The organism is Salegentibacter echinorum, from assembly GCF_900129445.1.
Taxonomy (GTDB): domain Bacteria; phylum Bacteroidota; class Bacteroidia; order Flavobacteriales; family Flavobacteriaceae; genus Salegentibacter; species Salegentibacter echinorum.
The window spans coordinates 1-57671 of record NZ_FQVT01000017.1 but is presented as its reverse complement, the minus strand read 5'-3'; the positions used below and the strand labels follow the sequence as shown (position 1 = coordinate 57671).

The following is a 57671-nucleotide window of genomic DNA, read 5'->3' as shown; positions in this document are numbered from 1 at the left end:
CGATGTATTCTAAGGTAAACAAGCTGTTTGGCGATATCATTAAGGTAACGCCCAGCAGTAAGGTGGTTGGCGATATGGCGCAATACCTGGTGAGTAATAATTTAAGCATAGAAGATGTGATGGAGAAAGGGGAAAGCCTTTCCTTTCCGCAGTCGGTTAAAAATTTCTTTAAAGGAGACCTGGGTCAGCCGTACGGCGGATTCCCAAAAGATATCCAAAAAATAATCCTGAAAGGAGAAAAACCTTATACCGATAGACCCAATGCACATTTAGAACCTATAGATTTTGAAAAGGAATTTAAAGAGTTCAAGGATACTTTTAGTGAAGGTATGGGGCGAAAATTGGAAATGACAGATTTCCTTTCCTATAAATTATATCCAAAAGTTTTTACTGAATATTTTAACCACTATAAAAAGTTCGGGGAAGTGATGAACATCCCAACTTCCAATTTTTTCTACGGAATGCGTCCCGGAGAGGAGATTACCGTTGAAATGGATAAAGGAAAAATGCTACTCATTGAATTTCTATCGGTAGGAACTGCTGATGAAGATGGGATGGTAGATGCCTTTTTTAAAGTAAACGGACAAACCAGGATTGTGAAAATTCAGGATAAATCTGTGGAGGTGGAAAAAGTGGTACACCAAAAAGTAGATAAATCTAACGAAAAAGAAATAGCCGCACCTATACAGGGTTCACTTTCTTCAATATTGGTAGAAAAAGGACAGAAAGTTGATAAAAATGAGCCTTTATTTGTAATTGAAGCCATGAAAATGGAAACCACCATCACCGCCAATAAAGCGGGAGAAATAGATGCAATTATTCACAAAGAAGGCACCATGGTTTTCGCCGACGACCTGGTTATTAAACTCAAATAAAATTTAACCACCAATTCACGAATAAATTATTCAGGATATTCGTGAATTGGGTTCCTTTTTTTATTTTAACCCATAACCCATAACCCATAACCCATAACCCATAACCCATAACCCGAACTACTATTTTCCATCACAAACATCCATATCCGCCCTATATTCCAAAGAATGCTACGAAACTTATCGTGGGAACATTACCACCGCCCCGGTTTACCCAGCGGGAATTTAAACCCGGCGATGTTGACTTTTGCTACGGTAGCAGGGACGGACTTTTATGGATTATTTTAGACAAGATCTTCAACTTAAATTTAAAATTTGAAAACACGCCGGAAGCCATATCCCAAAGAAAAGCATTTCTCGAAAAAAGAGGAATAGGAGTCTGTGATATGGTAGCCAGTAGTAAGCGGGAAAAAATTGACGCTTCAGATTTAGGAATTCAGGAACCCGAACTACGTGATCTTATTGGAATTCTTAGAGAACATAAGAAGATTGATACCCTGCTTTTTACCGGTGGAAATTCTAAAAATGGCCCCGAATATTTCTTCCGAAGACATTTAAAAAACAGGGATGAGGATATTAAAATGAAAATAATTTCTAATGATGTTCCCAGGGTACATCAATTTGTACTGGACGGCCGACTCATAAAAACGGTTAGTTTAACTGCACCTTCCGGTTCTGCAAACCGGGCTGTGGGCAGTATGGCACTCTACAAAGAAATGAAGCAAAAAGATAAGGATTTCAATACCATAGATTTTAGGGTGCTGCAATATAAGGAGTGGTTTTGAAAAATGCTGCTCATCTTGTCATTGCGAGCGGAGGGAAACGAAGCGCGGCAATCTTATATTATGTATAAAGATAGGTGTTTCAGAAAGCCTGGAATTGCTCTAATCAATTGTTCTCGATATAAGTTTTCTTCTGCCAGCTATATAAAATTCACTATCAAACAAAAAACCCTAAACCTAAAAGCCTAAGCTTTTAAATTCAGGGTTTCAAGACGTAGTCAACCTATAACTACTCTAAGTCTTTTTTGTCTTGCTGTGCCATAGTGGTTGGTTTTACTTTAAATTTCTTACGCCGGGGGCGTAATTTTCCGTGTGAACCAATGGCTATTTTTCCTCGTTTCGTCTTTTTGTCTCCGCGTCCCATAGTTACTTTTTATTCTGTTGGTCTTTCACTGTTTCTTCATCAAAATCTACCTCATTATTCTGTCTGTCGGTTTTTCCCGTAGGATTGGTAGGATTTTTCTGTTTCTCACTTCTTTCTCTTTTATTATCTTCAATTGGACCTCCCATAATATGTGTATTTTAGAATTTAAACTGAAGATAATATTTAATCATCAAAAAACGTATTAAGACTCTGTTAGAATATCGTTAAAGCTAGCGAATACTTTTAATGAAATCCCCAATCCCCGCTTTTCCGTGTTTATTGAGCGTCTTGATAAATGCAGAACCAATAATAGCGCCTTTAGTATATTGTGTCGCCTGGATAAAACTTTCTTTATCGCTAATTCCAAACCCAACAATCAGCTTGTTTTTAAGCTGCATTTCCTTAACCCGTTTAAAATAATTTCTGGTTTCTTCGTTAAATCCAGATGTAGAACCGGTTACACTGGCAGTACTCACCATATAAATAAATCCGTTGGAGACCGAGTCTATAAACCGAATTCGTTCTTCAGAGGTTTGCGGCGTAATTAAAAATATATTCCGGAGCCCGTATTTTTCAAAAATAGCTTTATACTTTTTGCTGTAAACATCAACCGGGAGGTCTGGAATAATAAGTCCGTCAATACCTGTATCTGCGCATTTCTTACAAAACTTTTCCACTCCATATTGTAACATAGGATTAAAATATCCCATAATGATTAGCGGAATTTCCACGGAATTTCTAATATCTTTTAATTGTTCAAAAAGTTTATTGCTGGTCATCCCGCTTTGCAGGGCCTTGGTAGAACTCTGCTGAATGGTAGGACCATCGGCCAGCGGATCACTAAAAGGCAAGCCGATTTCTAAAAAATCGACGCCATTTTTCTCTAATTCCTGAATAATTGGTAGAGTATCTTCAAGTTCAGGATAACCCGCCGTACAGTAAATAGACAGCAATTTATGGTCTTCCTGAAGTTTTTTATTTATTCTGTTCATTGTCTCATTCTTTGAGATCTCACAGGTTTTCAAAACCTGTGAGGTCTAATTGTCATTCTAAATCTATTGCAGAACCTATTCTGCTTACAATTTTTCGCCACGAATACACTAATATTTTCTATTTTCTCAATGATAGCACAGTGCCCGTTACAATCTTTTTAAATAAACTCACTAGTAGTTTTACAACTGAATAATTCCCCCCTTGGGAGCCAGAGGCTTTTATAAATCAAAATAATCAATATAAGTGCTCAAATCCTTATCGCCTCGCCCAGAAAGGTTTACCACCACGATATCCTCTTTTTTGAATTTTCGCTGCTCAAAAATAGCGAGGGCATGCGAGCTTTCAATAGCTGGGATTATTCCTTCCAGTTTTGCCAATTCTAATCCCGCATCCATCGCGGCTTTATCGGTTATTGAGATAAACTCACCTCTCCCGCTGGTAAAGAGGTTAGCATGCATAGGGCCAACGCCGGGATAATCAAGGCCGGCAGAAATGGAATAGGGTTCGGTAATCTGGCCGTCTTGCGTTTGCATCAATAAGGTCTTACTACCGTGAATAATCCCCTCATTTCCCAGTGCCGAAGTAGCGGCAGATTCCCCGCTGGAAATGCCTTTTCCGGCTGCTTCCACAGCGATAATTCCAACTTCAGGTTTATCTAAATAATGATAATAAGCTCCGGCTGCGTTGCTTCCGCCACCAACACAGGCCACTACATAATCTGGGTTCTCCCTGTTTTCCTTCTCCTGTAATTGCGCTTTAATCTCTTCAGAAATTACCGCTTGAAAACGTGCAACCATATCGGGATAGGGGTGAGGACCAACCACCGAGCCAATGATATAATGAGTGTCCAGCGGATTGTTTATCCAGTCCCTAATCGCTTCATTGGTAGCATCCTTAAGCGTTCGGCTGCCCGATTTTGCCGGAATAACTTCTGCGCCAAGCATTTTCATCCTGGCTACGTTTGGTGCCTGTCGCTCAATATCGATCTCGCCCATATAAACGATACATTTTATTCCCATAAGCGCGCAAACTGTAGCCGTAGCCACGCCGTGCTGGCCGGCACCGGTTTCGGCGATAATGCGGTCTTTGCCCAGGCGTTTTGCCATTAAAATTTGGCCTACGGTATTATTCACTTTATGGGCGCCGGTATGGCAAAGGTCTTCCCGCTTTAAATATACTTTAGTGCCATACTTTTTGCTAAATCTTTCTGCGTAATAAAGCGGGGTAGGACGTCCCACATAATCCCGCAATAGCGCCTTAAATTCTTTCTGAAAAGAATCCTCTTTCATAATATCAAGGTATTGCGACCGCAATTCCTCTACGTTGGGATATAACATTTCAGGAATAAAAGCACCGCCAAATTCCCCGTAATATCCTTTTTCATTAACCTGATAACTCATTTTATCTGTATTTTATAATACCTGAAAGGTCTTAAATCCTCGCAGTATTTTTCACAATTTTTAACCTCTAACCTCTAACCTCTAACTTTTTCAATTTCCCCACATTTTTCAGCCCCGGTTTATCTTCAAATTTACTGTTCACATCTATCGCATACAGCACATCTTCTTTTCCTTTTGCGCGAAAATGTTCCTGCAATTCCTTTACTGCGCTTAGCTGTTCCAAACCAATTCCGCCGCTTAGAAAAAATGGTTTTTCTGAAGGGTATTCTTTTAAGATCTCCCAATTGAAAACAGTACCATTGCCACCTTTATTTTTTCCTTTGGTGTCGAAGAGAAAATAATCGACCACGGCTTCATAAGCTTTTATATCTTTAAAGTCAAAATCTTCGCCTATCGAAAAAACTTTAATAAGTTCGATCTTCACTTCCCTGAGTAAAATATTGAGTTCACCACAAAACTCGGGGCTCTCATTTCCGTGCAATTGAAGGGCTTTTAGATCGTATTTTCTAATCTTTTTTAAGATGTCGTCTATTTTAGCGTTGACAAACACCCCGGTTTTTTTTACTGCGGAAGGAATTTGCGGCATCTCAGCATCAAAATTTCTGGGCGTTTTATCATAAAAAATAAAACCCATATAATCTGGCTGAAGCTCTGCCACTTCCAGAATATTATCTGCTTCCTTCATACCGCAGATTTTTAATTTTAATTCTTTCATTAGTTATATTTTTTTGTCCTGCTGAGCATTCTAAGATATAAACAAATATTTAAGCAGCTAATTTCACAAAAGGTTCATCTCTTTTTACAACGGCAAATATTCTTAGCACGAGTTTATTGGCAACTGCATTGATTACGCTCATATGATGCTTTCCTTCTTTGATCTTTCGATTATAGTACGTTTTTAATTGAGGATCATGTTGAATTGCAGAAATAGCTCTTTTGGTCAACACGGCTTTTAAGGATTTGTCTCTTAAAAAATGCGTTTTTGTTCTACCTTTTATGCTAGTGCCGGACTGGTATGGGAAAGGTGCTAGGCCACAATGACAGCTGAATTTTCTAGGATCATCGAATTTGAGAAAATTATCTGTTTCTGCTATACATTTTATGGCAATGACCGGACCTACGCCAATAACCGCAGTCATCTTCTTGTAGCTACTTTTTAATTCCTGGTCGGCTTCAATGATTTTTTGCATTTCATTTTCAATGTTTCTAATGCTTTTTTGAATGGATTTATACTGTTTCTTTTCTTCTTTGATCAACACTTTAACATCAATGGATTGGTTTAGGATCTCATTGGCCTTCAAGCTGTTTTGAACCTGCACAGACATCTTTACGTAGCGCTCTCTCGCTGTAATAAGTGCTTTGAGCCTACCAAGGTTTTCTTTAGGCAGCTGATATGGCTCTAGCTTGTGTTTGTTTGTAATGGCGTATTCTGCAATGCGATAAGCATCTTTTGCATCACTTTTACCCCTATCGATACCCAGTGACTTTTTAAGTTCTAAAGGGTTGATCAAATAGAAAACGTAACCGTTTTTATGGAGACAATTGATCAAGGTCGCACCGTAATGACCAGTATGTTCCAAAGCAAATACAGTATTTTTCTGGTCATGACTTTTGAGCCACTTTTCAATGGCCTTTTTCTCATTGTCCAATACGCCCCTGGTAATTACCTCAACTTTTTCTGTACTCAAGGAGCAATAGTCCAAAGTGTCTTTTGAAATGTCGATGCCTGAAATTAAATTTTTCATAACTTTGAATTAGCTATTAAAACCTGAATAACCAATAGGTTTGTGTACTAACGCTATTAATAAGCCTTTAAGCTTGACATTCTAAATGGTACCAAAACCTAAGAGGAGCAAGGACTGATGCTCAGCATAAATCTAATAGTTTAAGAGTCGAAATAGTTCACCTTACTCCTCTGGTTTTTCAGAAATTTAATATGATTAAACTTCTTGTAAATATAGAATGCTAATCTAATAGCCTGTCGAAGCACTTTGATAAACTTAGTAAAGGCCTTTGTAATCAACATCTTATACCTTAATCTCTAATTTCTTTACAAAACTCATTGCAGACTCGCCGGGATTATCGGTTTTCATAAAATTCTCTCCAATTAAAAAACCTTTATAGCCAAATTCTTTGAGCTCTTTTATAGCTTCAACCGAACTAATACCGCTTTCAGAAACTTTTACAAATTCTGAAGGGATTTTTTCTGAAAGTTTTTTACTTACTTCGGTACTCACTTCAAAAGTCTTCAAATTGCGATTATTAACCCCAAGCATATCTAAGCTGGGCATAATCGATTTTTCTAATTCTGCTTCGTTATGAACTTCCAGCAACACTTCCAATCCCAGGTTTTTTGCAAATTCTGAAAGCGTTTTTATCTGTTCCCTATCTAAAACTGCGGCGATCAACAGGATTACATCGGCACCGTTGGCTTTGGCTTCCAGGATTTGATATTCGTCAATAACAAACTCTTTTCTTAAAAGTGGCATCTTTACGGCAGCCCTGGCATATAAGAGATCGTCTAAAGAACCTCCAAAATATTTACCATCGGTTAGCACAGACATTCCGCAAATACCGGCATTTTCATAACCCTCTGCAACATCCTGTACATTCAAGCCTTGATTAATAATCGATTTGGAAGGGGAGCGTCTTTTATGCTCGGCTATAATCCCGGTATTGCTGACTTTTAATTTTTGCGCGAGGGAAACATTTTCCCGCTCAAATAAAGCAGCTTGTTCTAACTGCGAAACGGGAACCACCAGTTTTTTTAATACCAGTTCCTTGTGCTTATCGGCTATTATTTTATCTAAAATGTTCATGTTTTCAGTTATCTGTTGTCAGTTGTCGGTTGTCGGTTGTGGGTTGCCTGCTGCATACTGCGACTGCTCACTGGTTTTTGTCATTGCGAGCGACGCAGGAGCACGGCAATCTTTTGTTGTTTATTGCTTCAACTTTTAAACCTCAAACCTCCTGTCATTTTTTTTATTTATATATAGATATAAATTCTGAGTTAGAAAGTTCGAGAACAAGGCTTGCGAAATTTTGAAAATCAAGGAATTTACTAATGTAAGTGACTGTTTTCAAAATTAGCGTAACGCAGTTATCGGACTTTATAACCAGACATTTACTTACTTAATTGCTGTAACTTTTTCAGCGCCTGCAAAGCCTTCCCCGAAGCTATAGATTCTTTGGCAGCTTCAAAACCTTCCCGGGGACTTAGGTTTTTTGCGGTGGCGATAGCCATACCCGCATTGGCGCACACCACATTTTGTTGGGCTTTAGTGCCTTCTCCTTTTAAAATATTCTGAAATATTTTAGCAGAACTTGCTATAGATCCGCCGCCGGCAATCTCTTCTTCATTTAAGCGGGCTACGCCAAAATCCTCCGGACTTACCATGCCTTCAGAATTATTGGAAATAGTCTTGGTGGCTCCCGTAAGGGAAATTTCATCATAACCGTCTAAAGCGTGCAAAATGGTAAAATTTTTATCGGTGTTTTGATAAAGATAACCATACATCCTGGCAAGCTCCAAATTAAAAACACCTACTAATTGATTTTGCGGAAAAGCGGGATTAACCATAGGTCCCAACATATTAAAAAAGGTTTTTACAGCCAGGGATTTCCTAATAGGAGCCACATTTTTCATCGCGGGGTGAAATAGGGGAGCGTGTAATACACAAATCCCAGCTTTTTCGATACATTTTTCTAAAAATGCAGGGTCGTTGCTAAACTTTATTCCCAGGCTTTCCATAACGTTAGAACTTCCACTTACTGAAGAAACGCCATAATTTCCGTGTTTTGCCACGTGAATTCCGGCTCCTGCCGTTACAAAAGAGGAGGTCGTGGAAATATTGAACGTATTCTTGCCGTCACCGCCGGTGCCACATAAATCTATAGGATCGTAAGCTTTTAAATCTACGGCCACGCAAAGCTCTAAAAGCGCATCCCGAAAGCCCTCCAACTCTGCAATGGTAATACTGCGCATCATATAAACAGTGAGAAAAGCGGCGATTTGGCTTTCGTTATATTCGCCATTCGAAATACTGAATAAAGCCTGTTTGGCTTCATCTTTAGAGATGGTCTCGTGATTAATTAATCTGTTTAAAAGTTCTTTCATAGTATGAGCTTCCCTTAACTTCCTCTAAGAAGGAGAACAAATGGGAGTTTTTTTTATTTATAATTTTTTATTATTTCCTTCCCTTCGCGCTGGGCTCGGGCTTTTCACCCAGTTCTGGATCATTTTTTTGCCTTCTGGCGTTAGAACCGATTCGGGATGAAACTGCACCCCGCGTACATCATACTCTCTGTGGCGAAGCGACATAATTTGTCCATTTTCATCGTAGGAAGTGGCCTCCAGGCAATCTGGCAATTCTTTGAGGACAATCCAGGAATGGTAACGGCCCACCTGCATTTGTTTAGGCAGGTCTTTGTATAAGGGTTCATCGGTCACAGAAAGTTCTATCTGATTTGCAATCCCGTGATAAACCGACTCTAGATTTCCCAGTTTTCCACCAAAAACCTCTCCAATAGCTTGTTGTCCCAGGCAAACGCCCAAAATACTTTTTGTAGCGGCATACTTTTCGATAATTTGTTTTAGTAATCCCGCTTCCTCCGGAATTCCCGGCCCCGGGGAAAGTAGAATTTTATCAAACTCTTCCACATCTTCCAGCTCTAACTGGTCGTTTCTTCTTACCGTTACTTCGCAGTCCATTTCTTCCAGGTAATGCACTAAATTATACACAAAAGAATCGTAATTATCTATTACCAGAATAGACCCACCCTGGCGCTCCCGGGGAGCATTTTTATTATCGTTATTGTTATCCATTTTTATAAATTTCCTTGTTCGTTTTTATCCACCTCCTTAGGAGGGGTTAGGGGAGGCCTTACACATCCTCTGCTAATTCCAGCGCTTTGGTAAGTGCACCCAATTTGTTATAAACCTCCTGTAGTTCATTTTCTTCTACAGATTCTGAAACTACACCAGCACCGGCCTGGTAGTGTAATTGGTGGTTTTTACTTACAAAAGACCTAATGATGATCGCGTGATTAAAGTTTCCGTTAAAATCCATAAAACCAATCGCACCACCGTAGGCATCCCGATTTACATTTTCATATTTCTCAATAAGTTTCATTGCGCTGTGCTTTGGCGCACCACTTAAGGTTCCCGCAGGAAAAGTATCGGCCACGACTTGCATGGTTGGTGTGTCTGGATTTTTAATGCCGGTTACTTTACTTACCAGGTGAATCACGTGGGAGAAAAATTGTATTTCACGGTAGTTTTCCACTTTTACATTATTTCCATGGCGGCTTAGGTCATTTCTGGCGAGATCTACCAACATCACGTGTTCCGCATTTTCTTTCTCGTCTGCGGCTAATTTTCTGGCTAATTCAGCATCTTCCTCATCGTTTCCGGTACGTTTAAAAGTGCCGGCGATAGGATGAATTTCAGCCCGGCCATCCTGCACTACAAGTTGCGCTTCAGGAGAGCTACCAAATATTTTAAAGTTTCCATAGTCGAAATAAAAGAGGTAGGGGGAGGGGTTTACACTGCGCAGCGCCCTATAAACGTTGAATTCATCTCCTTTAAATTTTTGCGAAAACCGGCGGGAAAGTACCATTTGAAAGACATCACCACGGTAGCAATGTTCTTTCCCGCGTTTTACGTTTTCTTTAAATTCACTATCTGTAAGGTTGGAGATTGGAGAATCCTGTCTTTCAAAGTTATAGGTGGCAAAGTTTTTAACTTTTATAAGTTGCTCAATTTCTTCAATTTTCGAATCGGTGTTATAACTATGATCAAAAATAAAAGCCTGATTGTTAAAATGGTTTATCGCTATAATATTTTGATAAACGGCGTAATACATATCGGGTAATTGTAGGTCGCCATTTCGTTTTTTGATCTCTAAATCTTCAAAATATCGAACTCCATCATATGCGATGTATCCAAAAAGCCCATTATTAATAAATTTGAAATCAGATTTTTCAGTTTTAAACTGTTTCGCAAATTCCTGAATTTTCTCTGGTACATTTACTTCCGAAGAAATTTTAGTGATATTTTCGGTAGCATCGGGAAAGGTTTCAATTATTTGTTCATTCTGAACTTTTATAGAAGCGATGGGATTACAGCATATATAGGAAAAGCTGTTATTATTGGCGCGGTAATCACTACTTTCCAACAGCAAACTGTTTGGATATTTATCTCGAACTTTTAGATAAACACTCACTGGGGTAAGTGTATCTGCCAATAATTTTTTATGCCTGGTTTTTAGTCGATACATAATTTATTTTTTGTCACTCTGGCGAAGCCAGGAGTTTTATTTTTTTATTTGAAATTTAGATACTGCTTTTACAGTTAGTTTTTAAATTTGGGCAAAAAAAAAGGCCTGTCGTGAGACAAGCCTTTCGTATTTTTATTTATACCATAGCAGTGTTACTTCACGACGTGTTGACGTAATTTTTCCACCACCAGTTATTTGCTATGCAATTTTTCATCTATAATTTTAAGCTCAATTTAGGAATGTGTCACCTGTGTATAATCAATTCCCTTTTCTATTCCTTTATCATCCAGCAGCATGCTGGTTTCATTGTGTCAAAGATAAAAAGCCTATTTAGAATTGCAAGCTAAATCTTTAAAAAATAAACCCGAAAAAGTGATTTTAACTTTTTCGGGTTTAAGAAAGTTTGTGCGATAAAGAATCTTTATTCTAAAAAAAGAGATTCCTCCAACGTCGGAATGACATCTCAATTTTAGAATTTCAACTCTACATCTAATTCAAAGTTATCGTAAATGGTTTTATCTCCCAGGTTATCAAAGAAACTCCCGGAACCATAACGCACGTCATATTTTGACCTGTCTATTACGATATCTGCTTCTGCTTCATTCTCCTCTACTTCCATATTGAAAGTCACGGGATTCGTTTTGCCTTTTATGGTAAGATCGCCTACTACACCATAGGTATTTCCGTTTTTCTTAGAGGCACTTTTAATCACCATTTTAGCGGTAGGATAATTCTTCACGCCAAAGAAATCATCAGATTTTAAATGTCCTTCTAATTTGCCTTTATTTTCACCGCTAAGATCGGTTACGGTAATGCTGGTCATATCTATCACAAACTCACCACCTTTAAGTTTACCATCTTCCATAATAAGAAAACCGTCTTTAAGGGCTATGGTTCCTTCGTGAAACCCGGTTACTTTTTCACCTTGCCAGGTTATTTCGCTTTGCTTTACTTTTACCTGTTTTTCTTTGATAGGATTTCCTGCAAAGGAGACCATTGAAAATACTACTACGAGTGCCATTAGGCTGTTAAATACATTCTTTTTCATAACATTTTTTATTTATAGTTTAAATTAAGTGAAATAATTCTTCTTTTTCTTTTCTTACTTTTTTAGCATGCTGTAATGCATCGTCTTTGCTGCGATATCCCGCCGAAGCGATAACCGCTGTGCTAAGATTGGTGCCGGTAATCCCCAGTACTTTGTCAATTTTTTCGGTATCAAAGCCTTCCATTGGGCAGGTGTCTATTTTTAAATTTGCTGCGGCCGATAGGAAATTTCCAAGAGCGAGATAAGCTTGTTTTTGTGCCCAGGCTTTTTGTTCATTCTTTGGCTCTTCTACAATATTTTTAATAAGCTTATCCTTTAAAGCGCCCAGGTCGCGAACCTGAATATCCCGAATATTACTGATGTTCTTAACATAGGAGTCTATATAAGCCTCATCTAAATGTTTTAATCCGACAAAAATAAAAATATGAGAGGCATCTGTAAATTGAGCCTGATTCCAACCTGCAAGCTTTAGTTTTTCTTTAGTCTTTTCATCTGAAACTACGAAAATTTCATAAGGCTGAAGCCCATAGGAAGAAGCAGAAAGCTGTAAACTTTTTAAGAGTTTCGCTATAATTTCTTCATTTAATTTTTTTGAAGGATCAAACTTTTTGGTTGCATAGCGCCAGTTTAAATTTTCAATATAATTTTCCATTTAATTTCTTATTTCATCGAGACCGTTAATTATTTGTTCTATTTCCTCACGGTTTAAATGTTTGATTAATTCGTTTTCAACCGCATCAACTTTGGGGTCTATTTTATCTAAAAGCTGGAGTCCGTTTTCGGTAATATTAATCTCCACTTTTCTGCGATTACTTTTGCAAATAATTCTTTTAGCCAGGTCTTTAGCGATCAACTTATCTACCAGGCGGGTGGTATTGCTCATTTTGCTCACCATACGTTCCTGAATGGTACTCAAATTTGCCGGTTTTCCTTTTTGCCCCCTTAAAATGCGCAACACATTAAATTGCTGAATGCTAAGATCAAACGGTTTTAAAGCTCCAGCTACCTTTTCTTCAATAAGCTGTGCTGTCACCAGAATGTTTAAACTAAGCTTTCTGGCGACAGGTAAGTTACTGGTATTTAAATGCTCTTCAATATTCATTTGTACTAACAACATTTGTAGGTACAAATATACTTTCTTTCTTTTCCCATTTTGCTAAAAAGATGTTAAATTTTTTATAAAAGCTTCCTTTAACTTTGTAGTTGTTGATGATGAAGGGTTTAAGGTCTTTTAGCAGTTCTAGAAGCAGATTTTATTTTAGATGGAGAATAGAAAATAGAAAAAAGAAATAAGAGGCGAGAATCAAGATCATTGTAAGTTGATCAAAGTTTAATCGTCATTATTCAAGAATCATTGTAAAAATAGTATTCGGAGGTTACTCTCAATATGTTCTGCTACAGGATGATAAACCTTAGTTATGGTGGAGCATGGAGAGTGATTATGTGAATATTTCGGTTTAAGATGAATAATACAAGACTGCTCCAAAGCTTTACTGTAAAGATATTTTGCTTATTAAGACCGTTTTACCATTTAATGAAGAATTGTCTTTAAATTATAATCTAAGGAATTAAAAATTAATGACCTCAAATGTGTTATTAGGAGTGGGATTTCTAAAAAACATAGAAAGAAAAAAAGCCGCTATCTTAGAAAAGATAACGGCTTTTAGGTTATTGATTAGCTATGAAATTATATATCTGTATAGCTCATTTTGTGGTGTTCCTCAATAAGTGGTCCTCCATTTCGAATCTCTTTAGATGCTTTGCCGGCAAATTTTTCAAAATTCAGATGGAACGAACTTGCCAGGTGAATGGCTTTCTGGATATATGCTCCTTTCTGAAGCCAGGTGTTAATTGGATTCAATAATTCTGAAGGTACTCCGGGGCAATATTTTGGCATATTTAATCCAAATATTGGGTGTGTTTCATAATCTACATCCTCCAGGTTTCCTTTAAGAATTTCAGAAATCATACTTCTGGTATATTTCAGTTTAATCCTTGAACCAACTCCATAAGGTCCACCGCTCCAACCGGTGTTTATTAGCCATACATTTACACCAGCTTCTTTCATTTTCTCACTTAACATTTCGGCATACACGGTTGGGTGCAAAGGCATAAATGGCTCACCAAAACAAGCTGAGAATGATGGTACCGGCTCTGTAATTCCTGCTTCTGTTCCTGCAACTTTAGCGGTATAACCAGAGATAAAGTGGTAGGCAGCCTGGCCTGGAGTAAGTTTAGAAACCGGAGGTAGCACTCCAAAAGCATCACAGGTAAGGAAGAAAATATTCTTGGGGTTTTTAGCATAAGAACCTTCCTGAATGTTTTCAATATGATCAATAGGATAACTTACCCGGGTATTTTGAGTGATAGTACTGTCAAAGAAATCTACTTTGTTAGTTCCTTCTTCAAATACTACATTTTCCAATAATGCACCCGGTTTAATAGCACGATAAATGTCAGGCTCATTTTCTTCAGCAAGACCAATTACTTTAGCATAGCATCCGCCTTCAAAGTTAAATATTATATCATCTGGTGTCCAGCCGTGCTCATCATCTCCAATAAGGTTTCTGTCTGGATCTGCAGATAGTGTTGTCTTACCAGTACCAGATAGCCCGAAGAAAATTGCAGTATCCCCATCTTTACCCACGTTAGCAGAACAGTGCATGGGAAGGACCTCTTTCTCCTTTGGTAAAATGTAGTTTAAGGCAGAAAATATCCCTTTTTTCATTTCCCCAGTATAAGCAGACCCACCAACAAGTGCAATTTTTTTGGTAAAGTTTAAAATACTAAAATTACCCTTGCTGTTTTTGCGAATTCCATATTCCTGTGGATCGATTTCAGCATAGCCGGGCACACACAATACCACCCAGTCTTCTTCAAAATTCTCAAGCTCCTTCTCGTCTAATCTTAAGAACATGTTCTTCACAAAAAAGTTGGACCAGGGATATTCGGTAATCGTTCTTACATTTAATCTATATTCGGGATAAGCACCTACATAACCATCGTGTACATAAGCTTCCTTACCAGAAAGATACGCTGTAACGCGATCGTAAAGACGGTCAAAATTTTCAGGAGAAATGGGTTTGTTTACCTTTCCCCACCATACATCCTGGGTATAATCATCTTTTACTATAAAACGGTCTAGAGGCGATCTACCAGTGAATTCACCTGTATTAACGGCTAAAGTGCCATTATCGGTTTCTCTACCCATGCCTTTTTCCACAGTGATCTTTTGGAGTTCCTCTCCGCTTAGGTTCCAATGTACCTTATTGTCTTTTAAGCCATATTTTTCCAGGCTTTTGGTACTTTTTTGAGCATTTTTCATAATTATATAATTTTAACTGGTTAATAGGGTTTGAACTCCTGGTCTTCTACAGGTATTATTAAAGTTGTTGAATAAGTTTTATTAATCAAGTATCAATAAGGGTGTTTGCGTACGTAGGGTTAGGATACGTGTTAAACTTCCTTTAGAGGCTTCTCCCTCTTCCAGGTGGGTGTTTGGCATAATGGCCAGCATATCTACGTGGTTAGCTTCCAGGTATTCCTTAATACCTTTTTCAATATCTTCATTTTCGTGAAAAGAATGATGAGAGTAAAACATCTCCAGAAAATACTGTAATGTTCTTTCATTACTTTCATCTTCTTCGGTATAACCAATATTTTTCTGCCCTCTATCTATGGTGAGTACGTGTACCTGGGCATTAAATCTTCGCGAAACATCTAATAGGTTGTGCAGCACATTTTTATCGGCTATCTTGTCTTTCCCAAGGCTTAGAATAATAGTTTTTATTCTGAAGTTTTTAGTGTTTTCTGGAATAACCAGCACCGGAAGATCGGCTTTGTGCACAAATTTTGACGTATTGGTGTCCATAGTTTCTTTACCCACCTGAGCACCTGTGGTTCCCATAATCATTAAATCTATCTTCAGTTCTTCCTGAATGCTTAAAATAGAAGAATTCAACTGTCCAGTGAGAACATATAATTTAATTTCTGGTGTCTGGTTTTTCTTATATTTAGAAACCACTTCATGCAGTCTTTCCATTATTTCAGTTTCATTGCCATCTTCAGTATTTACATGGAGAAGGTGCAGGTTTAACTGAGGGCTGTCGGCTGCAAATTGAACTGCATAATCTAAAGCATTATAGGAGGCTTTTGAGAAGTCGAAAGGAATTAAAATATTTTTCATGACGAAAAGTTTTACGGTGAATACGCTCTTGTTATTGATTTGATATAAAGATAAGCATAGCTATTCCTGTAGAATATGATGAGCATCAGTTCTTGACCCTGTTTTTTTGGCTGTATCTACGAAAACGTTTGAATTCTAGTGTTTTACAATGTGTTTTTTTAATGTTTTTACTGAATAATCGAGAAAATAGAAAATAGGGGCAATAGGTAAGAAAAAAGCAGCAAATAGCAAGGAAAAAGATTGTACCTGCCTAATTTAAAATCTTGTTTTATGGAAGATTATTCTGAATTAATTTTTTCTGAAAGTTTACAGAAATAAAAACCTCGTAGCAAGACCACGAGGTTTCTATGAAAATAGTTTTTCAAATAAAGCTCATCTAAAAAATGTTAAATACTTTGAGTGATTAACCAAAGATTTTGGCTTTTACATAACGAGCATTCATTTCGGCAATACTGCTTATGGAAATTTCTGCAGGGCATTCTACTTCACAGGCGGCGGTAAATGTACAACTGCCAAAGCCTTCTACTTCCATTTGTTTGGTCATATCCAGTAGTCGGGTGTGTTGTTCTGCCTTTCCCTGCGGCAATTTATTGAGATGATTTATTTTTGCCGAAGTAAATAAAGCCGCCGAAGCATTTTTGCAGGTAGCCACGCAAGCGCCGCAACCAATACAAGCTGCCATATCCATGGCCGCGTCTGAAACTTCTTTGGGAACGGGAATAGAGTTAGCTTCTGGTGCTGTTCCTGTTTTTGCTGTGATATAAGCACCTTGCTCCACAATACGATCAAACGCGGTGCGATCTACCACTAGGTCTTTTACTATGGGAAAGGCACCGGCCTGCCAGGGCTCTACGGTAATTGTATCTCCATCCTTAAAGCTACGCATATGTAACTGGCAGGTGGTCATATGATCGTGTGGGCCGTGCGCCCTTCCATTTATAAATACACCGCATTGTCCGCAAATACCTTCTCTACAATCATATTCAAAGGCTACCACTTTTTCATTCTTTAGTACTAACTTTTCGTTGAGGTGGTCTAAAGCTTCCAAAAAAGACATATCTTCTGTGAGTCCATCGGTCTCATAAGTTTTGAGTTCACCTTTGGAATCTGGGCTGTCCTGTCTCCAAATTTTAAATGTTACTTTCATAATGCTGTTATTTATAACTTCTTACAGTCGGCTTTACAAATTCAAATTTTAATTCTTCCTTATGCAGTTTAAATTCTCCTGCATTGTATTCCCAGGCAGATACATAAGCATAATCTTCATCATTACGCACAGCTTCACCTTCTTCACTTTGATACTCTTCCCTAAAATGTGCTCCACAGGATTCATCGCGTTGCAGGGCATCTGTACACATTAAAATAGCAAGCTCAATAAAATCTGCAAGGCGCAAGGCTTTTTCCAGCTCGGTATTCATTTCATCACTACTACCGGTTACCTTAACGTCTTTCCAGAAATCTTCTTTAATCGATTTTATTTGTGTAATGGCTTTTTCAAGACCTTTTTTATTACGGCTCATCGCGCATTCCTGCCACATCACTTTTCCTAACTCCCTGTGGAAATCATCTACTGTTCTGCTTCCGTTAATATCCAGAAGACTTTGTATTTGGTCTTTTACTTCAGCTTCAACTTTACTAAACTCTTGATGATCTATCTCGGGACGTTTAGCTTTTAATTCTCCTTCCAGGTAATTATTAATGGTATTTGGTAAAATAAAGTACCCATCTATACTGGTTTGCAGCAGGGAGTTAGCACCCAGTCGATTAGCGCCGTGATCTGAATAATTACATTCTCCAATGGCATATAATCCCGGGATAGTGGTCATTAATTCATAATCTACCCATAAACCGCCCATTGAAAAGTGAGCGGCAGGGGAGATCTTCATAGGCTCTTTATAAGCATCTATCCCGGTAATTTTTCTATACATCGTAAACAGGTTTCCATACCTGTCTTCTATGGTCTCTCTTCCAAAACGTTCTATGGCGTGTTTAAAGTCCAGGTAAACAGCATTTTTTAACTGTCCCACACCGTGTCCCGCATCAATACGTTCTTTGGCGGCCCGGGAAGAAATATCCCGTGGGGCAAGGTTACCAAAACTGGGGTATTTTCGCTCTAAGTAGTAGTCCCTTTCATCTTCAGGAATATCTTTGGCCGGTCTATCATCGCCTTTCTTTTTTGGCACCCATATTCGACCATCATTCCGAAGAGATTCAGACATCAGGGTTAACTTAGATTGGGACTCACTGGTTTGTGGCAGCGCTGTTGGGTGAATTTGGGTAAAGCTGGGTGCGGCAAAATAGGCACCTCTCTTATGCGCTTTCCAAATAGCACTTCCATTACAACCAATGGCCAGGGTAGATAACCTGAATACGCGGGAATAACCGCCGGTGGCAAGAACAATAGCATCGGCTACAAAACGTTTAATTTTTCCTGTTGACAATTCCCTGGCAATTACGCCTTTTGCTTTTCCGTCTATAATAACGATATCCAATACTTCATGCCTGGGCAACATTTCTACTTTTTTGGCTTTAATCATTTTATATAATTGAGAATAGGCTGCTACTACTAATTGTTGCCCGGTTTGTCCCCTGGCATAAAAAGTTCGTTGCACCTGCACCCCACCAAAACTTCGGTTTACCAATACCCCACCATATTCCCTTGCAAAAGGCACTCCCTGTTGTGTAAAGTGGTCTATTAATGGAGCAGAAAGCTCTGCAAGCCGGTAGGTGTTTGCTTCTCGTGACCTAAAATCACCTCCTTTTAAAGTATCGTAGAACATACGCCAAACGCTGTCCCCATCGTGTTGATAGTTTTTAGCGGCATTAATTCCACCTTGAGCAGCAACCGAATGCGCCCGCCTGGCAGAATCCTGATAGCAAAAACATTGAACATCATATCCAAGCTCGGCCAAAGTTGCTGCAGCACCGGCACCAGATAACCCGGAACCAACAACAATTACATTTAATTTCTTTTTATTTGCAGGGTTAATTAAATGAGATTTAAATTGATAGTTTCTCCATTTATCTTCCAGCCTGCCTTCAGGTACTTTAGAATCTAATTTCATGTTGTAGCTATTTAAAATAAACGATTAAAGGAATAACACCAAAGCCTATGCTCATTACAAAGGCATATACAAGTGAGATTTTGGCCAATACCCTTAGCCCTTTTTTATGATAAAAACCAAGTGTTTTAAATGCACTTTTAAGTCCGTGATGAAGGTGAAACCCTAATGGGATCATCAACAGGATATAGAAAAGCACGTAGTAAATATTATGGAATAAGGTATAGGTTATTTCATATACATCGGTATTTCCATCAACGTCTAAGCCTACGCTTTCACCAATCCCCAATTTCACCCTTGCCCAGAAATTAACCAGGTGCACTACGATAAATAGTAGAATAAACACACCTAGAAACCCCATGTTTTGAGAAGCCCAGGTACTGTTTTCCTGTTTGTGGTTTACCCTATAGCCAGTACCTTTGGATTTTCTGTTCTTAATAGTAATAATTGCAGCATAGATCACGTGAAAAATAATAGATAAATAAAGCAGATATGACACTGCGGTTATCAACGGGTTTTCACGCAAAGTTGTTGAATAGGCATTGTACAAACCTCGCGCAGATGCCTCGGGAAGTAGTAACAAGGAATTTGCCGACAAATGGACGATTAAAAAAATGCACAGGAACAATCCTGTAGCGGCAATAATAAATTTCCTAAAAAATATGCTCATGATGTTCAGTTTTGATGTGGATTCACAAAAGATTTTGTCTCTATATTATACCATCAAATTTATCCAGAATACTGTCTGGATATTATGATAAATATCAGTTATAGGAATTAATGCTTTGGAAAGTAGTTATTTAGAAAGATTCTATCTTTAAAACCAAATGAGCTAAATCGATACTGATTAATCACAAAGAACTTAAGAAAGTTTAGCTAAATAAATAGCTGAGTATTTGGTCTTGGAAAAGACAATGGTGGATTGGATCAATAGCCGTCTAGATTCTAATCTTTTTTGAACTACGAAAAACAGGTTTTAAATGTTGTTTCAGATTATTTATAATATTACGATTGGGTTAAAAGGGATTAAGTTCAACTATTTACAGAATATGGGATAATTAGGCACCCTTCCATATTAAAAAGTGCATTTTATAAATGAAGTGAATTATACGGATAAATTTGCCGACTAATCGTTTTTTAATTCTTTGTTTTGCAAAAAAAAGGTCTGTTATGCGCATCACTAATGCCCACCAAAACAATCTGAAGAATATCAATTTAAAGATTCCCGAAAACCAATTGATCGTGGTGACCGGTTTGTCGGGCTCGGGGAAATCTTCACTGGCCATGGATGTCATTGCCAATGAAGGCTATCGTTATTTTTTGGAAAGTTTGCCGGCCTATAATCAGCAAAATGCGCAGTCTATACCCACGGCCGAGGTAGATGATATTAAGGAGCTGCCACCGGTAATTAAAGTAGGGCAGTCCAAACGCTTTCAATCTATCAATGCTACTTTTGGAACACTCTCTGAACTTACTGCGATTTTCAGGATTCTTTTTGCACGGTATTCCGGCAACGAAAAAATGAGTAAATCTTTATTTTCCTTTAATCATCCAAAAGGAGCTTGCGAGCGTTGCCGGGGGATTGGGGAGGAAGAGTTTATAGATCTCGATAAAGTTTTGGGCGATGAGAACAAAACCCTGCGCGAGGGAGCCATCACTACCACACTTCCCAATGGCTATATTGTATATTCCCAGATCACGGTAGATGAACTGAACAAAGTTTGTAAAGCGCACGGATTTAACGTGGACATTCCGTGGAAAGAACTTACCGAAGCCCAAAAGGATGTAGTGCTGAATGGAAGTGATCGCGTGAAGGTTTTCTTCGGAAAGCATACCCTGGAGTCCCGGCTAAGATGGGAAGGTTTTAAGGCGAAGCCCCGGGAAGAAGGATTTTATAAAGGTATGCTTCCCGTGATGAAAGATATTTTAAGATTGGATCGCAATAAAAGTATTTTGCGATTTGTAAGTTCCCGGAAATGTCCCAGCTGCAAGGGCGCAAGAATTAAGCCTGAAAATCTTGTTTATAAATGGCAGGGGCTTAACTTCCAGGAGTGGATGGAACTCTCTTTAACCAAACTGTATGATAAACTGAAAAGCCTGAAATTATCGGCTGGGGAAGAGGTTTTGGCCAACAAGATCTGCACCCCTTTGTTCGATCTTATAAGATTGGGAATGACCCAATATTCCCTGGCCACTTCAAGTACCCATATCTCTTCTGGCGATGGGCAGCGCATTAAACTCATAAAGCAGGTGAACAGCAGCTTGCAGGGTATTTTATATGTTTTTGATGAACCTTCTATTGGTCTTTCGCAAGATTATCAGCAGTATTTAAGACACATTTTAAATCGTTTGATTGCTCGCGGAAATACGGTGATGGTGGTAGAGCACGATCTAAATTTTATTAAGGCTGCCAATTGGATCGTGGAATTGGGTCCTGGCGCAGGAATTCATGGCGGAGAAGTGATTTTTAACGGACCTGTAAAAGAATTTCTTGATTCCAAAAATTTGGAGAGCCTCACTTTAGCTGAATTTTGGAGGGAGTCTTCGGAAGAAGCACCCAAGCCCAGTTTGATTTCAACAAAAACCTTCAAACCCAAACCAGGCGAACTAAGCGTGGGGAGCCGAAAAACTTCAGAAGTAAATAAAAAACTTTCTCAAATTTCAGAAAAAAAAGAATTAAAACTGCTTCGGGTTTCCGATCGGCCAATTGGCAAAACGCCTCGAAGCAATCCCGCGACTTATGTGGGGTTAGCCAATAAAATACGTGACCTTTTGGCAAAATCGCCAGAGGCCAAAACGCTAAAACTTAGCAAAAGTGCATTTTCCTTCAATAATAAAAAGGGAAGGTGCGAGACCTGTGAAGGTGCTGGGCTTATCACGCTTTCCATGAACGTGATGGGCACGATCAACCAGGTTTGTCCCAGTTGCAATGGCAAACGCTTTAAACCCGAAGTATTAAAAGTGCGCTGGCAAAATAAAAATATTGCCAATATTTATGATTTGAGTATCACCGAAGCTTATGATTTTTTTGGCGATGAACCAAAGATTGCTAAAATCCTGTCATTGATGTTGCAATTGGGGCTGGGGTATATTAAGTTAGGACAGGCTTCCAATACTTTATCCGGTGGAGAGGCACAGCGTATAAAATTAGCCAAACATTTTGCAAAACAATCCAAGAACACGATTTTGTTACTCGAAGAGCCAAGCATTGGCCTGCACCGACAAAATGTAAGGCAACTATTGGAAGCTTTGCATAGGCTGAAAAAGCAAACCGCGGGAATTATCTGTTTTGAAAATCACCCACTTTTTGAATCTTCCTGTGATACATTGGTGAAAAACACCGGAAAGTCAAAAGCTTTAAGTTTTCCTGAAATTTCTCGTGAACGCCAGGATAAAATTACCATTAAAGGCGCGCGCACCCATTATCTCAAAGATTTGGATCTTAATTTGCCAAAAAACAAACTTACTGTTGTGACGGGTATTTCAGGCTCCGGAAAATCTTCGTTGGTGATAGATACCTTACAAGGTTATGGCATGCAGGAAATGACCAAACAATTTTCGGCTTATCAGCAGTCCAGGGTGGGAGTGGATTTTCAGTTGGAGGTAGATCATATCACGGGACTTACACCCACTATTTGTATAACCCGAAAGGAAAGGAGTTTTACGCCGCGCATTGATATCGCCAAACAAACCGGAATTGATAAGATTTTGAGATTTGCTTTTTCCCGAAAGGCACAATATGAAGGAGAAGAGCTTTCTGCCAGTCATTTTTCCAATAATCACGAACTGGGAAAGTGTGCGATTTGTGAGGGATATGGCGAGGAATTGCTTCCCGGTTTAGACAAGATAATACTCGATAAAAACCAGAGCATCCTCAGTGGATTGTTTACGCACAACAAAGCACTGGCGTACTACGGCCAGCCAGACAGCCAGTATATGGCGGTGGTGGAGGAATTGGGAAAAACCTATGGATTTTCCCTAAAAACGCCTTTTAAAGAACTTTCAGAACAGCAAAAAGAGGTCTTGTTTTACGGCACCGGTGAGAAGGTATGGAAAGCAAACTGGCGGTTTAAGACCAAAACCAGGGAAGGGATCCAAAAGCTAAGCATGCGCTGGGATGGACTGTTTGAATATTTAAAGCAAGAGTATTACAAAACCCGCAAGAACAAACATATTAAAAAGCTCAAAGCACTTTTTGCGCCGGCTAAATGCAGCCATTGCGCGGGGAGCGGATTAAAACCGGATCGGTTGAACTTTCAAATTGCAAATAAATCCATTCACGAAATTAAGTCGATGGATTTTAAAGCTTTGGAGGAATGGCTGAAAAATGAGCAACATGAGAAAGAAATAGACCTGCATCTTATTGAAAGGATCAAGCCGCATTTGCTAAATACCATAAAAAGAGCGGGGCAATTACATATAGATTACTTGCAGCTCAACCGGAAATCCAGCACACTCTCTGGTGGTGAAAACCAAAGAGTCGCCTTAATCAAGCAATTGAACAGTCCGTTGAAGGGTGTTACCTATTTGCTGGATGAACCTTCGGCGGGATTGTCCCATAATAACATCCCAGACCTAATCTTTATTCTGAAAGAACTTATTGAAAAAGGAAACACGGTGGTCGTTATTGAACATAATAAAGAAGTAATTTTAGCTGCTCAGGAATTGATAGAGCTGGGACCCAAGGCCGGCAAATTGGGTGGCTCGGTGATATTTAAGGGAAAACCGGCCGATTTTCTAAAGCAGCCCAATTGCCATCCGTATCTAAAATCACCTTCTAAAAAAGTAGTGCTAAAAGCATCAAAATCGGTTATTTCCATTAAGAATTTGTCCAAACATACTTTGGTGAGAAAAGAACTGGAGGTGCCCGTGGGCGGAATTACCGCCATTAGCGGAAAATCTGGAATAGGAAAAACCACCTTGGTAAGGGACATTTTAATGCCCAGCATTGAGCTTGGAAAACCTGTTAATAGTGAGTGCATAAATTTCCCTAACAAATACGAGGGAACACAGTATTTTGAACCCAAAAAGTTGCGCTCTCATTCCAATACGTTGCTGGTTTCTTATCTAAATTTATTAACTGAAGTCGGGAAGATTTTCGCCGGCCATTCAGATTTTAAACCGCGCGATTTTTCGTATAAAACCAAAACGAGCCAGTGTCCCAACTGCAAGGGAAGGGGATATGTAGAAACTTCATTGGATGTAGTTGCAAATGCAGTTGAAATTTGTGAGATCTGCGATGGACAACGATATAAACAGGAAATCCTGGCGCAGCGAGTGGCTTTAAAGAATATCGCTGAGGTGCTCGCGCTTAATATTTCTGAAGCAAAAAAATGGTTGACAGCAGCTGGTTTGGACTCAAAAAACCTTCAATTTTTAGAGAAATTGGAAGCGATTGGCCTGGAACATCTCAATCTAGAGCAGCCTGTACAATCTTTGTCTTCCGGAGAAAAGCAACGTCTTTTATTGTTAAACTGGTTGGAAGAGCAAGCTGAAAATAAGCTATATATTTTGGATGAACCCAGCACGGGATTACATTATGCAGATATTGATTTATTGTTCGATATGCTTCAAAAACTAGCCAGGTACAATGATATTTTAGTTATAGATCATAATCCTTACTTATTGGAAAAAATAGGAGTTGGTGTTGTTTTGGAATGAGCGTACCTTAGGGGAGTTTAGTTTAAATTTTTTTAATAAATTTTAAAAGCTGTAGCTTAATAAATCCATTGCAATTGTAATAAGCTGTCATTTCGACGTAGGAGGAATCTTTTTTTAGAATGTAGCAATTCACCCGTTTAGACATATTCACTTGTTTTTACCCTTACTAAAGAGAAAACAAGTGAATCTCAAGCTTTCGCCCTTTAGGGAGGATTAAAAAGATTGAAATCTTTGGATTTTATAAAAGATAAATAGTTACTTTAGAATAGAGATTCTTCACTCCGCAAGCTGCGTTCTGAATGATAAATTAAGATATTATCAACACAATGCTAAACTATAGTTTTAGCCTAACTGATCATATTTTTTATCTTAGACTTAAAATGGCAATTTAATAGATTCGGGATTAATAAAATCTTTGGTGTATGGATCTTCAAGAAAGCTAAGTCGGGGTTTTTGAGGTCGAAGAATATCTTCCCTTTCAATTCCATAAACCTGCCAATAGTTAGCAAGCAATTGCGCATACATATCTTCATCCCAGAAATCGAAAACCGGAGGCTTTTCAGTTTTTTCAATTTCTATGTTGATGCCATTATCATGGCTTTCAACCTTGTACTGGGGATCTTGTTTTAAAATATAATCTGTATAATGAAAACTGGCGTATAATTCTTCAAACTGAACAGGGTGTAAAACATGACCTTTTATTTTACTAAGTATTTCGCTATGTTTTTCTCCAATTACCCCATTATCCTGTAAACAGGCAATAAAACCAAACCCATTCACTCCAAATGAGAACATTAAATTAATTGTATCATCGCGAAAACTAAGAATATCTGCTGAATATTTTAGGGGGAATACCGTGATAGTCCACGGTTTTTTACCAACGAAGGAAATTGGTTCTACTAAAGATTGTAGCATTAGGTGGAAGTGACCAAAACGTTTTCTAAGTGGCATGGAAAGTGCAAACTCTTCATCTTTTTTTTGCAGCCTGTTCCTTTCATAAACCATTTCATAATATAACAAACCATAGACTATTCTTCCCGTCCATTGAAATAGCTGTTCCTCATCGAGAGATGCCATTCCCTCGTATCCTTTATTATAAGCAGCCAGAATTTTTGTATCCAATTCCTCAAAAGCATCTTTTACCCTGGCAGAGCAGGGCAGTTTAAGGTCGGCATATTTATAAGATTTGGTTTTATCCATCATTTCAATTCTTTCATTCCCAAGATTAAAATGATCCATGAGCCATTCAGGAAAAACGCTCATATTTTCATTAGTTAAGTCTCCGGTAAGGAAACAAAAATGTTCGTCAAAAATCAAATCCTTAAATGGATTAAAAAGCATTTCGGCCATAAATAATCGGAATATTTAAATTTCTAATCTTTTGCAAAAATAGTTATAAACTATTGGGTTCTAAACCCAATTGATGTAGAAATAATTTATATACTACAGAAGGCCCAGATAACGACTTGTTGAACCGTTTAAATAATTAAAGGTTATCCAAACATTTCTAAATAAGAATGGCTGCGACAAGCTCAGCCTGACAATATGGACCATTTGCAATAAGTTTATTAAGTTACTTTAGCTTTTTGCGTTTTTTCTTCTTGCGCCAGGGAGCATTTTTCTGCCAATCGCCCGCCATTATACTGCCATAGGGAATAACTTCGTCTATAACTTCTCCCAGGTTATACTGCGACATTTGCGCTCGTACATTTGAAGCCGATTTATAAGCGCTGGGCAATTCTGAAATATCTATTTCCCCTGAAAAAAAGCGAATATCCAAATCTTTAGTCTCCTCTTTAAAAATAGCCTTATCACTAACTCCCGTAAATTGTTTCTTGTGTTGAGTTCTACTCATATTTCGGCCTGCTCCGTGGGGCGCAAAGCCTAAGTTTGATTTTGTAGTAGGCCCTTCGACTATTAAAACCGGTTTGGCCATATTTAGGGGAATTAATCGCGGGCCGGTAACATCGGGCATAAAATTGGCGTCTAAAGGTGTGGCACCTTTTGCGTGATAAAAAATGTCATCTTTTTTAAAGACAAAATTGTGCTCGTTCCAGTACCGGTTCTCGATATTGATATTTAATTTCTCGGCTACCGCATTATGAATGAGTTCATGATTTAGTTTGGTCCATTTTCTCATAGTTTGTAGTGCCTGCCAATAATCCTGACCTTCTTCAGTATCAAAAGGGATCCAGGCGTTCTGTTTAGGAGTATTTGGGGAAAGGGTTTTCCTAAACTGCCCGGCGGTCTTCATTCCTTTTTTATATAACCGCGCACCGGGTCCCCGGGAACCGTGGTGGGTGATCATCATTGTTTTTCCGGTTTTTTCAGATTGACCAACAAATAAAAAATGATTGCCATCACCCTGGGTGCCCAGGTGTTCCCTGGCAATAGAGATGAAATCGGCATCAGAAAGGAAATCATTCCGTTTAAATTCATCCATTAAAGCTTCTGGCATTTTAAACTGCTTTCCGCGAGGTCTTCCGCCAGGACCAAAATGGGTGTTTTCTTGAGCTGCATCTAACACGGTTTTAGGATTGGTCATCCCAAAATCGGTGAGCATTACAGAACAGCAAATATCTGCACTATGCATTCCGGGATGAATAGCATTCTTTGCAGCAACCACTCCGCCTACTGGAATTGTACCTACAGGCCCCGCGGGGCAGGCATCGGGCATCACCGCACCGGCTACCACCGTGGGAGTGCGCATCACTTCATCCATAGTAGCTTTTACTTTTGCTATATTTTCCTGCTCCAGTTCATTTTCTGCTTCAATGTTAATGCTGTAGGGCATAGGAGTGGTATGCATTGAAAGAGGCTCCGATAACCTAAATTGTTCCAGGTAGCTCTCCATTTCTTGTTTAGTCAGCTTATTGGAATTAATATACTCCAGGGCTTCTTTAAACCACTTAGCGGGAGGATATCCCAGGGCCTTAAGATCGTGACCAGTGATGTGCTTTTTAGGATGCATAGCTTTTGATTTCATTAGTTTGGGATTATTCATGAAAATTACAGAAGGGTCGAAAGTGATTAAGTATAGTTAATATTTTTGATATCAAAAAATAGTCGCAACCATCTTAGCTTAGTAAGGATTATTCGAATTAATTAGCAACCCTAAGGTATCCTAAATTATATAAGCAAATTTAATGAGAGAAAATTAATGATGAAGAAGGATATCTGGGCTATAAAATTGGGCTTTTTCAAAATAACAAAAAAATAAAAAGTGTTTCTCTGTTTCAATAATTTTATTCAAATTGTCACCCAATTTGTCGCCTGAAAATTAAAAGCCCCGTAAATCCTAGGATTTAGGGGTTTTTGATACATTTTGAGATATATAAAGTGGAGTCGGAGGCAGCACTAAGACGCAAAACCTCAACAACCCGGAACGTCTTATTTTAAGCCAAAGATAACCTTAAATTCAATAAATACAACCCTTTACTAGCTATTCAGGTATTAATTATTCTTTGAGTTAGTTTGAAATAGTTTGCAAGTTACCGTACAACTACCGTACAAATTTATTAGATTTGTATTGTTCAAATTATTAATTGTATGGCTACTGTTAACTTTCTCTACCGTTCCACGCGGGAAAAAGCACCTCTTAACTTACGTTTACTATTTAGGCACGATGACAAAGATTTTGTTATTGGAGGCAAAACACAAATTCAGGTTACCCGGGATTATTGGAATAACTACCACACCAAAAAACGTTTAAAGGATATCAAAGTAAAGAACCTGCAAACTGAAGTAAACAACCAGTTAAGCGAGTTAGAAGACTTCATTTTAAAAGCCTTTGAAGCCACAGTACCGGGAAAGATTGACAAAAGCTGGTTAAAGACCACAATTGAAAATTACTACAACCCACCGGAAACAAGAGAAATTCCTAACGATCTCATTAGTTACATTGATTACTATTTAGAATACAGGAAAAACGAAATTACCGAAGCGAACCGGAAGAAAGTAAAGGTTACTAAAAACAAAATGTTGCGGTTACAAAGGGAATTAGGTAAAACTATCCTGATCAATGAAATAAATGAAGACTTTAAAAAGGCTTATGTAGATTTCAGTAATAAAAATGCCTATTCCCAAAACACCCAACACCGGGAATTTGTCCTAATAAAAACGATCTGTTTCCACGCCCGGTATTTAGGACTTAAAACACACCACCAACTTGACGGGATTACTTTACAGCGCGAAGAGGCGAACCACATTTATTTAAGCCTTGAAGAACTGGAAAAGATTAAAAAAGCAGAACTGGAACACGATTATTTAGATAACGCCCGGGATTGGCTTTTAATAAGCTGTTTCACAGGGCAACGGGTTAGCGACTTTATGAGGTTTAAGCCTGAAATGATAAGAATAGAAGACGGTAAGACCTTGTTGGAGTTTAGACAAAAGAAGACCAAAAAAGAAATGTCTATTCCTGTTACAAAGGAGGTTAGGGAGGTACTTAAAAAGCGTAACGGGAACTTTCCACGTCCTATTTCAGACCAACGTTATAACGACTACATAAAAGAAGTTTGTGAACTTGCAAAGATTAATGATGAGGTTAAAGGCAAGAGACGGGTTTCAATAGCACCAAAGGGCGTTAAACCAACAAAAAACGATTACCGGGATATTGAAGACACTTTTCAAAAGTGGGAGTTAGTTTCCTCTCACATTGGCAGGCGTTCATTTGCAACTAATTTTTACGGGAAAGTACCCACCACCTATTTAATAAACATAACCGGACACGGGAGCGAAAAAATGTTTCTCAACTACATTAAGAAGAGTAATAAAGATTTAGCCCTGGACGCCTTTAAATATTTTGAATAATGGGAGAAACTGTAATAAATTACACTAAAGCAATAAATGTATTAACCTTTGAAAGATATAATACTGATAAAAAGTACCTCAACCTAATTGCTTCCTGGGAAGATAATGAGATTAGACTAATCGATTTTACAAAAGATACATTTCAATATTTAATTAAAGATTTCGTCTTGATTCTAAAAGATTTGGCTGAAAAAACTTTTGAACTATTTTCATCAGCTTTGCGTGTAAGAGAGGGAAAAAGGGGTGCAAAAAACACTTTTACTAATCGGTTGATCCACATAGAAAGTAGTTTAGAAGAAATAGAAAAATTTTCACTTGTAATAATTGTAAATGTGCAGACACAACAATTAAGTGAAGCTAAGATATTAAAAGCAACGCTGCTAAATTCAATAGATAAATTCTATAGTTTACTTAAGACGATTGGAATAAATCTTATGGAAAGTCCGCTTAAAAAGGATTTTAAAAAAGCAGTAAAATCTATTAAAAAAGTAAATATTCCTAAGCAAGAACATATCAAGAACCTAAAAAAACCGGTAGAAAAAAATGAAACTCCTCTAAGAGCCTTTTTTATTGATAAAGCAAGCCCCCAACTAATTTGGTCAATTCAGGAAAGATTTAAAGCTTTAAAGGGTAAAGAAATGGCAATTTTAATTTATTTACTTCATAAAAAATACGGCTTAATTTATCTTGACAATAACCAAAGAAATAATAAAAGCAGGATACATTTTGTAAGAGCCTTAAAAGGTGTAGAAATAAAAACTATCCAAGGAATAAATAATTTTTTCGAACCAATAACAGCCGAAACAACTGTAAATGAGAAAGATGAGGTTTACTTGAAAATCAATAAGGAACTTAAAGAAATGGTTAGTAATGGTTAGACTATTTCAAGCTATTGAAAATCAATGAAATAGATTTAAATACACTCTACTTTAGCCGTATAAACTAAATATTTATACGGTTATGAATAAAGCAATTCAATTTTTATCTACAAGCCCTGAACAGTTAGCGGAACTGATAAACGAGGGCGTTAAAACGCAATTAGAAGCGTTTAAAAAGGAACTTCACAACAAAGAGGCACAAGATAACCTTTTGACCAGGGAACAAACCGCAAACCTTTTACAAATACACGAAACAACCCTTTGGCACTGGACTAATAAAGGGCGTGTTACTGCCTATTCAATTTCAGGAAAAAGGTATTACAAGCGAAGCGAAATTTTAGAGAGTCTAACCGAACTAAAAAAATAAGGCTATGAATACTGAAAGTAAACAAAGCCTTAAAAAGTCTTTCGCAGGACAGGGGCAAGATAAAAAATTTGTCGCACAAATGGACGAAGTTTTTAGAGCTTTTAAAAACCAGCCGTCCACTATGTTAATGGTGTCAGTAAAGACAGGTATTCTTAGAGCTAATATTTGCAGGTATGTTGCAAAATGGAAAAAACAAGGTAGAATTGTTGAGGTGAAAAATGAACTTTGTCGTATATCAAAATTTCCGGCAAGATATTACTCTACCGATAAGAAGCTCTTTCCTATATCTAAACAGACAAAATTATTTTAGATATGGAAGCAAAGAAATTAAACCCGGTATTTAACGATCTTAAAGAGCCTGAAACTATGCTTAACCACGTTCAGGAGCTCAAAGAGCAGTCTGAAATAGAAAAGGAAAACAAAGGTCTATTTAAAGTGAAAACAGCAAATAGCTGGATTGAGCAGGCAAAAAAAAGTCCTATACCTCAAATGCTTTTCGGTGAACTATGGCACGAAAATGAACTATGTATATTATTTGCGGATACCAATTTAGGGAAGTCAATTCTAGCCGTTCAAATTGGTAATAGTATAAGCAATGGAGAAAAAATACCTGGCTTTAAGTTTGAAGCGAATAAACAACCAATTTTGTATTTTGATTTTGAACTTTCAGCTAAACAATTTGAAGCAAGATATTCGGTAAAAAACGAGGATAAAAAGGAATTTGAGAACCATTATTTTTTTGATAAGAATTTTATTCGCGTCGAAATAAACCCGGATGCGGAATTACCTAAAAATGAAAGCTTTGAAAATTATCTAAACTACTCCATAGAAGAAAGCATAAAAGAAACAGGATCAAAAATTTTAATCATTGATAATATTACTTATCTGAAAAATGAAACCGAAAAAGCAAAGGATGCTTTACCTCTTATGAAGCATTTAAAAGCACTTAAAAGTAAATATGGACTTTCAATTTTAGCCCTCGCACATACTCCCAAAAGAGATTTATCAAAAGCGATAACCCGTAATGATTTACAGGGTAGTAAAATGCTTATAAATTTTGTAGATAGTTGTTTTGCTATTGGGGAAAGTCATACTGATAAGTATTTAAGATACATAAAGCAGATAAAAGCCAGAAATACTGAAATATTATACGATACTGAAAACGTGATTATCTGTCAAATACAAAAGCCCCTTAATTATCTTGAATTTGAATTTGTCGGGCTTGGAACAGAACGTGAACACCTGAAGCAATTTACAGAACAGGACAGGAATAACACGATTGAAAAAACAAAGGAACTAAGTCAAAAGGGCTACTCACAAAGACAGATTGCTTCTGAACTATGTATTTCCCTTGGAGCAGTAAACAAATATTTAAAATTGTAAATGTTCATTGTGTTCACACTGTTCACATTTTGAACAGCGTGAACAGCGTGAACACCAAGTGAGGGAAATATGAGATATGGCTACCGATACATTTTAGAAACAGGCAGTAAAAAACACCATTGCCCGAATACCGATTGCGGTAAAAAAACATTCGTTCGTTACATTGATACAGAAACAGGCGACTATTTGCCAGAACAATACGGACGTTGCGACCGTGAAAGCAAATGCGGTTACCACCTAAACCCATACAAAGACGGTTATTACCAAATGATAAAAGAACAGGAACGAGGCACTTTTAACGGAACTTGGAAGTCTGAACCAATACCAGTCCGAAAAAAGGCAGAAACACGCCCTAAACCTGACTTTATTCCTGTTGAAGTACTTAAACAGACGTTAGAGCCTGACAGGTACGAACTAAATGTATTTATTCAGAACCTATTTACTAAAGTTCCTTTTCCTTTTGAGGTTTCAGATGTTACTAAAGCCGTTGAACTTTATAAAATAGGCACTATTAAAGCAGGTTACAGAAAAGGAGCGGTTACCTTTCCTTTTATTGATCTCAAAAGCAATATTAGAGCCGTACAGGTAAAGCAATTTAGTAAAAGCAACCACACCACAGGAACGGACTTTTTACACTCTATTATTGATAAGTACCACAGTAAAAGATATGAACCTTTGCCGGACTGGTTAGAAGCCTATAATAAGAATGAATTAAAGGTTTCCTGCCTATTTGGGGAACACCTGTTAAGCAAGTACCCATTAAACCCTGTTGCTTTAGTAGAAGCCCCCAAAACAGCTATTTACGGGACTTTGTATTTTGGTTTACCTGAACAGCCTGAAAACCTTATTTGGTTAGCAGTTTATAATAAAAGCAGTTTCAAATTTGATAAACTGAAAGTATTGAAAGGTAGAACCGTTTTAACCTTTCCTGATCTCTCTAAAGAAGGGCAAACATTTAGGGAATGGAAGAGGAAAGCGGAAGAAATAGAAAGAAGGTTACCGGGAACTAAATTTACCTTTTCCGATTTATTGGAGGAGTTAGCACCTAAAGAGGACAAAAATGAGGGTAAAGATATTGCAGATTATTTAATAAGGTTGGATTGGAGAGCCTTTAAAGACACCCCCCAACCCCACCAAATAATAATAAGATAAAAACTACTTCAATGCTACACATAATTTTTTTGGAAAAACGACGTACACACACGTATAAACTTGATTTTCTGAAAATATTTTCAGGTAAAATTAATACCTTAAAATCAGTATAAAAAAATTAGAATGAAGACTGGTTATTCTTTAAGTAACTTTCAAAAGAACTTGCTAGCACTTCTAAGTGATTCTCTAACTTTTCTTTATTTAGTCCAGACTTTTCCTTTAGGTTGTTACTTATTAAATATTCAAGATCATCAGGGTTTAAACTAATCTTTGCTGCTTCATCTTTAACTTCGATAGTAATTAAAGCAAATACATCTTTACCAGAATTATCTTGTTGTTCATAAAAAAAGACCTCACCAATTAAGTATTTTCCAGTAACTACTCCTGCTTCTTTATCGCTAAATTGAACAACAGACTTTGCATTATTGAACTTTTCCACCATCCATTTATTGGCAATAACGTAAAGGTCATTTTTCTTTTTGTTCTCTATGTTTATTACCTGTTCTTTAGTGTCAAAATTTGTTTTAATAATCTTATGATTAGAAATAAAGTTTTTATAGGAGTCCATTAAATTATTTAACTGGTTTTTGATTTCGTCATCATTTAATCCAGAGGTTTCTAAATAATTACTTTCAATTACGGTAAACGGTTCAATATCTATTTTAATTTGGGCTTGATTATTTTTAACATCAATTTGAGTCAAACCCAATATTTCTGTTTTGGCTGAGTTACTGTATCCACTTGCCAACCCTGTACTGTTATAATAAAAACCATCAATCAAAACCTTGCCCGCCAGCATACCGGAATTAATATCTTCTGAAATATTCCCTTTAATATTATTTTTTAGGGCAGTCCTCATCCATAAATGAGAAAGTTTGAATAAATCTTCTTTCGATGCATCGGAATTAATAGTAGTTTGTTCAGTTGGGAAATCTTTTTGCACAATTTCATAACCTGTACCACAGGAAGTAAATAGTAAAACTAAAGCCAATTGGCAGAACATAATTTTTTTCATTTTAATTCGGTTTTTGTTAGACGAGAAGATCGAAGGTAGGGAACAATCTTTTGTTAAAGATAGTTTTTTTAAAATAACCACAAAAATGAGAAATGAAAGAGGGCATACCTTACTGATAAGCCCTCCTTTCTGTTCAAATAATTAGCACGGCTAAATGCTAATACAATAAAGATAAATTAAAATTTTAGATATGAATTGATGCTAAAAAACCTGTTACCGTACAGAAACCGTACAAATTATAAAACAAAAAAGCCGCAAACCCTTAATAGTAAAGGAAATACGGCTTTTAGTAGTGGAGTCGGAGGGGTTCGAACCCTCGTCCAAACAAGCAATTCAGATGCTTTCTACACGCTTAGTTTTCACTTAGATTGTCGGAAAAAAGTCTGGCTGAAAACGACCTAACTTTTTCCGTACCCTTACTTAAGTTTTAGAACTACATCAAGGTCCTGCAGTTCCTATATTTACTTTATCGGTGCCCCTTATGCGAATGCCGTAAATCAAGGCCTTCGCGGGACATCTTGGCCCCCAACCTTGTTGGGGTTAAGAGTAACCTACTATAATTCGGTTACGCAGCCAAGGCGTAGTTATCTTCGCCGTTTAAAAAAGTGTGAAATATGATATTTACGAGCTATATCCCAGCGCTCGACGTGCTTACAACTCAATTAGACTCGCTGTCAAAACCAAGTCGACCCCATAAATAAAGAACATTTTTATTCCGATTTTTCTGAAGTTCCTGGGCGTTCCCTTTTTCTTTTCCAGAAAAAGGGCGGGCTATTCGCTATTAGTCCCAATAAAAATTGGGAGCTAACCGCTACTATCCCTAACGCAAGCTCGTACTTCTTTTTACAACTGAACCACGCTTCAAAATTTCAGAATACTAAGAAAATCTTTTAAAAATAATTTCAGATTTTCAATCACTACTAATTAAGTCGGAATCTAATTAGAAGCTTACAGATAATAAAAAACTTAAATTCTCTTATTGAGAAAAATTTTTAGCTTTTTAAAAGTTGTCAAAGATACGATTTTAAATTCATATCTTTGAGATACAACCAGAATTCAACAAAACTTATACCATTTATGATAAAATTTGCAATAATTAGGGAAGAAAAGACACCGCCAGATAAGAGAGTGGTTTTTTCTCCCCAAAAATTAAAAGAACTTGTTACTCAATACCCTAAAGCCAGCTTTAAAGTTCAAACTTCAAAAATACGAGTTTTTAAGGATCAGGAATATAAGGATGCGGGGTTCGAAGTGGCAGAGGATGTTTCAGATTGCGATGTATTCCTGGGAGTGAAAGAGGTGCCATTGCCGGCATTAATTCCGAATAAAAAATATTTCTTTTTTTCCCATACTATTAAAAAGCAACCTTATAACCGGGATTTGCTAAGGGAAATTTTGAAAAATAATATTCAATTATACGACCATGAACTTATTACTAATAAAGATAACGGCAGGCTTATTGGATTTGGAAGATATGCCGGGCTGGTAGGTGCTTATAATGGATTTCGTGGAATTGGATTAAAAGAGGGGTTATTCACGTTACCCAGGGCTGCAGACCTGCCAGATCTAAATGCCATGTTGGCAGAACTTGACAAAATTGTAGTGCCACCCTTAAAGATTTTATTAACCGGAAAAGGGAAAGTAGCCCACGGCGCTATGGAAATTCTTGATCATTTAAAAATAAAGAAACTGGAAGTTGATGAGTTTTTAACTAGTGATTTCAAGAAAGCTGTTTATTGTAATATTGATGTCCTCGAATATAATAAGCGAAAAGATGGAAGCAAAGGAGAAAAAGAAGAATTCTTTGAATATCCCGAGCGCTATGAATCAGATTTCATGCGTTTTGCTAAAGTAACCGATTTCTTTATTGCGGGGCATTTTTATGATGATGGTGCACCGGTATTTTTTACCGCCGAAGATGCGAAATCACCACAATTTAATATTAAAACCATTGCCGATGTTTCTTGTGATATTAATGAACCTATTGCCAGTACCATAAGGCCTTCTACCGTTGCAGAGCCGTTTTACGGTTATGATCTTAAAAATGAAACGGAAGTTCATTTCAGGGAAAAAGACAGTCTATTGGTTATGGCGGTAGATAACCTCCCTTGCGAATTACCCAAAGATGCCAGTGAAGGATTTGGTGATATGTTTATGAAACACGTTATTCCCGCTTTTTTTAATGAGGATAAAGATGGAATTCTTAACCGGGCAAAAATGACGCAAGATGGAAAATTAACTAAAGAGTTTAATTATTTACAGGATTATGTAGATGGAAGACTTGAAAACTCGAGTGAATATGTTTAGAAAAACCATACTTACTTTTATTTTTTGCTGCTTTATGACCACCTTAAATGCCCAAATTGAATTCATGACCTATAATATAAGATATCAAAATGAGAATGATGGAGAAAATTCCTGGTCTAAAAGAAAATCACATTTGGCGAACCAGTTAAAATATCATCAACCCGATATTTTTGGAGTTCAGGAGGCATTAGTTAATCAGTTAAATTATATTGGCCAGGCTTTACCCGGTTATGAGTATTTGGGAGTTGGAAGAGATGGTGGTGAGAAAGGGGAGTTTTGTGCCATTTTTTACGATTCGGAACAGTTTGAGGTGTTGCAGGAGGATACTTTTTGGCTTTCAGAAACTCCAAATGAAATTTCTAAAGCCTGGGATGCGGCTTATAAACGTATTTGTACTTACGCTAAATTTAAAGAAAAAGAATCAGGAAAGATTTTCTGGGTCTTTAATACGCATTTTGATCACGTGGGAGAGCAAGCCAGGATTAATAGCGCAAAGCTTATATGGGAAAAAGTTTCAGCATTAAATACTCAAGATTTGCCGGTGTTTGTTATGGGAGATTTAAATCTTGAACCAAATGTTGCTCCCATTAAATTTTTAGCTGAAAAAATGCAGGATTCAAAAAAGATAGCCCAGTTAAAGTTTGGTCCAGAAGGTACTTTTAATGGCTATAAATTTGATGAGCCGGTGACGAGGAGGATTGATTATATTTTTGTAAATAATAAGGTGGAAGTTTTGAAATATGCCGTCTTAAGTGATTCTAAAGATTTAAAATACCCATCAGATCATTTGCCGGTAATAATTTCAGCAGAATTTTTAGACTAAAACAGATAAGCCATTAATAGCTTTATATTTCAAGCCTTTTTATTTAAAAACAAAAAGGCTTGAAACTTGAATGACTAGTTCTGGTGGATAAATTACTAAGTAATATTACTTTGAGACCCATATTGGCAATTCGGGTTTTTCACCAAAAAGTTCTTCAGTAACGCTTCCCACCAAAAGGTTGGAGATGTTATTGGCACCTTTATCTGCCACTACAAGCATATCTACTTTATCCCTTATTGCAAAGTCGAGAAGATTACTGGCCGTGCTGGAGGTGCGTCCCGGGATGATAACAGGAGATATATCGCCGTTATAATCTAATTTATCAAGAAACTTCTCAATCTTTTGCTTTGCGTGGTTTTCAATCTTGGGAGTCATTGTTTCGGTAGAGACATAGGGGGAAAATTGCACCGGAATTGAAAAAACGTGAGCGGCAGAAACCGAGGCTTTAGTAGCTTGCTGTAAAATCTCTGCCACCGTAAATACTTTTTTAGACTCCCGGGAAAAATCGGTTCCTACCCATATTTTATCAATTTTTGGCGTGAAATTGAGAGGGAGGGAAAGAATATCACATTTTAATAAGCGCAATAATTTATTGCTTACCACGCCGGTTCCTTTTTTTCTGTTTTTATTACCAAGAATCACCAAATTGATATAATATTTATTAACGATATAGCTAATTAAGGATTCGGTGTAAGGATCTTCAGAAATTAGTACTTCCCACTCTACTTCATTCGTAAAGTGAGTAGCTACTTTTTCGTTTAGTTCGTCCCCAATAATTTCATCGAGATTAATATCTTTTAGCTGCTCTTCAAATAGTGAGGTGATCTCATATTTTTTAATATTATGAACAAAATATACTTTCTCTACTTTTAGTTTTTCGGCTAAAAACGAAGCATACTTAATAAGGCCCGTATCAATTTCAGATAAGTCTAAACTTACCAAGACATTTTTTAGTTTTTCCATAATACCTTTATTTTAATAGTGTTACCAATTATATTAAGACGTTGATTCGAATCCCTAAAATATAAAGCAGAAATCATTAAATCCCGAACTTCTCAGGAGGAGAATTTCTGATTTATTCTTTTTTAGTATTTCTCTTTTGCACAATATTATGTACAATTTCCTCATAATTTTCTATTTCTTTCTGTTCTTTCTTGTCTTCCAACTCGGCATAATCTTCTCTAAGGCCTTTGTAGAGTGAATAACACATTACCATAAGAATTAACGCAAAAGGAAGACCGGTAACAATGGTTGCGGTTTGCAATGCCTGCAGTCCGCCACCAATTAATAAAACAGCCGCTACGGCTCCCTCAGTCACGGCCCAAAAAATACGTTGACCAACAGGAGAATCTATCTTTCCTCCGGAAGTTAAACTATCTACCACCAGGGAACCGGAGTCTGATGAGGTAATAAAGAACCCGGCAATAAGAATAATGGCTACGATGTTAATAAGCATAGCAAGCGGATAATCCTGAAAGAACACAAATAACGCAGTGTCAATACTTTCATTTACTGCATTAATTATAGTACCATCGCCTGTCATTGCTTGCTGAATTGCTGAACTTCCAAAGGTTGACATCCAGAAAAATGTCACCAGGGAAGGTACCAGTAATACGCCTAGAATAAACTCTCTTATGCTTCTACCTTTAGAGATTCTGGCGATAAACATTCCCACAAAAGGAGACCAACCAATCCACCAGCCCCAATAGAAAATTGTCTGGTTATTTTGCCAGGAACCGTTGGTATAGGTTTCACTCCAGGTTGCGATTTTTAAAAAGTTATAGAAATAGCTTCCGGTGTTTTCAACAAAAGATCTAAAAATAAAAATGGTTGGGCCCAAAACAAGAGCCAGTAATAATAAGACCAGTGCAATGCGCATATTCCATTCACTAAGAATTTTTACTCCCTTATCTACCCCCAGTACCACAGAGGTTGTTGCAACTATGGTAATTCCTACAATAAGCATAACCTGGGTAAATATCCCGTTAGATATGCCGAAGACATGATTTAAGCCTGAAGCTATTTGTTGCACTCCAAAACCCAGTGAGGTTGCGAGCCCAAATAAGGTGGCCAGTACCGCAAAAATATCTATAGCATCCCCAATTCTTCCATAAATTCTATCGCCCAAAAATGGATAAAATATGGATCTAATGGTTAACGGAAGTCCGCGAGAATAAGTGAAATAGGCCAGGGAAAGTCCTACCAGGGCATAGACACCCCAGGCGTGAAAGCCCCAATGCAGGAAGGTGAAATTCATAGCTTCCTGTGCTGCTGCTGCCGTTTCTGGCTCTGCCATTGGTGGATTCGCATAATGGTTAACCGGTTCGGCTACTCCAAAGAATAAAAGACCAATTCCCATCCCGGCACTAAAGAGCATGGCAAACCAGGAGCCTTTGGTAAACTCTGGTTTAGCGTTTAGTCCGCCAATTCTTAGCTTTCCAAATTTACTGAGTGCCAGATAAATTAGAAAAACCAAAAAGGAGTTAATCGCCAGGATAAAAAACCAGTCGGCATTATCGGCTACCGCTGTTTGAATATTTTTAAATGTTTTTTCAGCTTCTTTCTCAAAGATAAGCGTTAAGGTAATGCTTACGAGAATGAAAAAAGAGGAAGTAAAAAACACAGGACCGTTTATATCCAACCCAAAAATCGTTTTCTTCTCATCACTTCTTGTAACTTTCTTAGCCATATAGTTGATTTTCTAAGATTAATTTAAAAATAATAACCAATATTTATATTAAAACGGGCCTCCCATTTTGCATCGGGATTTCCTGCGGCAAAGTCATCTTTAAAATTACCGCCCAGCCAGGAATGGTTATAACCTGCTGCGTAATCTATATAAGTATAAACCTGTCCTGCTGTCACCAAAACGCCGGTAACATTCATATAGGAATCTGTAAATTGAGACTTTTGTTTTTGCATATAACCAAAATCATTGTAGAATTCCAAATTAGAAACAGGTCCTAAGTTAACAGGAATATTTCTGGAAACAGCAAGGGAATATAGATTAAAATCTGCCGCTACCTGATATGGAGCTCCATAAGCACCAAATTTTAAAACGTCCCTATTTTCTCCTGCAGCGTTTTTAGGATTATGAGAAGCAGTAAGGGCTTGTGCTTTTACATTCCATCGATCCTGGCTAAATTCATAATGAGCGGCGAGCCCATAATGATCTCCATTTTCTTTAGTGTCCAGATTATAAAGTGACCCATATTGTGCCGAAACTCCTAATCTATTGGCTGCTTTATCCCCAAACTTATAAACGAATTTCCCATTAAATTGATTAATTTCTTTATTTCTTCCTACTACATCGTAAGAATAACGGCTGGTGGAAGATTCGGTCTCACTGCCAAAATTCAATTCCTCAGCCCCTTTAAAGAAGGCGAGATGATATTCAAATTTCTCTCCCGCATGTATATATTTTAAGCCCATATCGTGATCGTCTTCCAGGCCTACATAATAGGTTAGGTTAAAAAACCAATTGTGGGAGTTATACTGTTGAATGCCAAAAGGTACCTGCGTGAGCCCTATCTGAATTTCATCGATATCGGAAAATTTATAACCCATCCAGCCTTGTTTTAGCACCCCACCTCCAAAAGCGTCTGAGTATAATCTATATTCTGCGTTTAGATAAACACCTTTAAACCTGGCATTGAAGTTCACCCGAAACATATCATAACCAAAATCTCCACCGCGATTTTTTTGTCCCTCTTTCCAGGACGAAAGATTATAGTTGAAACGCAACGCACCTCCAACTGAAATTTTAGGTTCATCTTGTGCTGAAATCGGAAGAGAGATTAGAAAACAGATGAATAATAAAAGAGGTGAATAGGTGCTTAAACTTTCTCCTGTAGATTGGTGTTTCATATATAGCCGTTAAAATCAAGTCTTGCAAAATAGATTTTTTCAAAAGAAAAATCTGCACAAGCTACTTGCATTAACGTTTTTTTAATTATTGGAGCTCAAATAATTAAATTGAAATATCCTCCTGAAATAACTTTCAGGAGCTTTGGTTAAATAGTTTAAAGTTAGGACAGGGGAGAATGTTTACACGATAATTGAGATTTAAATGCTGCGTCCCAATAACTACCGGGAAGCCTGGAAATCAATTTTTCCTTTTTTAAAACCTCCTGGACTTGCCCCAGGTTGGTTTATTCATAATTTTAGCAATAAAATTTCTAAAGCTGATTAGCCACTTTCCTAATCGCGACAAGATTGCTTAACAATTTTTCAAGATGTTTTAAATCTAACATATTGGCACCATCGCTTTTAGCATTGGCGGGGTCGAAGTGTGTTTCTATAAAAAGTCCGTCAACTTTATTTACAACGCCAGCGCGGGCAATGGTTTCAATCATATCTGGTCTTCCGCCGGTAACACCACTGCTTTGATTGGGTTGTTGCAGGGAGTGAGTGACGTCTAAAACCGTTGGTGCAAACTCGCGCATAGTTGGGATTCCGCGGAAATCTACAATCATATCCTGGTAGCCAAACATAGTTCCACGATCGGTTAGCATTACCTGTTCGTTGTCGCATTCGGTCACCTTGGTTGCGGCATGCTTCATACTCTCGGGACTCATAAACTGTCCTTTTTTTAGGTTAATTGTTTTTCCGGTTTTGGCCGCAGCGACTACCAAATCGGTTTGACGCACCAAAAAAGCGGGGATTTGAAGCACATCCACATATTCCGCAGCTATATTGGCATCACTTACTTCGTGGATATCGGTAACTGTAGGTACTTTAAAAGTCTCTGAAACTTTCCGAAGGATTTTTAAAGCTTTTTCATCCCCAATCCCGGTAAAGCTATCAATACGGCTGCGGTTGGCTTTTTTAAAGGAGCCTTTAAACACGTAGGGAATTTCCAGTTTATCGGTAATACTTACTACTTTTTCGGCAATCCTTAATGCCATATCCTCACCTTCTATGGCGCAGGGCCCGGCAAGTAAAAAGAAGTTATTAGCGTTGATATGCTTTAACTGCGGAATGTTTTCAAGTTTCATAAATACGAATTAAGATGCAAAGATAATAGAATTGAAAAGAATTAGATTCTTTGTTATATTAACTATCTCCGAATTTTTTATGTAATGAACACTCTTTCAGAATAGAGGAGTAGTTAGCGTCATTTTCTCTATTTCTTTATTATTTCAAGAAAAAAATGCTTTCTGAAGCTTTTTTTTCAGTTTTTAGAACGTTAATCAATTGATTTACACTAAAATTACTTCAAAAATTTTTATTGATATTTCGTGAATTTTGTCCCCTGTGTTTTTAATTAATGCCGTACATTTGCAGCCTTAAAAAATTAGGAGCTTATATATGACAGCTATTAAAAATATCGCGATTATCGCACACGTTGACCACGGTAAAACTACTTTGGTTGATAAAATTATGTATCACTGCCGTTTGTTTAGGGATAACCAAAATACAGGAGATCTTATTCTGGATAATAATGACCAGGAAAGGGAACGGGGGATTACCATTACTTCAAAAAACGTTTCGGTAGTCTATAAAGACACAAAGATTAATATTATTGATACTCCCGGTCACGCCGATTTTGGTGGAGAAGTAGAACGGGTATTGAATATGGCAGATGGGGTGTTGCTTTTAGTAGATGCTTTTGAAGGGCCTATGCCACAAACACGATTTGTACTGCAAAAAGCTATAGATTTAGGGCTTAAGCCTTGTGTGGTGGTAAATAAAGTAGATAAACCTAATTGTACGCCAGACGAGGTTCACGAAAAAGTGTTTGACCTGATGTTTGAATTGGGTGCCGAAGAATGGCAATTGGACTTTCCAGCGGTTTATGGTTCTGCTTTAAATAACTGGATGAGTGAAGATCCTAATGAAAAGACCGAAAATATTGAACCGCTTTTGGATATGGTTTTGGAACATGTTCCTTCACCAAAAGTTCAGGAAGGTTCAACCCAAATGCTTATTACCTCATTAGATTTCTCTTCTTTTACAGGAAGAATTGCGATTGGTCGTTTACAACGCGGGACCTTAAAAGAAGGAATGCAAATTTCTTTAGTGAAGCGTGATGGTAGTATAAAAAAGACAAAAATTAAAGAACTTTATACTTTTGTAGGGCTTGGTCGCCAACGAGTAGATGAGGTTCAACCCGGCGATATTTGTGCGCTGGTTGGTTTAGAAGGTTTTGAAATTGGTGATACCGTTGCCGATGTAGAAAATCCTGAAGGACTTAAAACCATAGCCATAGATGAGCCTACAATGAGTATGCTGTTTACTATTAATGACTCTCCTTTCTTTGGTAAAGATGGAAAGTTTGTGACTTCAAGGCATATTAAAGAAAGGCTAACCAAAGAGCTTGAAAAAAACCTGGCGTTAAGAGTGCAGGAAACCGATAGTGCCGATAAATTTTTGGTTTATGGCCGTGGGGTAATGCACCTTTCGGTGTTAATAGAAACCATGCGTAGGGAAGGTTATGAGTTGCAGATAGGTCAGCCGCAGGTGATTATTAAAGAAATAGATGGTGAACAATGTGAGCCGGTAGAAGAACTTACTATAGACCTGCCTGAAGATGTTTCTGGTAAAGCCGTGGAAATGGTAACTATGCGAAAAGGCGAAATGTTGAGCATGGAAACCCGTGGGGAGCGCATGATTATGCAATTTATTATTCCTTCCAGGGGAATTATTGGTTTAAGAAATCAATTGCTTACCGCTACTGCAGGAGAGGCGATTATGGCACATAGGTTTAAGGAGTATCAACCCTTAAAAGGTGGAATTCCGCAGCGTCAAAACGGATCTTTAATTTCTATGGAAAAAGGAAAAGCAATTCCTTATTCTATAGATAAACTTCAGGATAGAGGGAAGTTTTTTGTAGATCCCGGTGAAGAGATTTATGAGGGACAGGTAATTGGTGAAAACTCACGTCAGGATGATATGGCCGTGAATATTACGAAAACCAAGAAGCTTTCTAACGTACGTTCTTCTGGTGCCGACGATAAGGCTAAAATTGTTCCGGCGATTAAGTTTTCTTTGGAAGAGGCTTTAGAATATATTCAGAAAGATGAATATGTAGAAGTAACGCCAAATCACCTAAGATTGCGTAAAGTTTTTCTTACCGAAAATGAACGAAAAAGAAATAAAATAGTTTAATCTGTTTTTACAAATAAAGCTTTAGGCTTGTTTTAAGATTTCTGAAAAGGAACTTTTAACAAGCCTTTTTTTTTGCGCTAGAAGTTCAAGGTTCGTTGAATAGTAGGCAGTCGGCAGTCGCAGTATTTCAGTGTGCAGTTGGCAATCGCAGTGTGCAGGAACAGTATTCAGTTTTTAACACCAAACACTAAACAACAAACCACAAACAATCAGTTCGCAGTAGTAGTATTTAGTAGATGAAATTTGCCAGCCCGAGAACCGATAACTCACAATTGAATTAAACTGATTTTTGCACCACTTCAAACACGCGTTGGCCGTCACACTTTAAGGTCTTAGACGGGTATTTTAGTAGTAAAGCATAGTCGTGGGTGGCCATAAGGATGGTGTTGCCGTTTTTGCTTATTTCCTGTAGTACTTCCATGACTTCTACCGAAGTTTGGGGATCGAGGTTTCCGGTGGGCTCGTCTGCCAGGATTAATTCGGGGTCATTTAAAAGTGCCCGGGCAATGGCAACCCGCTGCTGCTCGCCGCCAGAAAGTTGATAAGGAAACTTAAAACTTTTAGATTTCATGGCGACTTTACCCAATACTTCATCAATTTTGTTTTCCATGGCTTTTTGGTCTTTCCAGCCGGTAGCTTTAAGTACAAAAAGCAGGTTGTCTTTTATATTTCGATCTGTGAGTAGTTTGAAATCCTGAAAAACCACTCCCAATTTTCGTCTTAAGTAAGGGATATCTTTCTCCTTAAGTGTCCTAAGATTATAATCTACAATGGTCCCTTCACCTTCAGTAAGCGGTAAATCCCCGTAAAGCGTTTTCATAAAACTACTTTTTCCGGTGCCGGTTTTTCCAATGAGATAAACAAACTCCCCTTTATTTATAGTAACGTCAACTTCAGATAAAATAAGGCTTTCACGCTGATAAATAGCGGCATTTTTTAATTCCAGAACGGTATGGGACATATATTTTAAAACTTAATGATTTGGGTGCGAGAAGTTTCAGCTAAAAAATAAGTTGAATTCTGGCAAACCCGTAGCGTTTTTAATAATAGAAACTAAGGTGTAAAAGTATCGTAAATATACATTTTTCAAAAGACGCGCATTTACTTTTTTTGAGATTAACATAATTATCACTATTTATCGACGTTAATAACTCAAGGTTTAAATTATCTTTGAATCATCAACTAAAAAAAAATTAAATGACATCTAACAAAATCCTTCTGTTTGTTGTTTTAATCTGCTTTTCATTTCAGGGAATTTCTCAACGTTCGGCGGCCTATACCAATGATCTCGCCGAGTTTAATCGTGCCCTGGAGCTATATAATAATCAGCAATTTTTGGCTGCCCAAAATTTGTTTGACGATGTAAAAGAACAAACCGAAGATGAAAAAATTGAAGGCGATTGTGCTTACTATATTGCCAATGCGGCAGTAAGGTTAAATCAACCGGGTGCCGATAAGCTTATGGAGCGCTTTGTGACCCGTTATCCTACCAGCACAAAAACCAATTCGGCTTATCTAGACGTTGCCGATTACTATTTTAAAACGGGAAAATATTCCCTGTCTAGAAAATGGTACGATAAGGTTGACGAAAACAGTATGAGCCGCAAAGACCGGGAACGTTTCTATTTCAATAATGGTTATGCTTACTTTAAAGCCAAGCGCTTTGACCAGGCCCGTAAATATTTAGAAAGGGTGCGCGATTCTAAGGAATTTGGCTCGCAGGCTAAATATTACATTGGGTATATGGCCTATGAAGGTGATGATTATGAGGAAGCCAACCAGTATTTTGAAGAGGTGAAATCTAACGACCGATACAGCGAAGACCTTTCTTACTTCCAGGCTGATATGAATTTTAAACTCGGTAATTTTGAAAAAGCCATAGCACTAGGAAAAGAGCAACTGCAAAGTTCCAATCGTTTAGAGCGTTCTCAATTAAATAAGATTATTGGAGAGAGCTACTTTAACCTGGAGAAATATGACGAGGCCATTAAATACCTTAAGGAATACAACGGCCAGCGGGGCAGATGGAACAACACCGATTATTACCAATTGGGTTACGCTTATTATAAACAAGGTGATTTTGAAAAAGCAATCGCCGAATTCAATAAAATAATTGATGGAAATAATGCAATCGCACAAAATGCCTATTACCATTTAGCGCAGTCTTACCTAAAATCTAACCAAAAGCAACAAGCCTTAAACGCATTTAAAAATGCCAGTGAAATGGATTTTGATGCTAAAATTAAGGAAGATGCTTATTTAAATTATGCAAGGCTCGGGTATGAGATAGGAAATAGTTATGAGAGTCCCTCGCAGGTTTTGATCACGTATCTCGAAAAATATCCCGATTCTGAAGCTAAACAAGAGGTTGAAAGCTTATTGATCGATTCTTTCCTTACCTCAAAGAACTACGAAGAAGCGATGCGCCTGTTAGAAAAAAACAGGAACTTTAGCGATAAACAGGCCTATCAAAAGGTAGCTTATTATTATGGGCTTCAGCTTTACGAAGATGGGGATTATGTTGAAGCGATCAATAACTTCGAAAAAGCACTTTCAGAACCACGAGATCAAAAAATCACTGCAAAAGCTACTTTCTGGAAAGCAGAAAGTGAATACAGTATTAACCGAATAGACGATGCGATAATAGGATATAAAGAATTCGCAGGAATGAGTGCTGCACGCGGTACAGACGAACTGGAAAACCTCGATTATAACCTGGGATATGCCTACTTCAAAAAAAATGAATATGCCAGGGCGATAGAATACTTTAAGCGTTTTGCTGAAGATGATAGTAAAGAAGTGGCCACCAGGAACGATGCTTTGTTGCGCCTGGGAGACACCTATTTTGTGAGCAGCCAATACTGGCCGGCGATAGAAGCTTATAATAAAGCCATCGCCCAAAGTGGAAATAACGATTATGCCGCATTTCAAAAAGCGATGAGTTATGGTTTTATAGATAGAAGGGATACCAAAATTGAAGAACTTAAAAAATTTATCAATAAATATTCCCGCTCTTCCTATCGGGACGATGCTTTATACGAATTAGGAAACACTTATATCGCTGCCAATAATACTCAAAATGGGCTTTCTACTTACGATAGGTTGATAAGAGAAGTACCAAAAAGTGCGTTCGTGCCAAAAGCAATGTTAAGACAGGGGCTTATACATTACAATTCCAATAACGGTGACCAGGCTTTAAGGCGTTTAAAGCAGATAGTTAGCGACTATCCCAATACGCCAGAGGCCATGCAGGCAGTTTCTACTGCGAGAATGGTGTATGTAGATATGGGAAGGACCGATGAGTATGCGCGCTGGGTGAAAAATATAGATTTTGTTGAAGTTACCGATGCAGATCTTGATGATACCAGTTATGAAGCTGCCGAAAATCAATATTTTAATAATGACTACGACAAAGCCATTAGCGGATTTGAAAAATACCTGGGAAGCTTTCCAAATGGAATTCACGCTATAAATGCCAATTTCTATTTAGGACAGTTATATTTTAGAAAAGGTGAAAAACATAAGGCCGCTAAATATTATAGATATGTTGCCGAAAAACCTAAGAATGAATTTACCGAGCAGTCACTTTCTAGATTATCGGAATTGCTTTTAGAAAACGAGAATTACCGGGAAGCGGTAACTTATTTAGAAAGATTGGAAAAAGAGGCCGGTTCACAACAAAATGTGGTTTTTGCCCAGAGTAACCTCATGAAATCTTATTTAGAACTGGAGCAAAACCAAAAAGCTGCTGCTTATGCCGATAAAGTTTTAGGTAATGAAGAAGCAGATAAAGAAGCCAGGAATGATGCCAGGTTAATCGTGGCCCGTGCTGCTTTTGCTTCCGGAAATATGCAAAAAGCTAAATCTGCTTATGCCGAAGTACAAAAAACAGCAAAAGGCGAACTGGCTGCAGAGGCGCTTTATTACGATGCTTATTTTAAGAATTCGGCCGGGAATTTTGAAGCTTCCAATGCTGCGGTACAAATTCTCGCCAAAGATTTCTCCGGTTATAAGCGTTGGGGAGCCAAAGGCCTGGTATTAATGGCCAAAAACTTCGAGAAGTTAGGTGATGCTTATCAGGCGACTTATATTCTGGATAACGTAATCAAAAACTTCAGCAATTATCCAAAAATTGTAACAGAATCCAAACAAGAATTATCCAGAATTAAAGCTGAAGAAGCAAAAACCAACTCTTCAGTAGAAACCAATTAATCAGTTTAAAAAGTTCTCAATCTAATTGTTAAGAAAATTTAATATGCGAATGTTCTCTATAAAAAGAAGCCTGTTTTTATGTCTATTTTTAGTAAGTGGGATTCTTTTTGCCCAGGATCCCATTGGTAGCGAAACAGTAACCGTGGTAAAACCTTATACGCCCACGGTAAAAGACGCTAATAAAATTAAACAAATGCCTACAGAAGCAGATTCTGTTACAACCCAAAAGAAACAGGTGCAGTACAGGATTTTTTCGGTGCCGGTAGCTTCTACTTTTACACCGGCTAAAGGAAGGGCGACGACTGTAGAAAGGGAAAGGCCGGTTAAGGTTTACGATAATTACGCCAGCCTTGGCTTTGGAAATTACGGTAACCTTCTCGCCGAATTTTACAGCAATCTGGAAGTGAACCGAAACGATAATTTCGGCATTTTTCTAAAGCACAACTCCAGTCAGGGCGGTATTGATGATATTATTTTAGATGATAAATTTTACGATACCGAACTTAACTTAAGTTATAATTCTAAAAATCGTGACCTGGGTTGGAAGACCGAGGTTGGCGGCGAACATCAGCTTTTTAACTGGTATGGCCTGCCTGCAAATAATACTTTTTCCCGGGAAACCATTAACAGTATAGATCCTGCCCAAAATTACTATTCGGTGTATGCCGGTGGGGAAATAGACATGTATGATTCTTTTTTCGATAAAGCGCGGGCAAGATATAGATATACCGGAGACTCTTATTCCACTGCTGAAAATCATTTTGATGCCCACGGAACTTTTGAGATGAATATTGCCGACGAGTTGATTACCACTAGGCTGCACGCCGATATTGTAAACGGTGAAATGGGAGAGGAATTTCTCGCACCAAATAGTTTTGAATACACTTTTATGAATTTTGGGATTAACCCGAGCTTAGTGATTCTGCGCGACGATCTAACCCTGGACCTGGGCGTGGCTTTCTACTACAGTTTGGATACAGAAAATAGCGATAACAGCTTTAAAATCTATCCTAAGGTGACGGCCAGTTATAAGCTTGCAGGCGATTATTTCACTCCTTATGCCGGTTTAGAAGGTGGCTTGCAACAAAATACTTACTATAAGTTTGCGCAACAGAACCCGTTTATTTCGCCCAGTGTTGCCGTTAAACCTACAGATAATGAATATGATGCTTATGTAGGTGCAAAAGGAAAATTGAGCAACAGTGTTTCCTATAATTTTAAAGCTGCTTATGCGTCTCAGTTTAACAAAGCCTTATTTACCCGAAATTCTCAGGCCAATGCCGTTGTAGCCGAAAATTATGCCTTCGGAAACTCTTTTGATGTGGTTTATGATGATGTAAAAACACTTTCAGTTGCTGCGGAATTAAATGTAGATGTAAACAGGGATTTTAGATTGAGCCTTAATGCTGAATACTTAGATTACAACACAGATAGGCAAGCTGAAGCCTGGAACCTACCAGACCTAAAAGCTTCGTTGAATGCTGATTATCAAATTAGCGAAAAATGGTTTGCAGGTTTAAATCTTTTTTACACAGGAGAACGCTATGATCAGGAAAGGATTGTAGCAGCAACTACAGGCGATCCTTCCCGAGAAACCATTAAATTAGACAGTTATTTTGACGTAAACGCAAATTTAGGCTACCGTTTTAACGACAGGCTCTCAATTTTTGTAAAAGGAAGTAACCTGTTGAATAAAGATTACGATAGATGGACCAATTTTAAAGTTCAGGGTATCCAGGTACTCGCGGGAGGAACTTATAAATTTGATTTCTAAAAATTTCAAAATGTTCAAAATTATTTAAAGCATCCCTCTGGATGCTTTTTTTATGGCGAACTTTATATAAAGCATACAGTTTTCTTAATTCTTGATTCTTGTCTCTTTTTTTTTATGCTCTCTTCTTTATTTCATTTTCTCCATTCTCATCAAGCTATAATTTACAAGAGATGTTGAGTAACATAATAATGATTATTTTCTACCTGTATCTGTAAAATAATTTCCGTTTTAACTACTTTTGCAACAAAATCGGGGAAATCTATGTTTATCCTGTAATATTCGAAAAATCTGAATTTGGTGTTTATAACGAGCATCAATGTAACTTATGGTTAAAAATTACTTAACAATAACACAACATTGAAATTCTGTTTTTACAAAGAGAACTAACTAATATTGCACCTGCATTTTTAAAGTTTTTAAAAAGCAAAAACACAAATTAATATTCTTAAAAGCGCTATTTAGATGGCAAAAAAAGGAAAAAAGTTTAAACGTAGTGACCGGTCCCGCCCATATTTGAACATTCTGGACTTTATGGTGCAGGAAAAGACCTTCCTGGCAATTATCATTGTAGGTATTATAACCGCAGGTATTTTTACCGGTAATAAAACAGCAGCCATGTGGCTTGGTTTTTTCTTTGCCGCTTATGCCACAATTGCAAATGACAGTATTCAATCCCTGGGAACCTTTATAGAAAGTAACAAAGCCAAACGCTGGTGGATCTTATGGATCTATGTGGGAACTATATTTCTGGGCGTGGTGAGTTTTAGTTGGTATTTCTTTGATGGGGATGTCACCTTTCAAAGACTGCTAAAGCCTGATGGTACTTCGCCATATCCGCATCCTGAGTCCTTTAGTTTCTTTCAAATTATTGCGCCCTTAGTCTTGTTGATCCTTACCAGGCTTAAAATGCCGGTATCCACTACTTTTCTTATTTTAAGTGTATTTAGTGCCGATACGTCAGGAATCACCTCGGTGGTTTGGAAGAGTTGGACGGGCTACATTCTTGCGTTTATCCTGTCTTTTTTAGTGTGGTACCTTTCCTATAATTTTATTCGTAAATACTTTAAAAGTCGGAAATTCAACAATAGCTGGACGGCTGTACAGTGGATTGTGAGTGGTACGCTCTGGGGGGTTTGGGTAATGCAAGACGGGGCCAATATTGCGGTCTTCCTGCCGCGAAGCCTTGATACTTTTCAATTTATAGTATTTGCCTTAACCATATTTGCAGGCCTGGGGTTATTATTCTACCTACGTGGGGATAAAATACAGGAGGTAGTAAGTGAAAAATCCCGAATTTCTGATATTAGGGCTGCAACCCTCGTAGATTTAACCTACGTGGTGCTGCTTATTTACAAACTGTTTATTAGCACGGTGCCAATGAGTACTACCTGGGTATTCCTTGGTATTATTGGCGGTAGGGAAATAGCCATAAGTTTGGCACGTAAGAAAAAAGGTAAAAAACACCGTAAAAAAGCCGGTAAAATGATCTTTAAAGATTTCTCCTATGCGATGATAGGTTTATTTGTTTCGGTGGCCCTGGCGGCTTCAGCAAACAAAAGTATTCGCGATCAAATACTTCAGGCGATCTTTTAGTGTTAAGAATAGCTATAAATAAATACTTAAAAATGCGTCTTTAACGGACGCATTTTTTATTTTTATACGCAAATAGATAGCATTATGAATAAACTACTCCTTTTTTTTCTTGGTCTTTTCATTTTTTCCTGTAATTCTGAAGAGAAAGAAAATGCAGATTTATTAGTTTTTAATGCTGAAATTTATACGGTAGATAGTACTTTTAGTAAACAGGAAGCTTTTGTAGTAAGAGATGGGAAGTTTCTTGAAATTGGTTCTTCTGAAGCCTTAAAGAAAAAATATAGAGCTGAAAAATCCATAGATGCAGAAGGAAAAGCAGTATTTCCGGGACTTATAGATGCCCACGCACATTTCTACGGAATGGGATTGCAGCAGCAAAAAGTAGAGCTAACCGGCACAAAGAGTTTTAAGGAAGTAGTACAGCGTATTGTGGATTTTCAGAAGAAAAACAATGCAGATTTTATTACCGGTAGGGGATGGGATCAAAACGATTGGCCAAATAAGGAGTTCCCCGCAAAAGATACTTTAGATCAACTTTTCCCTGAAACCCCGGTGGCCATTACCCGAATAGATGGGCATGCGCTACTGGCAAATCAGGCGGCATTGGATAAAGCGAATATTACTACAGAAACAACTTTCGACGGTGGCGATATTGAACAAAAAAACGGCAAACTTACCGGAATTATTGTAGATAATCCTATGCAACTAATTTCCCGGGCGCAACCAGAAACCACTAAACAGGATCAAATAAAAGCCTTAAAACAAGCCGAAGATATTGCGCTTAGCTACGGGTTAACCACCGTGGTAGATGCGGGGCTCGACAGAAAAATAATCGAGCTTATGGATAGCTTGCAACAACAGGATGAAATAGCAATTAGGATCTATGCGATGATTAGTAATTCTAAAGAAAATTTAGATTATTACCTGGAGAAAGGACCTTATAAAACCGACCGGTTAAATGTACGTTCGGTGAAATTCTTTGGCGATGGCGCACTGGGATCTCGCGGTGCAGCGCTAAAAGAAGAATACAGCGACAGGCCGGGACATTTTGGAGCGCTGCTATCCCCGGTGGAAGATTTTAAAGAAACGGCCAAACGAATTGCAAATTCTGAATTTCAAATGAACACCCACGCCATTGGGGATTCGGCAAATTACCTGGTGTTGAAAACTTACGATGAATTGTTGGAAAACGATGAAGACCGACGCTGGAGAATAGAACACGCCCAGATTATTGATGAAGCTGATTTTCATTATTTCAGTAAAAATATTATTCCCTCGGTGCAACCCACCCATGCGACCAGCGATATGTATTGGGCAGAGGACCGGCTGGGCGAAGAAAGAATAAAAGGTGCTTATGCTTATAAAAAGTTATTGAACGAAGCGGGAATTGTAGCGCTAGGCACCGATTTCCCTATTGAAGAGGTAAATCCTTTTCTTACATTTTACGCTTCAGTTGGAAGACAGGATACCGATAACTATCCCGAGGGAGGTTTCATGAAAGAAGAGGCACTATCCCGGGAAGAAACTTTAAAGGGAATGACTATATGGGCGGCCTATGCTAATTTTGAAGAAAACGAAAAAGGAAGTATCGAAGCCGGGAAGTTTGCCGATTTTGTGATTTTAAACCAGGATATTATGGAGGTTGACCTTAACAAAGTACCCGAAACAAAAATTCTGGATACTTATATAAATGGTAAAAAGGTGTATTAACCCCATTATTCATGAATCAGTGCAAAAATCGTTTCTCAGCGCATTATGGGATTAAATCATTAGTCGAACACTAATTATTAAAAACTTCAGCAAAAAAGATATCTTTACAACTTAAAAATTAATAAAAATGAACGACGGATTATACGCTAAATTTTATACAACCAAAGGACAGATTTTGGTTGAATTGGAATACGAAAAAGTACCGGGAACGGTAGGAAACTTTGTGGCTCTTGCCGAAGGGAATTTGGAAAACGATGCTTTTCCGCAGGGAAAACCTTATTATGACGGACTTAAATTTCACAGGGTGATTCCTAATTTTATGATTCAGGGAGGCGATCCCCAGGGAAGTGGTGTTGGTGGCCCCGGTTATAAATTTGAAGATGAAATTCACCCAGAATTAAAACACGATGGCCCGGGGAAACTATCTATGGCCAATGCCGGCCCGGGTACCAATGGAAGCCAATTTTTTATTACGCATACAGATACACCCTGGCTAGACGGGAAACATACGTTATTTGGAAATGTACTTGAAGGTCAGGATGTGGTAGATAGCATAGAGCAAGGTGATGAAATAGAGAAACTGGAAATTCTTAGGGGAGGAGAGAAAGCAAAAAACTTTAACGCAGTAGAAGCTTTTAGGCAATTTAACGGTGCGAAAGCCGAGCGGGAAGCAGCTGCAAAAAAACGTGAAGAGGAATTATTGGGAAAACACTCACAAGGATTTAATAAAACCGAAAGCGGACTTCGCTATAAAATTGAGAAAGAGGGAGAAGGAGCAAGGCCAGAAAAAGGGCAAACCGTTTCTGTGCATTATAAAGGAATGCTAACCGATGGAACTGTTTTTGACTCTTCCTATAAAAGAAATCAGCCGCTGGAATTTAAAGTCGGCACCGGCCAGGTAATTAGCGGTTGGGATGAAGGACTTTTACTGCTAAAAACAGGTTCACAAGCTCGCTTTGTGATTCCGTCTCACTTAGCTTACGGAGAACGTGGAGCAGGAGGGGTAATTCCACCAAATGCAGCATTGGTATTTGATTTGGAATTAGTAGAAATAAAATAAAAATAAGCCCCCTGGCCCCCAAAGGGGGAAAGAAGGAGCTGCCTTAAGAATAAAACGTTAATGTTGTTACATCACGATGATTGAGAGAAGCTTAGTAATCTATTTATTGATTTCCAATAAAGACGAAATTTTTTCAAGTGTGGAATAAGTTCCAAACCTCCATTGGATAATTCTAAATAATAAAAGGCCTCACAGTTTTGATCCTGTGAGGCCTTTTTAATTAGAATGCGGTGAAACCAACATTCTTCAAAAACATTCGATATTACCCCATTTTTTGATCATCATGTTTAAATTCCCCCTTTGGGGGTTAGGGGGCCTTACTTATTGTCTGGTTGCGGCGTCATTCTTAAATAAGGTTTTACTTCTTTAAAACCTTTTGGGAAAAGCTCTTTGGCTTCTTCGTTAGAAACCGCCGGGCTTATTACCACATCTTCTCCCTCTTTCCAATTGGCAGGAGTCGCTACTTTTTGATAAGCAGTAAGCTGTAATGAATCGATAACTCTTAGTAGTTCATCGAAATTACGACCTGTACTGGCAGGATAAGTAATCATTAATTTAATACTTTTATCGGGCGCGATCACGTAAACTGAACGCACAGTTAGTGTATCATCTGCTTTTGGATGAATCATTCCATAAAGATTGGAGACTTTCTTATCCTCATCGGCAATAATTGGAAAATTTACCGTGGTATTTTGAGTTTCGTTAATATCTTCAATCCAACCTTTGTGTGATTCTACACCATCTACACTTAAAGCTAAAACTTTGGTATTGCGCTGGGCAAATTCATCTTTGTATTTGGCCACAGCACCAAGTTCTGTGGTACACACAGGAGTATAATCGGCGGGATGGGAAAACAGGATTCCCCAGCTATCTCCTAAATAATCGTAAAAATTGATCTTTCCTTCAGAAGTTTCAGCATCAAAATTTGGTGCCTTATCTCCTAATTTTAATTCGCTCATAATATGTTGTTTTATTTGATAGTTTTCAAAATTTAAAATTAAAAAATATTCTGCTTTAAAACCTATTAAACCAATAGGAAATATATGTATTATGATAAAATTAACTGATACTTAAATCATTGGATGCTAAATTAGTACTTTGTGAGGGGGAATAAGCCTTGTATTCAGGTATCAGGACTATACTTCCATTTTATATTACAGCCTATACTGGGCTTCTGATTTGGAAGTACTTTTTTGTTGTTTAAAACCGCATCCATAGCTTCTCTAATGTCGCGTCCATTTACGGGAATACCATTTCCGGGCCTGGAGTTATCTAATTGTCCCCGGTAAATCAATTTAAGTTCATCGTCAAAAAGATAGAAATCTGGCGTGCAGGCGGCTTTATAAGCCCTGGCAACTTCCTGACTTTCATCATAGAGGTATGGAAAGGAATATTGGTGTCTTCTGGCAACTTCATGCATATTATCGGGATGGTCTGCCGGGTAGTTTTCTACGTCGTTACTCATAATGGCTGCAAACCCAAAACCTAAAACCCTATAATCCCCCGCCAGTCTTACAATTTCTTCGTTAACGTGTTTTACAAAAGGGCAATGATTGCTAATAAACATAATTAACGTGCCTTTTTTGCCGCGTATATTCTCTAAAGAATAGCGGTTGTTGATAATCACGTCTATTAGATGAAAATCTGGTGCGGGAGTGCCCAGTTCTATCATTGTGGAAGCAGTTCTGGCCATTTTTTTCTTATAAAGTTACAAATTCAATGTGAAAAAAAGTATTTATGTTATTTTCGATTTTTAAAAGTAGGCGATGAAAATATCCTGGAAAGATTTTGAGAAAGTAGAAATGCGCATTGGGACCATAGTTGAGGTTTCAGATTTTCCGGAAGCGAGAAATCCGGCCTATAAAATGCGTATCGACTTTGGAACCAAAATTGGTTTTAGAAAAACTTCAGCTCAAATTACTAAACGTTATAGCAAAGAAGATTTGTTAAACAAGCAAATTGTGGCTGTGGTTAATTTTCCGAAGAAACAAATCGCCAATATTATGAGTGAGTGCCTGGTGCTGGGTGTCGTGGGAGAAGCAAATGATATTGTATTGCTAAATACAGATGCTAAGGTAGAAAACGGTTTGCGGGTTGGGTAAAATTAATTTTGTTTATTCTTGAATAAAAAAAGCCACGAATTCACAGCTACTTATTATTTGTGAATTCGTGACCAGTATTTTTTAATACTACTCAATAGTCGCCTTAAGCAGTAATTGATTGTATTAATCTTTATAATTTACCGGTATTGTCCTAATTAATTTTAGAACAGAATTTATCTTTAAACTTTCTAATGCTATTTATTCTTTTTTGTATTACCCAAAAAAGAAACAAAAAAGTCTAGGCTTACGAAACTTTATCTAAATTTATCGTTCGATCCCTAAATTTTAGGAACTCGCCAATAACCTTTAGTATAAATTTAAAAATCCGTTTGGCTCAAACAGCCTAAAATTTTACGGAATTTTCACTTCAAATTTTACGATAATTTTTCGATAGGCCGAAGAAACCGTACTACTAAAAATCATCCATCATTATAGAAAGCTATAGGAGCCCAATTATAATAGGTTCTACAAAATATTTCCAAAAACGTTGCGGACGTTATTGCTAACTTATCATTGATGCCGATAAAAATATAACCAAATAACACGTTCTCTTTTATAATAGAGCCGAAGAGCAATTTCATAATTATCCTCCTTGCTAATTGAAATCTTTACGAAAAAGGGTGGTTGAAGAACAATCCTGTCCTAAATAAATATAAGGCACCCTAAATCTACCATTTCACTGGTTTATTTCGTTGTTTTGATCGATTTTCAAAAAAGAACCCCCTGT

Annotated in this window: 46 protein-coding genes and 1 other RNA gene (1 of these 47 running past the window's edge); 18 read left to right on the top strand and 29 right to left on the bottom strand. The window is 37.7% G+C overall.

Features of this window, described 5'->3' with window-relative positions:
* Window positions 1-875, top strand: the 3' end of a protein-coding gene (locus BUA71_RS15525; RefSeq protein WP_072881401.1) for a pyruvate carboxylase. Its footprint begins 2575 nt before the window's first position; only the last 875 of its 3450 coding nucleotides appear in the window; its start codon lies off the left edge, out of view; it ends in the stop codon at window positions 873-875.
* A 122-nt stretch (window positions 876-997) separates the two neighbouring features.
* Window positions 998-1657 carry a uracil-DNA glycosylase family protein gene (locus BUA71_RS15520; protein WP_072881400.1) on the top strand — a complete coding sequence of 220 codons (660 nt, stop codon included), beginning with the start codon at window positions 998-1000 and terminating at the stop codon, window positions 1655-1657.
* Between the two features lie 226 nt (window positions 1658-1883).
* Here BUA71_RS15520 and BUA71_RS15515 read toward each other — a convergent pair whose 3' ends face one another.
* The 18 genes from BUA71_RS15515 to BUA71_RS15435 all read right to left on the bottom strand — a co-directional run bounded on the left by BUA71_RS15515 (window position 1884) and on the right by BUA71_RS15435 (window position 19655).
* Window positions 1884-2018 carry a 30S ribosomal protein THX gene (locus BUA71_RS15515; protein ID WP_072881399.1) on the bottom strand — a complete coding sequence of 45 codons (135 nt, stop codon included), beginning with the start codon at window positions 2016-2018 and terminating at the stop codon, window positions 1884-1886.
* A gap of 2 nt (window positions 2019-2020) precedes the next feature.
* On the bottom strand, window positions 2021-2164 hold the full coding sequence (locus BUA71_RS17670; protein ID WP_175545974.1) for a hypothetical protein: 144 nt from the start codon (window positions 2162-2164) through the stop codon (window positions 2021-2023).
* 84 nt (window positions 2165-2248) lie between these two features.
* Window positions 2249-3010, bottom strand: coding sequence for a tryptophan synthase subunit alpha (trpA, locus tag BUA71_RS15510; RefSeq protein ID WP_072881398.1), 762 nt, complete (start codon window positions 3008-3010; stop codon window positions 2249-2251).
* A gap of 219 nt (window positions 3011-3229) precedes the next feature.
* Complete coding sequence (gene trpB / locus BUA71_RS15505) at window positions 3230-4411, bottom strand: tryptophan synthase subunit beta (RefSeq protein ID WP_072881397.1); 1182 nt, start codon at window positions 4409-4411, stop codon at window positions 3230-3232.
* Between the two features lie 67 nt (window positions 4412-4478).
* Window positions 4479-5126, bottom strand: a complete 648-nt coding sequence (locus tag BUA71_RS15500) for a phosphoribosylanthranilate isomerase (protein ID WP_072881396.1) — start codon at window positions 5124-5126, stop codon at window positions 4479-4481.
* A gap of 49 nt (window positions 5127-5175) precedes the next feature.
* Entirely contained in the window at window positions 5176-6156 is a 981-nt protein-coding gene (locus BUA71_RS15495) for an IS110 family RNA-guided transposase (protein ID WP_072881395.1), read from the bottom strand.
* Window positions 6157-6438: 282 nt separating this feature from the next.
* Window positions 6439-7230 carry an indole-3-glycerol phosphate synthase TrpC gene (trpC, locus tag BUA71_RS15490; protein WP_072881393.1) on the bottom strand — a complete coding sequence of 264 codons (792 nt, stop codon included), beginning with the start codon at window positions 7228-7230 and terminating at the stop codon, window positions 6439-6441.
* Window positions 7231-7535: 305 nt separating this feature from the next.
* The gene (gene trpD, locus BUA71_RS15485) at window positions 7536-8528 is read right to left on the bottom strand and encodes an anthranilate phosphoribosyltransferase (RefSeq protein ID WP_072881391.1); all 993 of its coding nucleotides are present in this window, start codon (window positions 8526-8528) and stop codon (window positions 7536-7538) included.
* A gap of 57 nt (window positions 8529-8585) precedes the next feature.
* Window positions 8586-9236 carry an anthranilate synthase component II gene (locus BUA71_RS15480; protein ID WP_072881389.1) on the bottom strand — a complete coding sequence of 217 codons (651 nt, stop codon included), beginning with the start codon at window positions 9234-9236 and terminating at the stop codon, window positions 8586-8588.
* A 58-nt stretch (window positions 9237-9294) separates the two neighbouring features.
* Window positions 9295-10689, bottom strand: a complete 1395-nt coding sequence (locus tag BUA71_RS15475) for an anthranilate synthase component I family protein (RefSeq protein ID WP_072881386.1) — start codon at window positions 10687-10689, stop codon at window positions 9295-9297.
* Window positions 10690-11158: 469 nt separating this feature from the next.
* Window positions 11159-11737 (bottom strand): YceI family protein, encoded by a 579-nt coding sequence (locus BUA71_RS15470; protein ID WP_072881384.1) that lies wholly within the window; start codon window positions 11735-11737, stop codon window positions 11159-11161.
* Window positions 11738-11756: 19 nt separating this feature from the next.
* A complete protein-coding gene (locus tag BUA71_RS15465; protein WP_072881382.1) occupies window positions 11757-12389 on the bottom strand; it encodes an NAD(P)H-dependent oxidoreductase in 633 nt (210 codons plus the stop codon).
* Window positions 12390-12839, bottom strand: a complete 450-nt coding sequence (locus BUA71_RS15460) for a MarR family winged helix-turn-helix transcriptional regulator (protein ID WP_072881405.1) — start codon at window positions 12837-12839, stop codon at window positions 12390-12392.
* 585 nt (window positions 12840-13424) lie between these two features.
* The gene (gene pckA, locus BUA71_RS15455) at window positions 13425-15062 is read right to left on the bottom strand and encodes a phosphoenolpyruvate carboxykinase (ATP) (RefSeq protein WP_072881380.1); all 1638 of its coding nucleotides are present in this window, start codon (window positions 15060-15062) and stop codon (window positions 13425-13427) included.
* Window positions 15063-15143: 81 nt separating this feature from the next.
* Window positions 15144-15923, bottom strand: a complete 780-nt coding sequence (locus BUA71_RS15450; RefSeq protein WP_072881378.1) for a universal stress protein — start codon at window positions 15921-15923, stop codon at window positions 15144-15146.
* Between the two features lie 403 nt (window positions 15924-16326).
* Window positions 16327-17070 carry a succinate dehydrogenase/fumarate reductase iron-sulfur subunit gene (locus BUA71_RS15445; protein WP_072881376.1) on the bottom strand — a complete coding sequence of 248 codons (744 nt, stop codon included), beginning with the start codon at window positions 17068-17070 and terminating at the stop codon, window positions 16327-16329.
* 7 nt (window positions 17071-17077) lie between these two features.
* Window positions 17078-18988 (bottom strand): fumarate reductase/succinate dehydrogenase flavoprotein subunit, encoded by a 1911-nt coding sequence (locus BUA71_RS15440; protein WP_072881374.1) that lies wholly within the window; start codon window positions 18986-18988, stop codon window positions 17078-17080.
* Between the two features lie 7 nt (window positions 18989-18995).
* Window positions 18996-19655, bottom strand: coding sequence for a succinate dehydrogenase cytochrome b subunit (locus tag BUA71_RS15435; RefSeq protein ID WP_072881372.1), 660 nt, complete (start codon window positions 19653-19655; stop codon window positions 18996-18998).
* Between the two features lie 500 nt (window positions 19656-20155).
* Between BUA71_RS15435 and BUA71_RS15430 the strand changes: the two genes are divergently transcribed.
* The gene (locus tag BUA71_RS15430) at window positions 20156-24646 is read left to right on the top strand and encodes an AAA family ATPase (RefSeq protein ID WP_072881370.1); all 4491 of its coding nucleotides are present in this window, start codon (window positions 20156-20158) and stop codon (window positions 24644-24646) included.
* 375 nt (window positions 24647-25021) lie between these two features.
* Here the strand turns inward: BUA71_RS15430 and BUA71_RS15425 are convergent, their stop codons facing one another.
* Both BUA71_RS15425 and BUA71_RS15420 read right to left on the bottom strand, forming a co-directional pair.
* A complete protein-coding gene (locus BUA71_RS15425; protein ID WP_072881368.1) occupies window positions 25022-25996 on the bottom strand; it encodes a hypothetical protein in 975 nt (324 codons plus the stop codon).
* A gap of 223 nt (window positions 25997-26219) precedes the next feature.
* Entirely contained in the window at window positions 26220-27632 is a 1413-nt protein-coding gene (locus BUA71_RS15420; protein WP_245812620.1) for an RtcB family protein, read from the bottom strand.
* A gap of 563 nt (window positions 27633-28195) precedes the next feature.
* Here BUA71_RS15420 and BUA71_RS15415 point away from each other — a divergent pair.
* From BUA71_RS15415 to BUA71_RS15390, 6 genes are all read left to right on the top strand, one after another.
* The gene (locus BUA71_RS15415; protein ID WP_072881366.1) at window positions 28196-29458 is read left to right on the top strand and encodes a site-specific integrase; all 1263 of its coding nucleotides are present in this window, start codon (window positions 28196-28198) and stop codon (window positions 29456-29458) included.
* Window positions 29458-30336 carry a hypothetical protein gene (locus BUA71_RS15410; protein ID WP_072881364.1) on the top strand — a complete coding sequence of 293 codons (879 nt, stop codon included), beginning with the start codon at window positions 29458-29460 and terminating at the stop codon, window positions 30334-30336. The genes BUA71_RS15415 and BUA71_RS15410 overlap by 1 nt, the downstream gene beginning before the upstream one ends.
* An 82-nt stretch (window positions 30337-30418) precedes the next feature.
* Window positions 30419-30703, top strand: a complete 285-nt coding sequence (locus tag BUA71_RS15405) for a helix-turn-helix transcriptional regulator (RefSeq protein WP_072881362.1) — start codon at window positions 30419-30421, stop codon at window positions 30701-30703.
* A gap of 4 nt (window positions 30704-30707) precedes the next feature.
* Window positions 30708-31013: a hypothetical protein gene (locus BUA71_RS15400; RefSeq protein WP_072881360.1), complete on the top strand. Its 306-nt coding sequence runs from the start codon at window positions 30708-30710 to the stop codon at window positions 31011-31013.
* A gap of 125 nt (window positions 31014-31138) precedes the next feature.
* Entirely contained in the window at window positions 31139-32086 is a 948-nt protein-coding gene (locus BUA71_RS15395; protein WP_245812619.1) for an AAA family ATPase, read from the top strand.
* Between the two features lie 69 nt (window positions 32087-32155).
* Window positions 32156-33238 (top strand): DUF6371 domain-containing protein, encoded by a 1083-nt coding sequence (locus BUA71_RS15390; RefSeq protein ID WP_072881358.1) that lies wholly within the window; start codon window positions 32156-32158, stop codon window positions 33236-33238.
* 118 nt (window positions 33239-33356) lie between these two features.
* Here the strand turns inward: BUA71_RS15390 and BUA71_RS15385 are convergent, their stop codons facing one another.
* Together BUA71_RS15385 and ssrA are read right to left on the bottom strand one after the other, a co-directional pair.
* Window positions 33357-34253, bottom strand: coding sequence for a DUF4468 domain-containing protein (locus BUA71_RS15385; RefSeq protein WP_072881356.1), 897 nt, complete (start codon window positions 34251-34253; stop codon window positions 33357-33359).
* Between the two features lie 290 nt (window positions 34254-34543).
* Window positions 34544-34946: a transfer-messenger RNA gene (ssrA, locus tag BUA71_RS15380) on the bottom strand.
* Between the two features lie 384 nt (window positions 34947-35330).
* Here ssrA and BUA71_RS15375 point away from each other — a divergent pair.
* A complete protein-coding gene (locus BUA71_RS15375) occupies window positions 35331-36560 on the top strand; it encodes an NAD(P)-dependent oxidoreductase (protein WP_072881354.1) in 1230 nt (409 codons plus the stop codon).
* A complete protein-coding gene (locus BUA71_RS15370) occupies window positions 36553-37383 on the top strand; it encodes an endonuclease/exonuclease/phosphatase family protein (RefSeq protein ID WP_072881352.1) in 831 nt (276 codons plus the stop codon). The genes BUA71_RS15375 and BUA71_RS15370 overlap by 8 nt, the downstream gene beginning before the upstream one ends.
* A 105-nt stretch (window positions 37384-37488) precedes the next feature.
* On the opposite strand, the gene BUA71_RS15365 is transcribed toward BUA71_RS15370, so the two are convergent.
* The 4 genes from BUA71_RS15365 to kdsA all read right to left on the bottom strand — a co-directional run bounded on the left by BUA71_RS15365 (window position 37489) and on the right by kdsA (window position 42380).
* Window positions 37489-38346 carry a universal stress protein gene (locus BUA71_RS15365; RefSeq protein WP_072881350.1) on the bottom strand — a complete coding sequence of 286 codons (858 nt, stop codon included), beginning with the start codon at window positions 38344-38346 and terminating at the stop codon, window positions 37489-37491.
* Between the two features lie 112 nt (window positions 38347-38458).
* Window positions 38459-40072, bottom strand: a complete 1614-nt coding sequence (locus tag BUA71_RS15360; RefSeq protein ID WP_072881348.1) for a BCCT family transporter — start codon at window positions 40070-40072, stop codon at window positions 38459-38461.
* A 23-nt stretch (window positions 40073-40095) separates the two neighbouring features.
* Window positions 40096-41250: a hypothetical protein gene (locus BUA71_RS15355; protein WP_245812618.1), complete on the bottom strand. Its 1155-nt coding sequence runs from the start codon at window positions 41248-41250 to the stop codon at window positions 40096-40098.
* A gap of 311 nt (window positions 41251-41561) precedes the next feature.
* Window positions 41562-42380, bottom strand: a complete 819-nt coding sequence (gene kdsA / locus BUA71_RS15350) for a 3-deoxy-8-phosphooctulonate synthase (protein WP_072881346.1) — start codon at window positions 42378-42380, stop codon at window positions 41562-41564.
* 313 nt (window positions 42381-42693) lie between these two features.
* Between kdsA and typA the strand changes: the two genes are divergently transcribed.
* Entirely contained in the window at window positions 42694-44493 is a 1800-nt protein-coding gene (typA, locus tag BUA71_RS15345; RefSeq protein WP_072881344.1) for a translational GTPase TypA, read from the top strand.
* 277 nt (window positions 44494-44770) lie between these two features.
* Here the strand turns inward: typA and BUA71_RS15340 are convergent, their stop codons facing one another.
* On the bottom strand, window positions 44771-45454 hold the full coding sequence (locus BUA71_RS15340) for a cell division ATP-binding protein FtsE (protein WP_072881343.1): 684 nt from the start codon (window positions 45452-45454) through the stop codon (window positions 44771-44773).
* 236 nt (window positions 45455-45690) lie between these two features.
* Between BUA71_RS15340 and BUA71_RS15335 the strand changes: the two genes are divergently transcribed.
* From BUA71_RS15335 to BUA71_RS15315, 5 genes are all read left to right on the top strand, one after another.
* A complete protein-coding gene (locus BUA71_RS15335) occupies window positions 45691-48705 on the top strand; it encodes a tetratricopeptide repeat protein (RefSeq protein ID WP_072881341.1) in 3015 nt (1004 codons plus the stop codon).
* Between the two features lie 49 nt (window positions 48706-48754).
* Window positions 48755-50479, top strand: coding sequence for a TonB-dependent receptor domain-containing protein (locus BUA71_RS15330; protein ID WP_245812617.1), 1725 nt, complete (start codon window positions 48755-48757; stop codon window positions 50477-50479).
* Between the two features lie 462 nt (window positions 50480-50941).
* Window positions 50942-52072, top strand: coding sequence for a hypothetical protein (locus BUA71_RS15325; RefSeq protein WP_072881337.1), 1131 nt, complete (start codon window positions 50942-50944; stop codon window positions 52070-52072).
* An 84-nt stretch (window positions 52073-52156) separates the two neighbouring features.
* A complete protein-coding gene (locus tag BUA71_RS15320; RefSeq protein WP_072881335.1) occupies window positions 52157-53782 on the top strand; it encodes an amidohydrolase in 1626 nt (541 codons plus the stop codon).
* Between the two features lie 127 nt (window positions 53783-53909).
* Window positions 53910-54842, top strand: a complete 933-nt coding sequence (locus BUA71_RS15315; RefSeq protein ID WP_072881333.1) for a peptidylprolyl isomerase — start codon at window positions 53910-53912, stop codon at window positions 54840-54842.
* Window positions 54843-55159: 317 nt separating this feature from the next.
* On the opposite strand, the gene BUA71_RS15310 is transcribed toward BUA71_RS15315, so the two are convergent.
* Window positions 55160-55801, bottom strand: coding sequence for a peroxiredoxin (locus BUA71_RS15310; RefSeq protein WP_072881331.1), 642 nt, complete (start codon window positions 55799-55801; stop codon window positions 55160-55162).
* A gap of 164 nt (window positions 55802-55965) precedes the next feature.
* Complete coding sequence (locus tag BUA71_RS15305) at window positions 55966-56535, bottom strand: thioredoxin family protein (RefSeq protein ID WP_072881329.1); 570 nt, start codon at window positions 56533-56535, stop codon at window positions 55966-55968.
* 73 nt (window positions 56536-56608) lie between these two features.
* On the opposite strand from BUA71_RS15305, the gene BUA71_RS15300 reads away from it, so the two are divergent.
* Window positions 56609-56944 (top strand): tRNA-binding protein, encoded by a 336-nt coding sequence (locus BUA71_RS15300; RefSeq protein WP_072881327.1) that lies wholly within the window; start codon window positions 56609-56611, stop codon window positions 56942-56944.
* Window positions 56945-57671 lie beyond the last annotated feature (727 nt).

Excerpts from the sequence above, each read along its gene's own strand:
- BUA71_RS15515 (WP_072881399.1), bottom strand. The coding sequence starts at position 2,018 with ATGGGACGCGGAGACAAAAAGACGAAACGAGGAAAAATAGCCATTGGT.
- BUA71_RS17670 (WP_175545974.1), bottom strand. The coding sequence starts at position 2,164 with ATGGGAGGTCCAATTGAAGATAATAAAAGAGAAAGAAGTGAGAAACAG.
- trpA (WP_072881398.1), bottom strand. The coding sequence starts at position 3,010 with ATGAACAGAATAAATAAAAAACTTCAGGAAGACCATAAATTGCTGTCT.
- trpB (WP_072881397.1), bottom strand. The coding sequence starts at position 4,411 with ATGAGTTATCAGGTTAATGAAAAAGGATATTACGGGGAATTTGGCGGT.
- BUA71_RS15500 (WP_072881396.1), bottom strand. The coding sequence starts at position 5,126 with ATGAAAGAATTAAAATTAAAAATCTGCGGTATGAAGGAAGCAGATAAT.
- BUA71_RS15495 (WP_072881395.1), bottom strand. The coding sequence starts at position 6,156 with ATGAAAAATTTAATTTCAGGCATCGACATTTCAAAAGACACTTTGGAC.
- trpC (WP_072881393.1), bottom strand. The coding sequence starts at position 7,230 with ATGAACATTTTAGATAAAATAATAGCCGATAAGCACAAGGAACTGGTA.
- trpD (WP_072881391.1), bottom strand. The coding sequence starts at position 8,528 with ATGAAAGAACTTTTAAACAGATTAATTAATCACGAGACCATCTCTAAA.
- BUA71_RS15480 (WP_072881389.1), bottom strand. The coding sequence starts at position 9,236 with ATGGATAACAATAACGATAATAAAAATGCTCCCCGGGAGCGCCAGGGT.
- BUA71_RS15475 (WP_072881386.1), bottom strand. The coding sequence starts at position 10,689 with ATGTATCGACTAAAAACCAGGCATAAAAAATTATTGGCAGATACACTT.
- BUA71_RS15470 (WP_072881384.1), bottom strand. The coding sequence starts at position 11,737 with ATGAAAAAGAATGTATTTAACAGCCTAATGGCACTCGTAGTAGTATTT.
- BUA71_RS15465 (WP_072881382.1), bottom strand. The coding sequence starts at position 12,389 with ATGGAAAATTATATTGAAAATTTAAACTGGCGCTATGCAACCAAAAAG.
- BUA71_RS15460 (WP_072881405.1), bottom strand. The coding sequence starts at position 12,839 with ATGAATATTGAAGAGCATTTAAATACCAGTAACTTACCTGTCGCCAGA.
- pckA (WP_072881380.1), bottom strand. The coding sequence starts at position 15,062 with ATGAAAAATGCTCAAAAAAGTACCAAAAGCCTGGAAAAATATGGCTTA.
- BUA71_RS15450 (WP_072881378.1), bottom strand. The coding sequence starts at position 15,923 with ATGAAAAATATTTTAATTCCTTTCGACTTCTCAAAAGCCTCCTATAAT.
- BUA71_RS15445 (WP_072881376.1), bottom strand. The coding sequence starts at position 17,070 with ATGAAAGTAACATTTAAAATTTGGAGACAGGACAGCCCAGATTCCAAA.
- BUA71_RS15440 (WP_072881374.1), bottom strand. The coding sequence starts at position 18,988 with ATGAAATTAGATTCTAAAGTACCTGAAGGCAGGCTGGAAGATAAATGG.
- BUA71_RS15435 (WP_072881372.1), bottom strand. The coding sequence starts at position 19,655 with ATGAGCATATTTTTTAGGAAATTTATTATTGCCGCTACAGGATTGTTC.
- BUA71_RS15430 (WP_072881370.1), top strand. The coding sequence starts at position 20,156 with ATGCGCATCACTAATGCCCACCAAAACAATCTGAAGAATATCAATTTA.
- BUA71_RS15425 (WP_072881368.1), bottom strand. The coding sequence starts at position 25,996 with ATGGCCGAAATGCTTTTTAATCCATTTAAGGATTTGATTTTTGACGAA.
- BUA71_RS15420 (WP_245812620.1), bottom strand. The coding sequence starts at position 27,632 with ATGAAATCAAAAGCTATGCATCCTAAAAAGCACATCACTGGTCACGAT.
- BUA71_RS15415 (WP_072881366.1), top strand. The coding sequence starts at position 28,196 with ATGGCTACTGTTAACTTTCTCTACCGTTCCACGCGGGAAAAAGCACCT.
- BUA71_RS15410 (WP_072881364.1), top strand. The coding sequence starts at position 29,458 with ATGGGAGAAACTGTAATAAATTACACTAAAGCAATAAATGTATTAACC.
- BUA71_RS15405 (WP_072881362.1), top strand. The coding sequence starts at position 30,419 with ATGAATAAAGCAATTCAATTTTTATCTACAAGCCCTGAACAGTTAGCG.
- BUA71_RS15400 (WP_072881360.1), top strand. The coding sequence starts at position 30,708 with ATGAATACTGAAAGTAAACAAAGCCTTAAAAAGTCTTTCGCAGGACAG.
- BUA71_RS15390 (WP_072881358.1), top strand. The coding sequence starts at position 32,156 with ATGAGATATGGCTACCGATACATTTTAGAAACAGGCAGTAAAAAACAC.
- BUA71_RS15385 (WP_072881356.1), bottom strand. The coding sequence starts at position 34,253 with ATGAAAAAAATTATGTTCTGCCAATTGGCTTTAGTTTTACTATTTACT.
- BUA71_RS15375 (WP_072881354.1), top strand. The coding sequence starts at position 35,331 with ATGATAAAATTTGCAATAATTAGGGAAGAAAAGACACCGCCAGATAAG.
- BUA71_RS15370 (WP_072881352.1), top strand. The coding sequence starts at position 36,553 with ATGTTTAGAAAAACCATACTTACTTTTATTTTTTGCTGCTTTATGACC.
- BUA71_RS15365 (WP_072881350.1), bottom strand. The coding sequence starts at position 38,346 with ATGGAAAAACTAAAAAATGTCTTGGTAAGTTTAGACTTATCTGAAATT.
- BUA71_RS15360 (WP_072881348.1), bottom strand. The coding sequence starts at position 40,072 with ATGGCTAAGAAAGTTACAAGAAGTGATGAGAAGAAAACGATTTTTGGG.
- BUA71_RS15355 (WP_245812618.1), bottom strand. The coding sequence starts at position 41,250 with ATGAAACACCAATCTACAGGAGAAAGTTTAAGCACCTATTCACCTCTT.
- kdsA (WP_072881346.1), bottom strand. The coding sequence starts at position 42,380 with ATGAAACTTGAAAACATTCCGCAGTTAAAGCATATCAACGCTAATAAC.
- typA (WP_072881344.1), top strand. The coding sequence starts at position 42,694 with ATGACAGCTATTAAAAATATCGCGATTATCGCACACGTTGACCACGGT.
- BUA71_RS15340 (WP_072881343.1), bottom strand. The coding sequence starts at position 45,454 with ATGTCCCATACCGTTCTGGAATTAAAAAATGCCGCTATTTATCAGCGT.
- BUA71_RS15335 (WP_072881341.1), top strand. The coding sequence starts at position 45,691 with ATGACATCTAACAAAATCCTTCTGTTTGTTGTTTTAATCTGCTTTTCA.
- BUA71_RS15330 (WP_245812617.1), top strand. The coding sequence starts at position 48,755 with ATGTTCTCTATAAAAAGAAGCCTGTTTTTATGTCTATTTTTAGTAAGT.
- BUA71_RS15325 (WP_072881337.1), top strand. The coding sequence starts at position 50,942 with ATGGCAAAAAAAGGAAAAAAGTTTAAACGTAGTGACCGGTCCCGCCCA.
- BUA71_RS15320 (WP_072881335.1), top strand. The coding sequence starts at position 52,157 with ATGAATAAACTACTCCTTTTTTTTCTTGGTCTTTTCATTTTTTCCTGT.
- BUA71_RS15315 (WP_072881333.1), top strand. The coding sequence starts at position 53,910 with ATGAACGACGGATTATACGCTAAATTTTATACAACCAAAGGACAGATT.
- BUA71_RS15310 (WP_072881331.1), bottom strand. The coding sequence starts at position 55,801 with ATGAGCGAATTAAAATTAGGAGATAAGGCACCAAATTTTGATGCTGAA.
- BUA71_RS15305 (WP_072881329.1), bottom strand. The coding sequence starts at position 56,535 with ATGGCCAGAACTGCTTCCACAATGATAGAACTGGGCACTCCCGCACCA.
- BUA71_RS15300 (WP_072881327.1), top strand. The coding sequence starts at position 56,609 with ATGAAAATATCCTGGAAAGATTTTGAGAAAGTAGAAATGCGCATTGGG.